54 protein-coding genes (2 of these 54 running past the window's edge) are annotated in these 56,624 nt (G+C 61.6%); 33 read left to right on the forward strand and 21 right to left on the reverse strand.

The genetic code is table 11. The annotated features are described in order from the left end of the window. The 8 genes from J1G34_RS05185 to J1G34_RS05220 form a co-directional block, all read right to left on the reverse strand. Positions 1-964, reverse strand: the 5' portion of a protein-coding gene (locus J1G34_RS05185) for a DUF1120 domain-containing protein (protein ID WP_065897357.1). The gene continues 176 nt to the left of window position 1, outside the view; the window shows 964 of its 1,140 coding nt (coding positions 1-964); its start codon is at positions 962-964; its stop codon lies beyond the left edge, outside the window. An 11-nt stretch (positions 965-975) separates the two neighbouring features. Further along, positions 976-3,417, reverse strand: coding sequence for a fimbria/pilus outer membrane usher protein (locus J1G34_RS05190; protein ID WP_222993475.1), 2,442 nt, complete (start codon positions 3,415-3,417; stop codon positions 976-978). A gap of 116 nt (positions 3,418-3,533) precedes the next feature. Then, positions 3,534-4,238, reverse strand: a complete 705-nt coding sequence (locus J1G34_RS05195) for a fimbria/pilus chaperone family protein (protein ID WP_065895329.1) — start codon at positions 4,236-4,238, stop codon at positions 3,534-3,536. A gap of 33 nt (positions 4,239-4,271) precedes the next feature. Next, the gene (locus tag J1G34_RS05200) at positions 4,272-4,955 is read right to left on the reverse strand and encodes a DUF1120 domain-containing protein (RefSeq protein WP_065895330.1); all 684 of its coding nucleotides are present in this window, start codon (positions 4,953-4,955) and stop codon (positions 4,272-4,274) included. Positions 4,956-4,958: 3 nt separating this feature from the next. Beyond that, the gene (locus tag J1G34_RS05205; RefSeq protein ID WP_222993478.1) at positions 4,959-5,576 is read right to left on the reverse strand and encodes a DUF1120 domain-containing protein; all 618 of its coding nucleotides are present in this window, start codon (positions 5,574-5,576) and stop codon (positions 4,959-4,961) included. A gap of 12 nt (positions 5,577-5,588) precedes the next feature. Beyond that, a complete protein-coding gene (locus tag J1G34_RS05210; protein WP_065895332.1) occupies positions 5,589-6,209 on the reverse strand; it encodes a DUF1120 domain-containing protein in 621 nt (206 codons plus the stop codon). 34 nt (positions 6,210-6,243) lie between these two features. Further along, positions 6,244-6,882 (reverse strand): DUF1120 domain-containing protein, encoded by a 639-nt coding sequence (locus J1G34_RS05215; RefSeq protein ID WP_065895343.1) that lies wholly within the window; start codon positions 6,880-6,882, stop codon positions 6,244-6,246. A gap of 15 nt (positions 6,883-6,897) precedes the next feature. Continuing rightward, complete coding sequence (locus J1G34_RS05220) at positions 6,898-7,521, reverse strand: DUF1120 domain-containing protein (protein WP_065936793.1); 624 nt, start codon at positions 7,519-7,521, stop codon at positions 6,898-6,900. Positions 7,522-7,928: 407 nt separating this feature from the next. Between J1G34_RS05220 and J1G34_RS05225 the strand changes: the two genes are divergently transcribed. From J1G34_RS05225 to dacB, 7 genes are all read left to right on the forward strand, one after another. Then, positions 7,929-8,747 (forward strand): response regulator, encoded by an 819-nt coding sequence (locus J1G34_RS05225; protein ID WP_065895334.1) that lies wholly within the window; start codon positions 7,929-7,931, stop codon positions 8,745-8,747. A gap of 197 nt (positions 8,748-8,944) precedes the next feature. Continuing rightward, positions 8,945-9,580 (forward strand): response regulator, encoded by a 636-nt coding sequence (locus tag J1G34_RS05230; RefSeq protein ID WP_065936791.1) that lies wholly within the window; start codon positions 8,945-8,947, stop codon positions 9,578-9,580. A 90-nt stretch (positions 9,581-9,670) separates the two neighbouring features. Further along, a complete protein-coding gene (locus J1G34_RS05235; protein WP_065885884.1) occupies positions 9,671-10,141 on the forward strand; it encodes a nuclear transport factor 2 family protein in 471 nt (156 codons plus the stop codon). 36 nt (positions 10,142-10,177) lie between these two features. After that, the gene (locus J1G34_RS05240; RefSeq protein ID WP_065895336.1) at positions 10,178-10,450 is read left to right on the forward strand and encodes a GIY-YIG nuclease family protein; all 273 of its coding nucleotides are present in this window, start codon (positions 10,178-10,180) and stop codon (positions 10,448-10,450) included. 75 nt (positions 10,451-10,525) lie between these two features. Then, positions 10,526-11,461, forward strand: a complete 936-nt coding sequence (locus J1G34_RS05245; protein ID WP_122560349.1) for a glutathione S-transferase family protein — start codon at positions 10,526-10,528, stop codon at positions 11,459-11,461. Between the two features lie 110 nt (positions 11,462-11,571). Further along, on the forward strand, positions 11,572-13,986 hold the full coding sequence (locus tag J1G34_RS05250; protein WP_222993480.1) for a TonB-dependent siderophore receptor: 2,415 nt from the start codon (positions 11,572-11,574) through the stop codon (positions 13,984-13,986). A gap of 619 nt (positions 13,987-14,605) precedes the next feature. Further along, on the forward strand, positions 14,606-16,063 hold the full coding sequence (gene dacB / locus J1G34_RS05255; protein WP_222993482.1) for a D-alanyl-D-alanine carboxypeptidase/D-alanyl-D-alanine endopeptidase: 1,458 nt from the start codon (positions 14,606-14,608) through the stop codon (positions 16,061-16,063). A gap of 1 nt (position 16,064) precedes the next feature. Here dacB and J1G34_RS05260 read toward each other — a convergent pair whose 3' ends face one another. Continuing rightward, entirely contained in the window at positions 16,065-16,844 is a 780-nt protein-coding gene (locus J1G34_RS05260; protein WP_065885889.1) for an IclR family transcriptional regulator, read from the reverse strand. 118 nt (positions 16,845-16,962) lie between these two features. On the opposite strand from J1G34_RS05260, the gene hmgA reads away from it, so the two are divergent. The 3 genes from hmgA to maiA are packed head-to-tail and all read left to right on the forward strand — an operon-like array spanning position 16,963 to position 20,184. Beyond that, on the forward strand, positions 16,963-18,246 hold the full coding sequence (gene hmgA / locus J1G34_RS05265) for a homogentisate 1,2-dioxygenase (RefSeq protein WP_065895339.1): 1,284 nt from the start codon (positions 16,963-16,965) through the stop codon (positions 18,244-18,246). A 3-nt stretch (positions 18,247-18,249) separates the two neighbouring features. Continuing rightward, entirely contained in the window at positions 18,250-19,536 is a 1,287-nt protein-coding gene (fahA, locus tag J1G34_RS05270) for a fumarylacetoacetase (RefSeq protein ID WP_065936787.1), read from the forward strand. Positions 19,537-19,548: 12 nt separating this feature from the next. Then, positions 19,549-20,184, forward strand: coding sequence for a maleylacetoacetate isomerase (gene maiA, locus J1G34_RS05275; protein WP_130138350.1), 636 nt, complete (start codon positions 19,549-19,551; stop codon positions 20,182-20,184). A 644-nt stretch (positions 20,185-20,828) separates the two neighbouring features. Here the strand turns inward: maiA and J1G34_RS05280 are convergent. After that, a complete protein-coding gene (locus J1G34_RS05280) occupies positions 20,829-21,632 on the reverse strand; it encodes a SirB1 family protein (protein ID WP_065894815.1) in 804 nt (267 codons plus the stop codon). 187 nt (positions 21,633-21,819) lie between these two features. Here J1G34_RS05280 and J1G34_RS05285 point away from each other — a divergent pair, with 187 nt between their 5' ends. From J1G34_RS05285 to J1G34_RS05345, 13 genes are all read left to right on the forward strand, one after another. Beyond that, the gene (locus tag J1G34_RS05285; protein WP_122561779.1) at positions 21,820-22,851 is read left to right on the forward strand and encodes a Leu/Phe/Val dehydrogenase; all 1,032 of its coding nucleotides are present in this window, start codon (positions 21,820-21,822) and stop codon (positions 22,849-22,851) included. A gap of 466 nt (positions 22,852-23,317) precedes the next feature. Continuing rightward, positions 23,318-24,229, forward strand: a complete 912-nt coding sequence (locus J1G34_RS05290) for a dihydrodipicolinate synthase family protein (RefSeq protein WP_065894817.1) — start codon at positions 23,318-23,320, stop codon at positions 24,227-24,229. Positions 24,230-24,243: 14 nt separating this feature from the next. Continuing rightward, positions 24,244-24,621, forward strand: a complete 378-nt coding sequence (locus tag J1G34_RS05295; RefSeq protein WP_065894818.1) for an L-rhamnose mutarotase — start codon at positions 24,244-24,246, stop codon at positions 24,619-24,621. Next, positions 24,618-25,637, forward strand: coding sequence for a beta/alpha barrel domain-containing protein (locus J1G34_RS05300; protein WP_065894819.1), 1,020 nt, complete (start codon positions 24,618-24,620; stop codon positions 25,635-25,637). The genes J1G34_RS05295 and J1G34_RS05300 overlap by 4 nt, the downstream gene beginning before the upstream one ends. Positions 25,638-25,652: 15 nt before the next feature. Beyond that, a complete protein-coding gene (locus tag J1G34_RS05305; protein WP_083203135.1) occupies positions 25,653-26,393 on the forward strand; it encodes an HAD family hydrolase in 741 nt (246 codons plus the stop codon). Next, entirely contained in the window at positions 26,390-27,088 is a 699-nt protein-coding gene (locus tag J1G34_RS05310; protein ID WP_222993484.1) for an SDR family oxidoreductase, read from the forward strand. Before J1G34_RS05305 ends, J1G34_RS05310 begins: the two co-directional genes overlap by 4 nt. A 26-nt stretch (positions 27,089-27,114) precedes the next feature. Further along, positions 27,115-27,840 carry an SDR family oxidoreductase gene (locus tag J1G34_RS05315; protein ID WP_065894822.1) on the forward strand — a complete coding sequence of 242 codons (726 nt, stop codon included), beginning with the start codon at positions 27,115-27,117 and terminating at the stop codon, positions 27,838-27,840. Beyond that, positions 27,837-28,850, forward strand: coding sequence for a hypothetical protein (locus J1G34_RS05320; protein ID WP_065894823.1), 1,014 nt, complete (start codon positions 27,837-27,839; stop codon positions 28,848-28,850). The genes J1G34_RS05315 and J1G34_RS05320 overlap by 4 nt, the downstream gene beginning before the upstream one ends. 107 nt (positions 28,851-28,957) lie before the next feature. Continuing rightward, entirely contained in the window at positions 28,958-30,277 is a 1,320-nt protein-coding gene (locus tag J1G34_RS05325; protein ID WP_065894824.1) for a lysine N(6)-hydroxylase/L-ornithine N(5)-oxygenase family protein, read from the forward strand. Next, complete coding sequence (locus J1G34_RS05330) at positions 30,261-31,331, forward strand: NAD(P)/FAD-dependent oxidoreductase (protein WP_065894825.1); 1,071 nt, start codon at positions 30,261-30,263, stop codon at positions 31,329-31,331. Before J1G34_RS05325 ends, J1G34_RS05330 begins: the two co-directional genes overlap by 17 nt. A 12-nt stretch (positions 31,332-31,343) precedes the next feature. Further along, complete coding sequence (locus J1G34_RS05335; protein ID WP_240997023.1) at positions 31,344-33,347, forward strand: class I tRNA ligase family protein; 2,004 nt, start codon at positions 31,344-31,346, stop codon at positions 33,345-33,347. Beyond that, positions 33,348-34,193, forward strand: a complete 846-nt coding sequence (locus J1G34_RS05340) for an ABC transporter substrate-binding protein (protein WP_222993486.1) — start codon at positions 33,348-33,350, stop codon at positions 34,191-34,193. Next, entirely contained in the window at positions 34,183-35,586 is a 1,404-nt protein-coding gene (locus J1G34_RS05345) for a pyridoxal phosphate-dependent decarboxylase family protein (RefSeq protein WP_240997022.1), read from the forward strand. The genes J1G34_RS05340 and J1G34_RS05345 overlap by 11 nt, the downstream gene beginning before the upstream one ends. A gap of 17 nt (positions 35,587-35,603) precedes the next feature. Here J1G34_RS05345 and J1G34_RS05350 read toward each other — a convergent pair whose 3' ends face one another. Further along, positions 35,604-35,870: a YebG family protein gene (locus J1G34_RS05350; RefSeq protein WP_057724702.1), complete on the reverse strand. Its 267-nt coding sequence runs from the start codon at positions 35,868-35,870 to the stop codon at positions 35,604-35,606. A 421-nt stretch (positions 35,871-36,291) separates the two neighbouring features. Between J1G34_RS05350 and J1G34_RS05355 the strand changes: the two genes are divergently transcribed. Further along, the gene (locus J1G34_RS05355) at positions 36,292-36,780 is read left to right on the forward strand and encodes a phosphate-starvation-inducible protein PsiE (protein ID WP_065895760.1); all 489 of its coding nucleotides are present in this window, start codon (positions 36,292-36,294) and stop codon (positions 36,778-36,780) included. On the opposite strand, the gene J1G34_RS05360 is transcribed toward J1G34_RS05355, so the two are convergent. Both J1G34_RS05360 and J1G34_RS05365 read right to left on the reverse strand, forming a co-directional pair. Beyond that, positions 36,777-37,094 (reverse strand): DUF3509 domain-containing protein, encoded by a 318-nt coding sequence (locus J1G34_RS05360; RefSeq protein WP_065895761.1) that lies wholly within the window; start codon positions 37,092-37,094, stop codon positions 36,777-36,779. The genes J1G34_RS05355 and J1G34_RS05360 overlap by 4 nt on opposite strands. A gap of 345 nt (positions 37,095-37,439) precedes the next feature. Beyond that, on the reverse strand, positions 37,440-38,816 hold the full coding sequence (locus J1G34_RS05365) for an L-serine ammonia-lyase (protein ID WP_222993488.1): 1,377 nt from the start codon (positions 38,814-38,816) through the stop codon (positions 37,440-37,442). A 137-nt stretch (positions 38,817-38,953) separates the two neighbouring features. Between J1G34_RS05365 and J1G34_RS05370 the strand changes: the two genes are divergently transcribed. Both J1G34_RS05370 and J1G34_RS05375 read left to right on the forward strand, forming a co-directional pair. Beyond that, entirely contained in the window at positions 38,954-39,901 is a 948-nt protein-coding gene (locus tag J1G34_RS05370) for a LysR substrate-binding domain-containing protein (RefSeq protein WP_065895763.1), read from the forward strand. 213 nt (positions 39,902-40,114) lie between these two features. Further along, positions 40,115-40,525, forward strand: coding sequence for an HPF/RaiA family ribosome-associated protein (locus tag J1G34_RS05375; protein WP_016978251.1), 411 nt, complete (start codon positions 40,115-40,117; stop codon positions 40,523-40,525). 54 nt (positions 40,526-40,579) lie between these two features. Here J1G34_RS05375 and J1G34_RS05380 read toward each other — a convergent pair whose 3' ends face one another. Further along, positions 40,580-42,091 (reverse strand): MFS transporter, encoded by a 1,512-nt coding sequence (locus J1G34_RS05380; RefSeq protein ID WP_222993490.1) that lies wholly within the window; start codon positions 42,089-42,091, stop codon positions 40,580-40,582. A 104-nt stretch (positions 42,092-42,195) separates the two neighbouring features. On the opposite strand from J1G34_RS05380, the gene J1G34_RS05385 reads away from it, so the two are divergent. Next, on the forward strand, positions 42,196-43,068 hold the full coding sequence (locus J1G34_RS05385) for a LysR family transcriptional regulator (protein WP_222993492.1): 873 nt from the start codon (positions 42,196-42,198) through the stop codon (positions 43,066-43,068). Between the two features lie 159 nt (positions 43,069-43,227). Here the strand turns inward: J1G34_RS05385 and fecA are convergent, their stop codons facing one another. The 3 genes from fecA to J1G34_RS05400 all read right to left on the reverse strand — a co-directional run bounded on the left by fecA (position 43,228) and on the right by J1G34_RS05400 (position 47,081). Further along, positions 43,228-45,564: a TonB-dependent Fe(3+) dicitrate receptor FecA gene (gene fecA / locus J1G34_RS05390; protein WP_222993494.1), complete on the reverse strand. Its 2,337-nt coding sequence runs from the start codon at positions 45,562-45,564 to the stop codon at positions 43,228-43,230. A gap of 90 nt (positions 45,565-45,654) precedes the next feature. After that, positions 45,655-46,596 carry a FecR domain-containing protein gene (locus J1G34_RS05395; protein ID WP_065894834.1) on the reverse strand — a complete coding sequence of 314 codons (942 nt, stop codon included), beginning with the start codon at positions 46,594-46,596 and terminating at the stop codon, positions 45,655-45,657. Continuing rightward, positions 46,593-47,081 (reverse strand): sigma-70 family RNA polymerase sigma factor, encoded by a 489-nt coding sequence (locus J1G34_RS05400; RefSeq protein ID WP_065894835.1) that lies wholly within the window; start codon positions 47,079-47,081, stop codon positions 46,593-46,595. Before J1G34_RS05400 ends, J1G34_RS05395 begins: the two co-directional genes overlap by 4 nt. 170 nt (positions 47,082-47,251) lie before the next feature. Here J1G34_RS05400 and J1G34_RS05405 point away from each other — a divergent pair, with 170 nt between their 5' ends. Genes J1G34_RS05405 through J1G34_RS05425 form a run of 5 tightly spaced genes read left to right on the forward strand, consistent with a single transcriptional unit; the run spans position 47,252 to position 51,012 of the window. Beyond that, positions 47,252-47,554, forward strand: coding sequence for a DUF3649 domain-containing protein (locus J1G34_RS05405; RefSeq protein WP_065885916.1), 303 nt, complete (start codon positions 47,252-47,254; stop codon positions 47,552-47,554). Beyond that, positions 47,551-49,125: a PepSY-associated TM helix domain-containing protein gene (locus J1G34_RS05410; protein WP_222993496.1), complete on the forward strand. Its 1,575-nt coding sequence runs from the start codon at positions 47,551-47,553 to the stop codon at positions 49,123-49,125. Before J1G34_RS05405 ends, J1G34_RS05410 begins: the two co-directional genes overlap by 4 nt. Then, positions 49,126-49,452 (forward strand): DUF3325 domain-containing protein, encoded by a 327-nt coding sequence (locus J1G34_RS05415; RefSeq protein ID WP_065894838.1) that lies wholly within the window; start codon positions 49,126-49,128, stop codon positions 49,450-49,452. A gap of 7 nt (positions 49,453-49,459) precedes the next feature. Continuing rightward, entirely contained in the window at positions 49,460-50,038 is a 579-nt protein-coding gene (locus J1G34_RS05420; protein WP_222993498.1) for an RNA polymerase sigma factor, read from the forward strand. Continuing rightward, on the forward strand, positions 50,035-51,012 hold the full coding sequence (locus J1G34_RS05425; RefSeq protein WP_065937196.1) for a FecR family protein: 978 nt from the start codon (positions 50,035-50,037) through the stop codon (positions 51,010-51,012). The genes J1G34_RS05420 and J1G34_RS05425 overlap by 4 nt, the downstream gene beginning before the upstream one ends. Positions 51,013-51,543: 531 nt before the next feature. Here the strand turns inward: J1G34_RS05425 and J1G34_RS05430 are convergent. Both J1G34_RS05430 and yejK read right to left on the reverse strand, forming a co-directional pair. Next, positions 51,544-51,894, reverse strand: coding sequence for a glutaredoxin family protein (locus tag J1G34_RS05430; protein ID WP_222993500.1), 351 nt, complete (start codon positions 51,892-51,894; stop codon positions 51,544-51,546). Then, a complete protein-coding gene (gene yejK / locus J1G34_RS05435) occupies positions 51,894-52,898 on the reverse strand; it encodes a nucleoid-associated protein YejK (protein WP_065885922.1) in 1,005 nt (334 codons plus the stop codon). Before yejK ends, J1G34_RS05430 begins: the two co-directional genes overlap by 1 nt. Positions 52,899-53,295: 397 nt before the next feature. Between yejK and J1G34_RS05440 the strand changes: the two genes are divergently transcribed. Further along, positions 53,296-53,577, forward strand: coding sequence for an HU family DNA-binding protein (locus J1G34_RS05440; RefSeq protein WP_005785131.1), 282 nt, complete (start codon positions 53,296-53,298; stop codon positions 53,575-53,577). 180 nt (positions 53,578-53,757) lie between these two features. On the opposite strand, the gene rlmF is transcribed toward J1G34_RS05440, so the two are convergent. Both rlmF and J1G34_RS05450 read right to left on the reverse strand, forming a co-directional pair. Further along, positions 53,758-54,774 carry a 23S rRNA (adenine(1618)-N(6))-methyltransferase RlmF gene (gene rlmF, locus J1G34_RS05445; protein ID WP_065885923.1) on the reverse strand — a complete coding sequence of 339 codons (1,017 nt, stop codon included), beginning with the start codon at positions 54,772-54,774 and terminating at the stop codon, positions 53,758-53,760. 267 nt (positions 54,775-55,041) lie between these two features. After that, positions 55,042-56,624: the 3' portion of a valine--tRNA ligase gene (locus J1G34_RS05450; RefSeq protein WP_222993502.1), read on the reverse strand. Its footprint extends 1,264 nt past the window's final position; only the last 1,583 of its 2,847 coding nucleotides appear in the window; its start codon lies off the right edge, out of view; its stop codon occupies positions 55,042-55,044.

A 56,624-nucleotide genomic window follows, 5' to 3' on the forward strand; every position in this document is an offset into this window, starting at 1 on the left:
CGGCCATGGGGATTTGCCGCGCGGTGGAACTGCTCCACGCCACGCCATTGCTGGTGGAGTCGGTGCGGTACAACGCGGGGAAGGTATCGGCACTGAACTCCGCCGGATCGAGGGTGAGGTAAAAGCGCCCGATCTTGCCACGGCTCGCATCCAGGTCCAGGCCATAGGCGGTTTCGTCGATGCCGCCGGTGGCCGAGCCATCGCGGTTGTCCTTCATGTGCAGGGCGAAGCGGATCGGCGCGTCGCACGTCACGTTCAGGCGCAGGGTGCGAGTGGGCAAGGGCGTTTCAGTGCTGCTGTTGAGGTCTTTGGCATACAAAGTGCCGTAGTCCACCACACCCTGGTCGGATAGCGTCGGCAGGCACGCGATCGGGGCAAAGTGCGCACGCAGCGTCAGTTCGCGGTAGCGCCCATGGCGTGCGCCGTACAGCATGTCGGAGATTTCCCAGGTGGTGGCATCGCGCACTTGGGTGGCGGCAGGGTCAGCCCAGGCGCGCACGGTCAATTGCAGCGCCAGGGTTTTTCCCGTGAGCACAGCGCCTCGTTCGACCGGCGCGATGCCATGACCGGGTCGCCATTGCACGACGCTGCCATTGGCGACGGGTGCCTGACCCACGGCCGGCAGCAAACCCAGTTCCACCGCCCGGCCATCGAGCAGGGCATTCCCGGCCTCAATGGCATAGCTGCCGTGTTCGGTAAACCGCAGGCGCTGTGGGCTGGCGGCTTTTGCACGGTAGAACAGGCTGAGGTCTTCGGCCTGCGGGCAGTTGACGGTCACACTCAGACGGCGTTCGCCGAGCAGGCGTTCCGGCGCGCCGTCGCTTTGCGCCAGGCGGTTCATCAGGCCGAAATCCAGCAGCGGTTCGCTGACGTTCAGTTGGCATTCGTCCATGGCCTGGGCAGTGCCGGCGACGCCGATCAACAGCCACAGGCACAGTTGACGCAAGCAGGTTGCAAGGGGCATGGCGGAAATCCTCAAGGTGCATGACAGCGTGCGGGGGCCGTTTCGAAGTACACCGAGGGGTCGGCTTTTTCCGGCAGTGAGTAGCGCAATTGGCAACGACGCCCTTGCGGCGTGGTTATCCACAGCGTCGATTGGTCCAGCACATTGGGCAGGAACACCTGGCTGCTGTCCTGCACCAGGGTGATGAACTCGCCATCAGCGCTGCTGACGGAGGCCCCTGCGGGCAGCGGTTCGCCCTGTTCCGTGCTGACGGTGAGCAACAGGCGGCGGGTCAGGCCGACGCCGAATTCGACGCGCTCCACGGCACCGCGTCCGGCCGAGATCATTGCCAGGCCGTTATTGATATCGGCGTTGCGCGGCAATGAACGCGTCTGCACTTCCACCGGGCTGCGACCGTAGGCAGCCACTTGCGGCACCACGGCCTGGCCTTGCCAGTCGGTCCATACCGGGCCGCTGGGGGTGTTGAGCTTGATGCCGCTCATGTCGCCCACCGATGCCAGGGCGAAGGTGTCACGCACCGGGTAGGGGGAAAAGGTCACGCCGCCGCCGTGCAGCACCACACCGCCGCGCGCACTGCCCTGGTAGCTGGAGCGCTCGGCATCGGAGCGGCTGTAGCTCACGTCGAGCTGGCTGTAGCGCGGCAATGCCGACACGCCCAGGGTGGTTTCCACCTGATGGTCGCTGCTGTCGTGTTCGGCGCTGACGCGATAGCCGAGTTGGTCGTCGATCTGTTCCGTGATGCCCAGCCCGGTGCGGTTCTGGCCGCCGGAATTACGCACCCAGCTACGTAGCCGGCGACTCTCGCCCAACGGCACGCCGATCGTGAGGTACACCGCGTTGTCCTGCTGCTGGCGACCGCCCATTTGCCACTCGGCACTGGCTGACAACGACACCACGCCCAGGCTTGTGCCCCAGGAGGCCAGCGCACGGCTGCTGCTGTCGCCGGCAAAATTGGCCGAGCGCGACACCCCGGCGCTGAATGCACCCAATCGTGGGTGGGACCAGCCCAGGTTGAGGCTTTGCTGGTCGCGGTAGCGCGAATCGCGGTGGTTGTCGTCGCGCGCGTAAGTGCTTTCTTCGAGTTCGCGGTAGCCGATGCTGCGCCAGGAATTGGCTGCGCTGATCGACCATCGCTCGCCCAGGCGCTGGGACCAGGAAAGATCTGTCTGTATGCCGGACACCTTTTCCCGGGCCTGGGTGTTGGACAGTTGAGTGGACAACTGAAGCTGACTATCCAGCCACGGCAACACGCCCAGGGTGGCGCCCATCGAGCGGTATTCACTGGCCGCCAGCACGCCCGTGCCCAGGGTCAACTGCGGGTGCAGAGCGCCGGTCCAGCCGCCACTGATTACCCACGGATCATCGCCTTTGGCATCGCCCACATTGCGCACCCGGCCCGCCGCCACGGAGTAACCCGGCGCCGGCAGCCCGAGCCCGAGCCCGAGCATCGCCGCCGGCACGGTAAAACGCCGCTCGCCGCCGATGCTTTCCTTGACCGTGACTTCGACGTCCGAGCGCGTGTTCAAGCGACGCACATCGGTGAGGGTAAAGGGCCCGGCGGGCACGACGGTGGAATGAATCAACGCGCCGTTCTGGCGCACCTCCACCTGGGCCGGGCTGTTGGCGATGCCCTGGATCTGCGCGCCCTGGCCCTGTTCTTGAAGGGCGTGTTCGGTGAGCACCTGCACGCCGGTGATCTGCGCGCCGGACAGTACCGGGTTGTACAGGTTGATTTGCCCTGCCTGGAGTACCGCCTGGTGGCTGGCGAAGGTGCGCTGGGCATAGGCTTCCAAGTGGGTGCTGCGTGACAGGCCATCCTGCCAGGTCTGCACCTGGCGACTGCGCACGATCCAGTCGCCGGCATTGAATCCCACCTCGGTATTGGCCGAGCCAAAGCGACTGGCGTCATCACCGAAGCGATTGTAGAAGCCGCTGAGGTCGTAGTTGAGCAGCCCGGCTAACCCACCGGTTTGGTAGCCGGAGATATCCTGCTGCACCGTGCGCAGGGCTTGGGTGGGTACCACCAGCGACACCGTCAGCGTTGCCGGGTCCGGCTCCACCAGGGTTTGCGGGTAGCGGACAAGGAAATCCTCGCACCCGGCCGCCTCATCGGCACGCATCAGCTGGGCGCCGTCCAGCAAGGTGCGGTCAAAGCACAGATTGCCCTGCTGATCGAAATTCACCGCCAAGCGGCCACGGGGCTGACCGTTGACGCGCAGATTGACGGTATGTTGCCCGGCCGCGTAGCGCGGTGCAGAAAGCAACAGGCTGGCCAACTGCGGATCGATGCCACGTTGATGCAAGGTCTGTGCATCGAACCCGGACGGGCTGGCATCCTCGGCGCAGACCCTGGCCGGTAGCAGCGCACACAGCAGCAACACCAGCGGCAGGGCGGCGCCGGCAGAGGGATCGGGCACGGCTTCGCCGTCACGGTAACTCAATACTGTTTTCAAGCAAGGTACTCGGGTGGTGAACGCCTAGGGCTTGTGGTCCAGGCGTTCGGGTGACGCTCAATGAGCGGTCACTGCGTGACTCAGGCGGCGGTGGATGATGCCGCCTGGGTGTTGCGTCAGAAACTGATCGGTGCGTCGTAGGCCTTGACCGCAAACCCGTACACGGTGGCCGGTTGCAGCCTTACCGTACGTGCCTGGCTACCGCTGGCCGGGACGCTCAAGGCTTCGCCCGGCAGCACGTAGGTGCGCGGCAGCATGGCCCTGCCGTCGCCGGGCAGCAGTCGCAGCTCCTGCGCCAGCCGCACCACATACGGCGTGTCGTTGCGCACCTGCAACTGGCCGTCGCGCAGTGTCCAGGTCAGGTCGGTCCAGGGTGTGCGGTTGGGGGCCAGGCCCTTGGGGTGCACGATCACCGGCAGGTTCTGGCGCACGGTCACGCCCACGCGGGCATGCCCGGCGGCGGTGGCTGCGCGGCCTTGGGGCATGCCTTCGAACACCACGCGTTTAAGCCGTTGGGTGAGCAATGGCTGCTGGTTTTGCAAAATGAAACGCACCAGCTGGGATTTGGACGCTTCGACCCGTGACAGCGGCGGCGTCACCACCAGCAATGGTTCGGTGTCCTCCGCAATATCCTGCAAGGTGACATGCAAAAGGGCGAGCTGGTTGTCGGTGTTGGTCACCGACACGGACGCTTCGCCGTCTTCTTCATGCACGATTACCACGGAGGTGTCCGGGACCATACCGTCGGCTTTTACCTGATTGCCGAGCACGAGGAACAAGGCAAGGAGGCCCACAGCGGTGTTTGAGAATGTCGTCGTCATGACGGGTTTCCATTAGGCCAAAAAGAGGATCGATCAGAGGTAGCGCAGGTCCAGAACGATGGCTCCGTCGAGCGGGACTTCCTGGTCCAGGGTCAGGTAACGCGAGAAGTTGATGGCGGTGCTCACTTGAAGCTGGACGATCAACTGGCTGATGAAGTCGGGTTGACGGTCACCCGTCGGTGCAAAGGCCATATGGGTACCGGGGTAGGCATTGGGCTCCTGCGACCAGGTTTCACCGTTGTCGGCGGAGGCCAATACCTGCATGGGCTGCGCGTCGCCCACCGCGTTGCGATAGGCCAGCGCCACGGAGCCCAGGCGCTCTTCGGGGACGTGTATGTTCCTGCCCAGCCCGTAGAAATAATCGGGAGCCGACGAAGAGTCGGCGCGATTATCGATGCCCACCAGCGCAAACAGCATGGGCCTGGCGCACTGCACGCGCAGTTCGAGCATCTGGATCGGCAGCACGGTGAACTCGTCGTCTTTGAGGCTGTGGGACGCAATCTTGCCGTGATCGACGGTGCCGTCATGGGTCAGCTCGATATGGCAGGCATCCGGGGTTACCCGGCCGGTGACCGTCAGATCGACGACCGAAGCCCCATGGGCTGCGGTCATCGTGGCCAGGCAAAGCCCGGCGATGAAGATGCGCATCCATCTACAGGGCTCGGGCAACGTAAGACGCAGCCCATGCCTGCAGGTGGTCGGAGGATGGGCGGCCATAGGTTAGAGGTACTTCACTTCAAGGGTGGCCGAGCCATCGATGGTGACTTCATTGCTAAGGTCCAGGCTGTCGGCGCGGTTGATGATCGTGAGCACTTCCAGATCCACGCTCAGGTCTTTGATCGACAGCGGCTGGGTGTCGTCGCTCATCGACGCCGCCGCCATGTACATGCTCGGTTCCCAGAATTTCTCGGCGTACCAGGTTTTGCCCTGGTCCATTGATGCGATGGGTTGAACGCTCACGCCGTCGGCAACCATGCCGCGCCACGTGAGGGAGAAGTGGCCCAGCTTCTGGGTTTCATTGATAAAGCCCAGGCCGAAGTCCGTGCTTAGGCCTGAGGCCGCGCGGTTATCGATGGGGTGCAGGGCAAACTGGATCGGCGCGTCACAGTTGACGCTCATCGACAGGGTATTCACCCCAATCGCCGTTCCCCTGTCCGGGTGCAAATCCTTGGCGGACACCTTGCCGTGGTCGATCACGCCGCCGCCGGAAAGGCTGGGGGTGCAGGCGCTGGGCACAATCAGGCCCTTGACGGTCAGGTCCACGCTGGACGCGGCAAAGGTCGTTGCCGCGTTGAGCAGCAGTACGCTGGCGGCCAGGGTGGTCAATCGGGTTTTCATCGGGGGAGCTCCTTAGAGGTAATTGACTTGCACAGTGGCGTGGCCGTCGATGGGCACTTCGTCGGTCAGCGTCAGGCTGCTGGCGGGGGCGATGTGCGTGATCAGGCGTATTTCGGCGTCCAGCGCCTGGACCGCAATCGGCGCCAGGCCGTCGTTGTCGGCGACCGCCGTCAGCAAGGTATGGCTGAGCATCACCGAGGGCATCCAGGTCACGCCGCCATCCCGGGAGGTGATGGTGCGTACCGGCACGCCATCGGCCACTGGCCTGTACAGGCCGAGCCCGGCATCGCCGACTTTTTCATCGTTGGCTGTCACGCCCAGGCCATGCCAGGCGAAGTGGCTGGCGGTGGTGCCGGCGCGGTTGTCGATGGTGTTCAGGGTGAAAATAGTCGGCCCTTCACAACGCACGCTCAGCAGCATGGTTTCTCTGGGCAGGTCGGTGTAGGTGTCGGGGTTGAGGTCTCTGACTGATACCTTGCCGAAGTCAACCGTGCCATCACCGGAGACCATGGGCGCGCAGGCACTCGGGGTGATGATGCCCTTGACCGTGAGGTCCTGGCTGCTGCCTGCCAGCGTGAAAGATGAGGCGCCCAACAAGAGGACGGCCAAGGGAACAGCGCTCAGGTAAGTCATCGTTTAAACCTTCCTTAGTACGAAAGATGAAGGGTTAGAGGTACACCACTTCCAGGGTGGCGGAGCCATCGATCGGTTGTTCCCGGGTCAGGGTCAGCTCACTGGACGCGGCGATAAAGGGGTGTACCACCAGGCTGCTGTTCAGCGTCTTGATCGCGATGGGCGCCCAGTTTCCATTGGCGTTGTTCCCGAAGGCGGTGAGTCGGCCGCGCATCCAGATGGCGTCCTCACTGTTCTCGTTCCAGGTGGTGCCGTTGTTTGTTGAGACCAGCTTGCTCACCGGCAGGCCGTCTGCGAGGTAATCCCTGACGATGATGACAAAATTGCCCACCCGCTCCGTGTCGTTGATCACCCCCAGGCCGTAGGAGTAATCGTCGGGGCTGTTCGAGGAGCCGGCGCGATTGTCCACACCGTCGAGTGCAAACAGCGTTGCCGCCTCGCAGCTCAGGTTCAGCTGCAGGGTGGTGGCCGGCAGGGGGGTGGATTGGTTTTCGCGAAGATCCCTGGCGGCGATCTTTCCATAGTCGGCAACACCGCCCTGGGCCAGCGTGGGGGTGCAGGCGCTGGGCGTGATCAGACCTTTCACAGCCAGGTCGACGCTGCTGGCGGCAAACACCGAGGCGGTCATGGTGAGCAGCAGGGCAGCGCTCAACAGGCACAGGGAGGTTTTCATGGTGGAAGCGTCCATTTACAGGTACTTGACTTCAAAGGTCGCGGAACCGTCTATCGCCACTTCGTCGGTCAAGGTCAGGTCTCTTGCCGGGGCAATGGAGGTGTAGAGCGTGACGTCCAGGATCGCGTCCTTGATCGGGTGCGGCGCCCAACCGGTGTCGCCACGACTGCCCAGTGCCACCAGGTCGTTGGGGGCGATGCCATCGTCAGGCATCAACTGGCTCCAGCGTTCCTCGCCGTTGTACCTGGCCAGGAGCGTGGAGGGGATCTCGGCGACGGGGTTGCTGAACGCCAATTGATACCTGCCCAGCTTCTGGTTTTCGTTGATCATGCCCAGCCCGAAGGAGCTAGGGTAGATAGCGGAGCCGACCCGGTTGTCGATGGGGTCAATGGCGAACAGCGTCGCCGCATCGCAGTTGACGCTCAGTTGCACGGTCTTGCGCTCAAGCGTGGTGGTTTTGTCGAGGTTCAGGTCTTTTGCGGCGATTTTCCCGAAGTCCACATCACCTGGCAGGCTGGGTGTACAGGCACTGGGTGTGATCAGCCCTTTGACGGTCAGGTCGACGCTGCTGGCGGCGAACACCGAGGAGGTCATGGCGAGCAGCAGGGCACTGCTCAACAGGGATACAGGGGTTTTCATTTCAACTCATTCCATTGCAGTCGGGCAGATTGAAACGCGTGCAGGTCAACGCCCGTTCCTGAGTGAGCGAGGGGGTTGGCTTGGCGGCGGTTTCGAAGTTTTTGCGGTTGCCGGGGAGTGGCAAACCTTCCCTCTTTTTGGGGTGGACACAATTTAGCGAGGGGGCTGCGAGGGGGAAATACAACTAATACGACATTGGCCAGGCGTGGCTGGCGCGCTGTTTTGAAGGCTGTTTCGCGGTGCTTTTCGTAGTTGTTGTATGGGCTTGAATGGACTTGAAAGGTTATAGGTGCTGCGGTCGATAACCTTCGAAAGGGTATGTCTGGCGCTGCTGCGTGACAGCTCGCCCTGGCGACTGCGCCAATGCCGCAAACGGCTGCCCGATTAACCACCACGAAGAGGTACTGATGGGCTCGCCAGGAGGTTCAACCGCAGGAGCGAGCCAGACAGTCAAACCGCCTTTTTCCCCCCGGCCTCATTGGCAGCACTTGAATGTGCTGGTGGTGGAGGATCATTCGGCCTATCGCCTGTTATTGGGTTGGCTGCTGCAAAAACTCAGCCTCGGCCACCAGCTTGCCGCCAATGGCCTCATGGGGTTGGACGCCTTTACCCATAGGCCCTTCGACCTGGTCATCAGCGATTGCCGGATGCCCCTCATGGACGGTTACAGCATGGCCCGCGCCATTCGCCGGCACGAGCGCGAAAACAGGTTGAAGCGAGTGCCGATCATCGCCTTGACCGCGAATCTGCAAAACGACAGCCCGAAACGTTGCCGCAAGGCCGGCATGGATGCCTGGCTGGTCAAGCCGCTGACGCTTGAACAATTGCACGCTGTACTGGTGCGTTGGTTGCCGGGCGATGAAGGCCCGCGCGCCGGAAAAGAAGCCGCGATGCCAATTATCAATTGGCCAACCCGTGCTTCGCTGGTCGCCACGTTTGGCAGCGACGTCATTGTCGACCAATTGCTGGAAAGCCTGCTGGTGGAGGCTTGGGAAGACCTGCGTGTGTTACGCCATGCGCGTGCGACGTTGAACGCATCACTGACCGCCGAGCACTTGCATCGGTTGATCGGCAGCCTGGTGTTTCTGGGGGGCGCGGGCCTGGAAACCAGCGCCGTGAGTGTGATCAGGCAGGTCCTGTGCGATGGCGTCGCTGCGCATAAGGCGCAGTTGGAAGGGTTCGAGGCACAGCTGTGCACCTATCTCGATTACCTGTCCGACATTTGAAGAATGCTGGTGCTGAGCATTCATCTCCACAGCGATCTGGTTTTGACTGTAGGCGCTTTCCTATTGTGTTGTAGTCCAAAAAGTGGCCGCTACTGAACATTGGGTTCGGCCGCAAGCGGCTCTTTGTTAGCAGTTGTTGATGATCGCAGGCAGAGGTATTTTGCGCGGATTCAAGTTGCCATCATTCGTGGGTGCCTATGCTTAGAGTAATTATTGCTGACGATCACCCCATTGTCCGAGTCGGGCAAAAAGTCGTGATCGAGGCGAATGGCAAGTGCAAGGTGGTCGGTGAAGCCGACGGCCCCGATCAACTGCTAGGCGTGCTGGGTGATACACCGTGCGACGTACTGGTCACCGACTTCGCCATGCCCGGCGGCCAGCAGGCTGATGGTTATTGCCTGTTGGGCCTGCTGCATCGTCAGTATCCGCAGTTGCCGGTGATTCTGGTGACGATGTTCGCCAATGTCGCCACCTTACGCGCCGCCTTTGCCCATGGCGCCAGGGCGGTGGTCGCCAAAAGCGCCTCGGCCAAGGAGTTGCCCCTGGCGATCAAGGCCATACAGGCCGGACAGACCTTCGTCAGCGAATGCCTGCGCATGCAACTGGTGGAGGCCGGCACCGGTGACCAGTCCCAGGAACCCCAGCTATCGGGCAAGGAGCGCGAGGTGGTGCGCATGTTGGCCAGCGGCATGACCGTCAGCCAGATCGCAGCCCAGGTCAACCGCAGCGTCTCCACGATCAGCAAGCAGAAGAGCACGGCCATGCAGCGCTTGAGTATTTCCACCGACGTTGACTTGTTCGCCTACGCCCGCAGTACCGGCATAGCGCCGTAGCCCGCCCATTTGCCTGGCGAATGAGAGTAGCCAGGGCGGCGTGGGCAGCTTATCGTGCGCCTACTCTTTCGACCCCTGCGGAGCCTGCCCATGAGTGATGCCCACAACGCCCTGATCAGCCGATTCTACGGCGCCTTCCAGCGTCTGGATGCCGAAGCCATGATCGCCTGCTACAGCGATGACGTGGTGTTCAGCGACCCGGCCTTTGGTGAACTGCGCGGCCGTGACGCGGGGGATATGTGGCGCATGCTCACCACGCGGGCCAAGGATTTTTCCTTGACCTTCGACCAGGTAAACAGTGATGAACGCACCGGCAGTGCACACTGGGTGGCCACCTATTTGTTCAGCGCGACCGGCAATACCGTGGTCAACGATATCCAAGCGCGCTTCGTCTTTCGCGAGGGCAAGATCTGCGAGCACCATGATCAGTTCGACCTGTGGCGCTGGTCGCGCCAGGCGTTGGGCACCAAGGGCCTGCTGCTGGGTTGGACACCGCTGGTGCGAAACGCCGTGCGCGCCCAGGCGAACAAAGGCTTGAAGGCATTCCAGGCCAGTCGTTGATAAACTGGGCGCCCCTTTGCCTTGCCGAATCCACCCGTGAGCACGCCTGAACCCAAGCCCTGGTACGTCTACCTGGTGCGCGCCGCCAATGGCGCGCTGTATTGCGGTATCAGCAACGACCCGGTGCGCCGATTCGCTTCGCACCAGAGCGGCAAGGGCGCGCGGTTTTTCCTGTCCAGCCCGGCCATAGCGCTGGTGTACACCGAGCAATGCGCGAGCAAGAGTGAGGCGTTGCGCCAGGAGCGCTTGATCAAGAAATTGAAGAAGAGCGCCAAGGAGTGCCTGGCGGCGAGTGGCTCATCACGCTGACTGATAGGTTCCCATTACACCGTCGGGACCTTTTGCGCGGTAATCTGCTCGTTCATTCGCCATCCGGAGCCTCGTATGTCCGAGCTCATCCTGCATCATTATCCAACCTCACCTTTTGCGCAAAAAGCTCGACTTTTACTCGGCTTCAAGGGGCTCTCCTGGCATTCCGTACACATTTCGCCGGTGATGCCCAAGCCCGACCTGACGGCCTTGACCGGCGGCTATCGGAAAACCCCGGTGCTGCAGGTGGGGGCGGATATCTATTGCGACACGGCGCTGATCGCGCGTCGTCTGGAGCAGGAAAAGGCTGCGCCTGCGCTGTTCCCGCCGGGCCAGGAAATGATCACCCAGGCATTCGCCGCCTGGGCCGACAGCGTCGTGTTCGCCCACGCCGTGAGCCTGGTGTTCCAGCCGGAGTCGGTGGCGGTGCGTTTCGGCAAATTACCACCCGAAGCCATCAAGGCCTTCATCGCCGACCGCGCCGCGCTGTTCAGTGGCGGCACGGCCAGCAAGCTCCCGGCCGAGTTGGCCAAGCATCAGTGGCCGGCGATCATGACGCGGCTGGAGCAACAGCTACAACGGCAATCCGGCGATTTCCTGTTCGGCGCGCCTTCGATTGCCGACTTTGCCCTGGCCCACTCACTGTGGTTCCTGAAAGCCACGCCGGTCACCGCGCCGTTTGTGGATGCCTATCCGGCCGTGTTGGCTTGGCTTGAACGCGTGTTGAGTGTTGGCGACGGCACAGCCAGTCCGATGACCGCAGAGCAGGCCTTGAAGATCGCCCGCGATGCCACCCCGGCACCGCTGCCGGATGAGGCGTTCGAGGACTTGAACGGCTTCAGGGCGGGACAGCAGGTGACCATCGCGGCCATCGACTATGGCGTCGACCCCGTGGCCGGTGAGTTGCTGTTTGCCGGGCGCGAAGAACTGATCCTGCGTCGTACTGATGAACGTGGCGGCACCGTGCACGTGCATTTCCCTCGGTGGGGGTTTCGCATCCAGGCGCAATAACAAAAAAATAATTACTCACTGATGTGAGGTAAACCTGCGGCCCATCCGTGTAGTGCATGAAACTGCGATCAATTCGCATTAACAGCGTTTTCTACACGGGTTCTCACAGCATGAAGTCGACGGCGGGCGGTTGGGTCAAACAGTGGCTGGGAGCCTCGGTACTGATGGTGTCGGGGGTGGCATTGCTGCCCCTGGCGGTGGCGCAGGCGCAGGAGCAACAAAGCGCCCGGTTCAATTTTGACCTGGCAGCCAAACCGCTGCCTCAGGCCCTGAGTGATTTCAGCCGGGTGACCGGCATCAGCGTGATCTATACCGATGAAGCGCCCTACGGTTTCAACGCCCCGGCGCTCAGCGGGCAAATGAGCGCGACCCAGGCCCTGCAACGCCTGCTGGGTCAATCAGGCTTCACCCTCCGCCGGATCGACGCCCGCACCCTGGCCCTGGAACCTGTGCCAACCGATGGCGCGGTCAATCTCGGCGCTACCACCATCAGCGGCGCCAACCTCGCCCAGGACAGCACCAGCTACCAGCCGCCGGCGACCAGCTCGGTGATGCGCTCCCGTGGCCTGTTGCTGGAAACCCCGCAGACCGTCAACGTGGTCCCGGCTCAAGTGCTGCGCGATCAACAACCGCGCAATCTGGATGATGCGCTGGGCAATATCAGCGGTATCACCCAGTCCAACACCCTCGGCAGTACCCAGGACGCGGTGATGCTGCGCGGTTTTGGCGACAACCGTAACGGCTCGATCATGAAGGACGGCATGCCTGTGGTGCAGGGTCGCGCCTTGAATGCGACGGCCGAGCGTGTCGAAGTGCTCAAGGGCCCGTCGTCGTTGCTGTATGGCATCCAGGACCCCGGCGGCGTGGTCAATATCGTCAGCAAAAAGCCCGAGCTGCTGCAGTCCACTTCCCTGACTGCGCGCGGCTCCACCTTCGGCAGCGGCAAGAACGGCAGCGGCGGCAGCCTGGACACCACCGGCCCGGTGGGTGACAGCGGCCTGGCCTATCGCCTGATCGTCGACCATGAAGATGAAGACTACTGGCGCAACTACGGCACCCACCGCGAGACCTTGGTGGCGCCGTCGCTGGCATGGTACGGCGACACCACCCAAGTGGTGTTGGCCTATGAGCACCGCGAATTTCTTTCGCCGTTCGACCGTGGCACCGCCATCGATCCCAAGACCAACCATCCGCTGAACATCCCCGCCACCCACCGTCTGGACGAGCCGTTCAACAACATGGAGGGCCGCTCCGATCTGTACCGCCTCAGCGTCGATCATGATCTGAACGACGACTGGAAAGCCCATTTTGGCTACAGCTGGAACCGCGAAACCTACGACGCGAGCCAGGTACGCGTGGTCAAGGTCAACACCAACGGCACCCTGACCCGCAGCATGGACGGCACCCAGGGCGCGCTGACCACCGACCGCTTCGCCACCGCCAGCCTTGAAGGCAAGGTGAATGTGGCGGGTATGCAGCATGACCTGGTGTTCGGCCTGGATGACGAATACCGCAAAATCTACCGCGCCGACCTGATCCGCCAGACACCGCGTGGCGTTTTCAACTACAACAACCCGGTATACGGCAACGAAGTGGCGGGCTCCAAAGTCAGCGCGCCGGACAGCAACCAGACCGACCTGCTGCGCAGCGACTCGTTGTTCTTCCAGGACGCCATTCACCTGAACGATCAGTGGATCCTGGTCGGCGGCGCGCGCTACCAGATGTACGACCAATACGCCGGCAAAGGCGTGCCGTTCACCGCCAACACCGATGGCAACGGCCAGAAATGGGTGCCGCGTGCCGGGTTGGTGTATCGCTACACCGATGAGCTGTCGTTCTATGGCAGTTATACCGAGTCGTTCAAACCCAACTCCACCATCGCGCCGTTGGCCAACAAGACCGTGCTGGATGGCAGCCTGGACCCTGAAGAATCCAAGGCGTGGGAGCTGGGTACCAAGTTCGACCTGCCGGGACGCATCACCGCGAGCGCGGCGTTGTTCACCATTGATAAACGCAATGTGCTGGTGCAGGTGGGCGACGGTTTGACCTCGGTCTACAGCGTGGCGGGCAAGGTGCGATCCCGTGGGCTGGAAGTGGATGCCAGCGGCCAGTTGACCGACAAGTGGAGCCTGATCGGCAGTTACGCCTACACCGATGCCGAGGTCACCGAAGACCCGAGCCTCAAAGGCAATCGCCTGCAGAACGTGGCAAAAAACACCGGCTCGCTGTCGGCGGTGTATGACTTCGGCAGTATCCTGGGCGGTGATCAACTGCGCGTCGGCGCCGGAGCGCGTTATGTCGGTGAGCGGGCAGGGGATGCGGCCAACAGCTTTGAATTGCCGAGCTATACCGTGGCCGATGTGTTCGCCAGCTACGACACTCGGCTCGAGGGGCAGAAGGTCAAGTTCCAGCTCAATGTGAAGAACCTGTTTGACCGTACCTACTACACCTCGTCGGTGAACACGCAGTTCGTGTCTATTGGCGATGCGCGGCAGGTGTCGGTGTCCAGCACCCTCACTTTCTGACTGCGGTTCGCTTTATGTGGGAGGGGGCTTGCCCCCGATAGCCATAGGTATCTACACAACTCTGTAGCGCCCAACCGTAACCACGATGCGAAGCGAGTCGCTCTTGATCTTGATCTGCTTTTGATCTTAAGCGCCCCGTCAAACCACGCTGGCCGAACGCAGGCTTGAATCCGTGGGTAACCCGGCAGGACGCCGGGTTAGCCGCACTGGGCCATGGATGGCCCATTGCGGCGGCCCACGGATTCAAGCCGGAGTGAGGGCACACCGAGCCCAGGCGAGGTGCCGAGTGGTGGGGCAAGAGCGTTTTGCTTACTTTTGCGCTTTTCAAAAGTGAGCCGCCGTCAGGGCGGAACCCTAAGCAGCCGTTACCGCAGAAACGGATATGTACTCGTTCCAATCCAACACCCTGGTCGGCCCAGAGGCCGCCATCGGGGGCAAGCCCCCTCCCACATTTGGACCTCGGAGCGTCAGGTAGATACGCGTTAGCTCCCTCGCCACAGGTGCGGTGTCGCACCAAAATTGTGTAGATACCTATGGCCATCGGAGGCAAGCCCCCTCCCACATTGGCACCTGAGCTGTTAGCGTTGCGGACATTCGATGCTTACGGAAAACGCGACTGATGCATTTCGCAAAATGGTTACACACCAGCACCCTGCTGGTCGGCTTGAGCTTTTTACTGGGCGGCTGCGCCAGCGTTTCCCAGACCTCCACTCCGGCAACCCTGGATAAGCTGTTGAGCGACCCGGCATTGCAAGGCGCGACGGTCTCGCTGATGGTGCGCGACGCCCGCACTGGCGCCACGCTCTACCAGCACAACCCCCGTACACGGTTGGTGCCCGCCTCCAACCTCAAACTGCTGACCACTGCCGCAGCGATGGATGTGCTGGGCCCGCAATACCGCTTCGCCACGCAACTGTTGAGCGATGGCACCCGCCAGGGCGATCGTCTTACCGGCAATCTCTACCTGCGCGGCCTGGGCGACCCGACCCTGCAGTACGCCGACTATCAGGCGCTGGCGGCGCAACTGGCCAGCCAGGGCGTGCGCCAGGTGCAGGGCGACCTGGTGTTCGACGATACCTGGTTCGATGCCGAGCGGCTGGGGGTCGACTGGTCCCATGATGATGAAACCACCTACTACGGCGCGCAGATTTCCGCGCTGACGGTGTCGCCCAATGCGGACTTTGATGCCGGCAGCGTGTTGGTCACCGCCAGGGCGCCGGTGCGGGTTGGCCAGCCCGTGAGTGTCGATATCTATCCGCCCACCGACTACCTGCAATTGAGCAATCGCGCCGTCAGTGGGCCGGGTAACAGCTATGGGATCAATCGCCGGCATGGCACCAACCTGTTGCAGCTCAGCGGCGCGGTGGCAGCGGGACGGCAGAATCAGCAGCTGATCAGCGTCTGGGAGCCGACACAACTGGTGGCCAATCTGTTTGAACAAGCCTTGGCGCAACAGGGCATTACGGTGCAGGGGCGTCGCGTAATGGGCGGGGCGAGCCCGGCGGCGGTGACGATGCTGGCCGAGCACCAATCGGCGCCGTTGCAGGCGTTGATCGTGCCGCTGCTCAAACTCTCGAACAACAACATGTCCGAAGCCTTGCTCAAGGCCATGGGGCGCCAGACCGCCAACAGCGGCACGGCGGCGGCGGGCGCAGTGGCGGTGGCCGGCTTTCTCAAACGTCAGGGGCTGGACACCGTCACGTTCAGCCAGGTCGACGGCTCCGGCCTGTCGCGGCGCAATCTGGTGTCGTCGCAAACCTTCACCGACCTGCTGCTGGCCGCCGGCAAACAGCCGTGGTTCACCGCCTGGTACGACGCACTGCCGATTGCCGGCAACACTGACCGCATGACCGGTGGCAGCCTCGGCTATCGCCTGCGCGGCACCCCGGCCGAAAACAATTTGCACGCCAAGACCGGCTCCATGACCGGTGTTTCCTCATTGAGCGGCTACGTGACCGATGCCCACGGGCGCAGGTTGCTGTTCTCTATGCTGACCAACAACTACGTGGTGGCCGGCGCGCAGGTCAAGACGCTGGAAGATCGTGTGGCAGTGGCGCTGTCGCGCTGGGACGACTGATTCAGGGCTGATAGCCCATGCGCCAACTCACGGCCCGGGTCGCCGCCAGCAAATGCTGCGCCGCCGGGCCGTCTTCATCGGCGTGGAACAGCGAGGTGGGACCGACCACGGTCATGACCGCCGCCACGTGCCCGGTCGCGTTGAACACGGGCGCTGATAACGCATCCACCCCGGGCATCAGCAAGCCATGCACAAAGTGCAGGCCACGGCTGCGGATCTGTTCGCGCAGGGTGGCGTAGGCCGCATCGTCCGCCAAGGCGTGGGCGGTACCGGCCTGGATCTCGCGCTCACGCAAGTCCACGGTCTCCCGGGACGGCAGGTAGGCGCTGAACACCAGCCCGGTGGACGAGCTCAAGAGCGGCAATACCGACCCCAACTGCGTCACCACCGTGACGGCGCGCACCGCCGGCTCGATCTGCACCACGGTCGCCCCCTGGTTGCCCCACACCGCCAGAAAGCAGGTTTCATTCAACTCATCGCGCAGCTCCGCCAGTGGCAGTGCGCCGACCTTCAGCACATCCATGCTGCCCAGCGCCGCCAGGCCCACGCGCAACGCTTCGCGGCCCAGGCCATAGTGGTTGGTGGCGGGGTTTTGTTCGGCAAAGCCCGACGCGATCAGCGCCTGCAAGTAGCGGTGCACCTTGCTCGCCGGCATCTGCACATGGTCGGCCAGGCGCGACAATGACGTGGACGGCGACAGTTGTGCCAATGCCTTGAGGATATCGGTGCCCACCTCAGCCGAGCGGACTTTCTGTTTACCGGTGTCGCGGGGCTTTTCCATGGGAGAGCGAGAATCCGAAAGATAAGTGGGCGTCTTTATAGCTTGACGCTCCCTGGCGATCAAATTACGTTATGCGTAACTGGATTACGATAAAAACAACTGACCCAGAGGACGCTCCATGAACCTCGAATACCTGTCGGGCTTTGGCAACGAATTTGCCAGCGAAGCCTTGCCTGGCGCACTGCCCGTTGGCCAGAACTCGCCGCAGAAAGCGCCCTACGGGCTGTACACCGAACTGTTCTCCGGCACCGCGTTCACCATGGCGCGCAGCGAAGCGCGGCGTACCTGGCTGTACCGCATCCAGCCGTCGGCCAATCACCCGGCCTTTATCAAGCTGGAGCGGCAATTGGCCGGTGGGCCGCTGGGCGCTGTGACGCCCAACCGGTTGCGCTGGAACCCGTTGGAAGTTCCAGCTGAGCCGACCGACTTTATCGACGGGCTCGCAGGGATGGTCGCCAACGCCGGGTCGGAAAAACCCTCAGGGATCAGCATTTACCACTACCGCGCCAATCGGTCGATGGAGCGGGTGTTTTTCAACGCCGACGGCGAATGGTTGATCGTGCCCGAACAGGGCCGGTTGCGTATCGTCACTGAGCTGGGCGTACTGGAAGTCGAGCCGCTGGAAATTGTGGTGTTGCCACGAGGTCTCAAATTTCGCGTCGAACTGCTCGACGCCCAGGCACGCGGCTACGTCGCCGAAAACCACGGCGCGCCGCTGCGCCTGCCGGACCTTGGCCCGATCGGCAGCAACGGCCTGGCCAACCCGCGCGACTTCCTGACGCCGGTCGCGCACTACGAAGACCGCAAGCAACCGACCACCCTGGTGCAGAAATTCCTCGGCGAGCTGTGGGCCTGCGAGCTCGACCATTCGCCGCTCAACGTGGTCGCCTGGCACGGCAACAACGTGCCGTACAAGTACGACCTGCGCCGCTTCAACACCCTCGGCACGGTGAGCTTCGATCACCCGGACCCGTCGATCTTCACCGTCCTGACCTCGCCCACCAGCGTGCATGGCCTGGCCAACCTCGACTTCGTGATCTTCCCGCCGCGCTGGATGGTCGCCGAGAACACCTTCCGGCCACCGTGGTTCCACCGCAACCTGATGAACGAATACATGGGCCTGATCCAGGGCGCCTACGATGCCAAGGCCGAGGGTTTCCTGCCCGGTGGCGCGTCGTTGCACAGCTGCATGAGCGCCCATGGCCCGGATGGCGAAACCTGCACACGGGCGATCAATGCCGAGCTGGCACCGCACAAGATCGATAACACCATGGCCTTCATGTTCGAGACCAGCCAGGTGCTGCGTCCCACCCAGTTCGCCTTGCAATGCCCGCAATTGCAGCCTTCTTACGACGCGTGCTGGGCCGCGCTGCCCGCCACCTTCAATCCGAATCGGAGATAACCCATGACTCAACCAACGCAGACCCGCAGCTGGGTGGCCTCGGCCAACGGTCACGCGGACTTTCCCCTGCCGAACCTGCCGCTGGGTGTGTTCAGCATCAATGGCTCGGCGCCGCGCAGTGGCGTGGCGATTGGCGACGCGGTTCTCGACCTGCACGCGGCACTGGACCAGTTCGACGGTGACGCCCGGCGAGCGGTAGAAGCCACCGCCGGTGGCCAATTGAACGGCTTTTTCGAACTCGGCCGCGGCCCCCGCGTGGCTCTGCGCGAGCGCCTGCTGGAATTGCTGGCCGAAGGCAGCACGTTGCAAACTCGTGAAGCGCAGGTGTTGCACCGTGCCGCCGATTGCCAGATGCACCTGCCGGCCAGGATCAATGACTACACCGACTTCTATGTGGGCATTGAACACGCGCAGAACGTCGGCAAACTGTTCCGTCCCGACAACCCGCTATTGCCCAACTACAAGTACGTGCCGATTGGTTACCACGGCCGTGCCTCGACCATTCGCCCCTCGGGTACCGAGGTCCGTCGCCCCAAAGGCCAGACCTTGCCCGCCGGCCAGACCGAGCCGACGTTCGGCCCCTGCGCGCGCCTGGACTATGAGTTGGAACTGGGTATCTGGATCGGCCAGGGCAATGCCATGGGCGACGCGATTGCCATTGGTGACGCGGCTGAACATATTGCCGGTTTCTGCCTGCTCAACGACTGGTCGGCGCGGGATATCCAGGCCTGGGAATACCAGCCGCTCGGGCCGTTCCTGTCCAAAAGCTTCATCACCAGCATCTCGCCGTGGGTAGTCACGGCCGAAGCGCTGGAGCCATTTCGCAAGGCGCAACCGCCGCGTCCCGCAGGCGATCCGCAGCCGCTGCCGTACCTGCTGGACGTTCGCGACCAGAAGGCCGGCGCCTTCGATATCGAATTGGAAGTGCTGCTGACCACCGCGTCGATGCGTGAACAGAACCTGCCGGCCCATCGTCTGACCTTGAGCAACACCGAGCATATGTATTGGACTGTGGCGCAAATGGTGGCGCACCACAGCGTCAACGGTTGCCAATTGCAAGCCGGTGACCTGTTTGGTTCGGGGACCTTGTCGGGCCCGCAGCCGGGGCAGTTCGGCAGCCTGCTGGAAATCACCGAAGGCGGCAAAAAGCCGATTGAGTTGGCATCCGGCGAGGTGCGTAAGTTCCTCGAAGACGGTGATGAAATCATCCTGCGTGCCCGCTGCCATCGTGAAGGCTTCGCCTCCATCGGTTTCGGTGAATGCCGCGGTACCGTGGTCGCCGCGCGCTGAGAGGGCAGGGTCATGGAACTGTATACGTATTACCGTTCTACCGCGTCGTACCGGGTGCGCATCGCCCTGGCCCTCAAGGGCCTGGATTTCACTGCGGTGCCGGTCAATCTGCTGGTGCCGGCCGGCGGCGCCAATCGCCAGCCCGAGTACCTGGCGATCAATCCGCAAGGGCGCGTGCCGGCCTTGCGCAGCGATGAGGGGGCGCTGCTGATCCAGTCACAGGCGATCATCGAGTACCTGGAGGAGTGTTATCCACAGGCGCCGTTGCTTTCCAAAGACCTGGTCGTTCGAGCCCATGAACGCGCGGTGGCGTCGATTATCGCCTGCGATATCCACCCGTTGCATAACTCCAGTACCCAGAATCTGCTGCGCCAGTGGGGTCACGATGAGGAGCAATTGCTGGAGTGGATTGGGCATTGGATCAGCCAGGGCCTGGGCGCGGTGGAGCAGTTGATTGGCGACACAGGATTCTGCTTTGGCGAGCAGCCGGGCTTGGCGGATGCGTTTCTGATTCCCCAGTTGTATGCCGCCGAACGTTTCAACGTGCCGTTGGGTGCGTACCCGCGTATTGGGCGAGTGGCGGCGTTGGCGGCGCAGTGTCCGGCCTTCATGCAGGCCCATCCGGCCAACCAGCCTGACACGCCATAGGCTGCATGGGGCCAAATGTGGGAGGGGCGGTGCGACGATTCGACTTGCCCCCGATGGCGGCCTCTGGGCCGACCAGGATGTTGGATCAGACCGAGTACATATCCGTTTCTGCGGTCACGGCTGCTAATGGTTCCGCTTTTACAGCGGCTCACTTTTGAAAAGCGCAAAAGTAAGCAAAACGCTCTTGCCCCACCACTCGGCACCTCGCTTAGGCTCGGTGTGCCCGAACGCAGGCTTGAATCCGTGGGCCGCCGCCACGCGCCATCCATGGCGCGGGGCGGCTAACCCGGCGTCCTGCCGGGTTACCCACGGATTCAAGCCTGCGTTCGGCCAGCGTGGTTTAACGGGGCGCCTAAGATCAAGATCAAGAGCGGCTCGCTTCGCATCGTGGAGTGGTGGGGGGCAAGCTTTAATGCCAGTCAGTTAAGCGTACACCGCCCTCTGTAGGAGCGAGGGGGGCGCCTAGCTCTTGCTCGCGAAAAACTCACAGGCACCGCGTTCATCCAGAAAGCACGCGTTATCGTTGACGTTTTTCGCGAGCAAGCTCGCTCCTACAATCCCGGTGCAGCAGATTTTCTTTTTCTGTGGATTGCAGCGTTGTTGATTATCCAGGTGCGCTCGGAGGTGGCTTGCTTGAAGGCGTCTTAATGCACGATGGCATTGGGCGGCAGATGGCCGAGTCGCTCGGTCAGGCGCAGGCGCTGGATCGGGTCTTCGCTGAGCATCAACGCGTGTTCCAGGTCGAAGCGCTCGGCGCTCGGGCAGTCCAGGCGCTGATACAGGCTGGCGCGTGCCAGGTAATCGGCGGCGCTGGCGTTGCCCAGTTCCAGTACGCGCTCGGCATCCACCAGGGCGGCCAGCGGTTCGTCGTTGGCCAGGTAAAGTTGGCGCAGGTTACGTGACAGCCGCTGCAGGATCGAGCGGGGCTCGGCGGTGTGCAGGTGTTCGGCCTGCAGTTTGAGATTCGGGCCATATTGGCGATGCAGCATGTCGCGACAGTCATTGGGATACATGCGTCGGCCCCCGCAGGGGTCGAGCAGGTGATCGGCACCGGGCACCCGCAGCAGGAAGTGACCGGGGAAATTCACCCCGACCATGGGGATGTCCAGGCGCCGTGCCAGTTCCAGGGCGATCAGGCCCATGGCCAGGGGCTGCCCGCGCTTGCGCTGCAGCACCTTATCGAGCAAGGCGGCGGCGGGGCGCAACGGGGTGAAGTCATCCTGGGCAAACCCCAGGTCGTTCATGCGCCGCAGCAACGGTTGGCCCAGCTCATCGGCCGGCAGCACCGGCATGCCCAGGCTGACCTGCTGTTGCAACAGGCCCAGCTCCTGCAGGATCAGCAACGGCTGCACGGCGGCGTCGTGTTCGGCGGCAATCCACAGCGCAGCTTCGAACAGCGCAGGGGGTGAACGCTCCAGGCAGGCGAAAAAAGCTTGGCGGGGATTCATTGCATTCTCCGGCGGATGCTCTCGTTTTAGCCTTGCTGTGAATTTTCGTCCAGCATCTTGAGAAATATCCCACTCGCTTATGTCAAAGAACACACGAATTAGGGCGGCTTATTCCAGTGCGATCCAGCACTTTTCCGGCGCGAGCCTATACTTGTGCCACTACCAGAAGTGATTCGGGAGCACGACGATGTTTGCGCTCATGCACAGCACCCGCCTGGAATCGCTGCACCTGAGCGTCGACCCGGTGACCGGGCTGAAGGCGATCATCGCCATCCACAACAGCCGCCTGGGCCCTGCCCTGGGCGGCTGCCGCTACCTGGCCTATCCCGACGATGAAACCGCCATGGCCGACGCCGCGCGTCTGGCCCAGGGCATGAGCTACAAAGCCGCCCTGGCCGGCCTGCCGGTGGGCGGCGGCGCGGCGGTCATCCTGCGCCCGGGCCATGTGGAAAGTCGTGCCGCGCTTTTTGAAGCCTTTGGCCGCTGTGTCGAGCAACTGGGCGGGCGCTACATTACCGCCATCGACAGCGGCACTTCGGTCGCCGACATGGATTGCATCGCCCAACACACCCGCTTCGTCACCAGCACCAGCGCCGCCGGCGACCCGGCCCCCCATGCGGCCATGGGGGTGTTTGCCGGCATTCGCACCACCGCCATGGCCCGCCTGGGCAGTGATAACCTCGAAGGCCTGCGCGTGGCGGTGCAGGGCCTGGGCAATGTCGGTTATGCCCTGGCAGAACAACTGCATGCGGCGGGCGCCGAACTGCTGGTCAGCGACATTGACCACGGCAAGGTGCAACTGGCCATGGAACAACTGGGCGCCCACCCCATCGCCAACGACGCCTTGCTCAGCACCCCGTGCGACATCCTTGCCCCGTGCGGCCTGGGCGCGGTACTCAATCGCCAGAGCGTCGGCCAACTGCGCTGCGCCGCCGTGGCCGGTTCTGCCAGTGCACAGCTGACCCACCTGGACATCGCCGATCAATTGGAAGGCCGCGGCATCCTCTACGCGCCCGATTACGTGATCAATTCCGGCGGGCTGATCTACGTCGCACTCAAACACAGTGGCGCCGAGCTGCCGAGCATCACCGCGCACCTGTCCAACATCGGCAGGCGCCTCACTGAAATCTACGCCCATGCCCAGGCTGAAAAGCGCTCCCCCGCTCGAGTGGCTGACGAATTGGCCGAGCGCCTGCTGTATCCGCAGGCCAGGGATTAACCAGGCTCGCCTGCCTGAAATGATTTTTAGCGTTAGTTAAAACTCAACAATAAAAACATAAGAGGGAAGAAGTACGTACTTGTCTGTTTTATCGCGCTTGCATGAGTACAACTTTTGTTACATGTATGAAACAAACAGTAATGATAGTTTTGCAGCAGAAAAAATATTCTGTGCTTTGCGTAATTTGTAATAATTTGAAATATATACTGGTTGGACAATAAAGTCGCCCGCCATTAACTTCGCTGCGACTTCGAAATGACGGAAAGTCCTGTAAGAGATTTCTGAAAAATTTGTATGATCTCTGAAGCAAAAATTATTTGATCGAAGTGAAAATAGAACTGCCCATCCAAGTAATGCGGCAGCGGGTCTTGCGCTACTGGATAGTGTGAGCAAACGTTTTGGCCTGGTGGGACTCTTGACTGGCTTCTTGTTTGTCAACGTCGAACTTTGATAAGGAATATCAGATATGACGAACGCTTCAATTCATGGTGTCCTTCCGGTCGCCATCCTTCCGTACAACAGCGACCTTTCTCTGGATACTTCAGCCCTGCGGCTGCAGATCGAACACATTCTGCACACGGGGTGTGACGGTGTGGTCATCGGGCAAATCTCGGAAGTATCACGGTTGACCACTACCGAGCGTTTTCGCGTCGCTGAATTGATCGCCGAGCAAACGGGCGATAAAGGCCTGGCGATCATGAGCACGGGCGGCGAAAGCATCGCTCAGGCCATTGAGTATTCGCGGCAGGCCGAGCAGGCAGGTTGTGACGCATTGCTGGTGATGCACCCGTCGATGTGGGCACTTGACGATGAACAGATGTATGTCTACTTCGCCAATGTGATCGAGAGCGTCAGCGTTCCGGTGCTGGTGCACCACGCCAAATCCCTTGCAAAGCGTCCAATGTCGATTGATGTGCAGGCGCGTCTGCTCAAGACGTTCGGGGCGCAGAAAGTGCAGTTCAAACCGGAGTCGGCGCCTACCGCGCCCAAAGTATCGCTGTTGCGCGATGCCACCGGCGGCGAGGCCAGGATCTTCGAAGGCGATGGCGGCATGATGTTGGTCGATACCTATAAGCGTGGGTTGGCAGGCGTTATTCCGGCGACCGAAATCGCCGAAATTACCGTGGCCTTATGGCGCGCGCTGCAAACAGGCGATGAAAAACTCGCCAGGGCTATTGGTTATCCGTTGTCTTATTTAATGTGCCATATGATGGCGAGTATCGATTGTTACTTGCAGTTGTCAAAGCACTTGCTCAAGCGGCGTCGTTTAATGAGCAATACATTGATTCGCCCTCCGGTTGATTTTACCATGGACCCGGAAACACTTTGCGAAGTTGAAAAGGTGTATGACCAACTTCTTGAATTCGTGACCCAGTAATAAGGAAGTTACACATGAAGCGTTTTGGTTTTTCAATTGAGTTGACCAGTACCGAAGCAGTAACCCTGTATAAGACGTTACACCGCGACGTGCCGCAACAAATTGCCGGTGAGCACGGCGTGCTCAAGGAAATTGGCTTGCAGCGCATGTCAATTTATCTTTTGCCGCCCCGCACGCTGTTCATGCAGGTAGAGGCCAACGATGAGTTTGATCCGCTGCGTGACTTCAGCCGTGCCTTGTCTTTCCATCCGGCAGTGCAGGCGTGGGACGACCAGATGCATGGTGATAATCCGTTGCTCAAACGTATTGCCGGCAATCAGACAGAATTGAACTGGTGGCGCCTGGAGCAGGTGTACGACTGGAGCGTCGATGCGGCAGGTCAGCAAAAATGACCGATCGAAAACAGTCATTCGCGTTACTGGATTGCACCTTGCGCGATGGTGGGTTCCAGACCGATTGGCGGTTTTCCGATGCCATGGCTCGGCAGTACTTCGGTACTTGCCTGGCCACTGGCGTGGACATCGTCGAATTGGGTTACCTGAATCTCGATACGTTTTCGCAAAGCACTGATTACGGGTCTTATAAGGCATTGCCCGAGTCACTGACGGAGCAGCAGTGCCTGCTGATTGATCCGCATCAGATCAAAGTAGCCGTCATGATTGACGCGGGGCCAGCGCTGGAGCAATCCCCCCAGGCAATGGCCGACGTGATACTCGCCTCGGTTCGCCGCGCGCCATTTCGTATCGATATTCTGCGTATTGCGGCCAAGAGCAGCCAGTTCGATGCTTGCGTGAGATTGGCGCGGGCTTTGGAGGGCAATGAGCTGACAGTGATCCTCAACCTGATGCAGGTCGCCGAGCTATCGAGCGATCAACTGGCCGATAGGCTCAACGGCCTGGACCAGGAACCGATCGCTGCCCTGTATTTTGCCGACAGTTTTGGCCGCATGTTGCCGGAGCAGGTGCACCAGTTATTTCGCAACGCTGCCGAGCTGACAGACTTGCCGCTTGGCTTTCATGCGCATGACAACTACGGTCTGGCCGTCGCCAACACCCACGCTGCTATCCAGGCAGGGGCCCGGTATGTCGACGGTACCTTTGCCGGCATCGGCCGTGGCGCGGGTAATGCGGCGACAGAGAGCCTGGCGTTGCTCAAGCCTCAACAGCCGATGGCGCACTGCGAAGACTTTCTGGCCGAGCATATCGAACCTCTGCGGCAAGTAGCGAACTGGGGGTACTCGCCGACCTACCGTTGTCAGGCCAGGCATAACATCCACCCCACCTATGCACAGAGACTGTTCGAAGGTGCACCGTTAAGCGGTGCGCAGCGCATCGACATCGTCGGCAGAATCGCCGGGCACGCCGGATCGCACAAGTTTGATGTGAACATTCTCAACCAGTACAGGTAAGTGCGGAGTACGCGTATGACCAGGGTCACGCTTGGCGATAGGTTAGTGGGTAAGCAGTTGGTATTTTTCGATTGCGACGGCGTGTTGCTCGACTCCAATGGCGTGAAGCTGGCGGCGGTCGATTACGCACTGGCGCATTACTCGCAGAAGCTGCGCGATCGTTGCAAGGAAAGTTTCAGACTTAACTTCGGACGACCCAGACTCTGGCATTTTGAGGTCTTCCAGCAACTGATTGCGCCCGTCGGCCCCGATGCCGAGCATTTCCTGGCGACGTGCATCTCACGTTATGAAGATTATCTGCGTACCCATTACAGCGCTGCACCCTTGGTGGCCGGGGCGCAGCAGTTGCTGGCGCAACTGGCAGAGGGCAACGTGGTATGTGCGGTGGTGAGCGGTGGCAAGGAAGAGGAAATTATCCAGGCGTTGAGGGTGAGCGGTATCGATCGCTACATGGTACGAGTGATCGGCTCACCCACCTCCAAGACTGCTGCGATTCGTGCTCTGCTCGATCAATATGGGTGTGATGCTTCGCAGGCGCTCTTTCTGGGGGATGCCATTGCCGATGCCGAGGCTGCGATTACCTGCAAGGTGCCGTTTATCTTTGTCAGCGGCCATGCACTGGTCGGGCGTTCAGCCTTGAGCGCCAACTGGCCCGCCGATTACCGGGCGGGAGAGGTACCTGATTTGCAACCGGATAATCCTGTTTCACAGTTCAGCGCACGCTGTTCGAGGGTCAAGGAGGACTTTTTACAATGAAAGCAAGAGCGCCACTCACCATTGCCATCACCGGAGTAAGCCGTGGCTTGGGCAAAGCCCTGGGCCATGCGCTGGCCGCACGCGGCCACCAGGTTCATGGCTGCCAGCTTGCAGTTGACGCGCCTGTCGGCGCGGTGCAAGGCAATCCTGCGCTGTACTGCGCCTCGGTCACCGAGTCTCAGGACATGCAGCAATTCGCAGAGGCCGTATTGCGCGACGGTCCGGTTGACATCGTGGTGTGCAACGCCGGGGTGATCAGCGAACGCAAGCCGGCGTGGGAGATTGACCTGCAGGACTGGGCGCGAGTGATGGAGGTGAACGTGCTGGGGGTCGTCAATACCCTGCATGCTTTTTTGCCATCGATGCTCGACCGTCGCCAGGGCCTGTTCATCGCGATCAGTTCCGGTTGGGGGCGCTCGGCTTCGTGGGGACTGGGGCCTTACTGTGCCAGCAAATTCGCCGTCGAGGGGCTGATTGGCTCGCTTAACGCTGACTTGCCGACGGAGGTGAATGCTGTCGCGCTTGATCCGGGCAACGGCGTGAACACCCAAATGCTCTCCATCTGCCTTCCGGACGAGCATCACCAGTACATCGCTGCCGATATCTGGGCCGAACACGCCGCCTACTACATCGTTGATCATCTCTATCAGGAGAAGGTCTCGGGTAGCCAGACGGTTCCCCATCCGGGCTTATAACGAACCTTGCGACAGGAACGCATACCATGCTGAAAAATAAACGTGTTGTCGTCACCGGTGGTGGTCGTGATTTCGGCCAGGCGGTGTCGGTGTGGCTGGCCCGGGAAGGGGCTCATGTCGACTTGTGCGCGCGCCAGATGTCCAGTGCGCAGGCCACGTGTGAGCTTATTCGAGCCGAAGGGGGATCTGCGCGTGCCTACGCGTGCGACATCGCCGACCCTGCATCGGTGCGCGCCTTCGCTGCGCAAATCCTGCAGGATGAGCGGGCGGTGGACGTTCTGGTGCTGAGCGCGGCGCAGTGGCTTGAGGGGCTATTGGGAGAAGACGACAGTGACGACGACATCGCCGGCACCATCAACTCCGGTCTGACAGGCTCGATCACCCTGACCCGTGCACTGTTGCCCGGGCTGCGTCGCTCGGCGGCGGCCGACATTATGGCGATGGTCTCGGTGTGCGGCGTGCCGCAGTTTACCGACTCTATCGCCCATCCAGCCTTTTTCGCCGCCAAACACGGTATGAGTGGCTTTTGCCAGAACATGGCTCATCACCTGGCCAAGGAGCACATTCGGGTCACCGGTTTTTACCCGCCCGATTTTGAAGTGACCGGCCTGGATGAGGCGGTTGATCCTGCCAGCCCATTGCTCAACGGTCGTTCCATCTGGGAGACCATGCGCTTCGTGCTGACGCAACCGCGCAACTGCCACATCGATGCGGTGCACTTCCGGGGCCCGACTCGCGAGACGCTGCAATGATGAACAACACCACTGCACGGTGCCGGGCACCGGTCAGTTATCGGCTCTCCAGCGATGACCTGGAGCTGCGTCAGGTCATGCCGCTGAACATCGCCGATGGGTTTTTCACCGCAGGCTGCGATCCGGCAGTGTTCTTTGACAAGTGCGCGCAACACCAGGCGGTTCGCAGGCTCGCCCCTGACTTGGCGTTTGACGGTCGGCAAGTGGCATCGTTGGACCGGTTGCCGCCTGATGATGGTCGTGCGTGGGTAGTGCGCCCGGCGTTGTCGCCGAGTTCGCGCGGTTCAGCCGTGCTGCTGGGGGGGCAGTGGGCCACTGCGTCCCAGGTCGCCGCCTTGCTGGATGATGCACCGGGGCCGTTTCAGATCCATGTCCATGAACCGGGTTATCCCGTGTTCATCAATGGGGTACTCGACGCGGGTGAGTTCCACGTCACTGACGCCTGGCGCTGTCATACCCTGGATCTGGAAGGGCGCAGGCTCCTCACTGCCGTCAACAGCCTGCCTTCCGCCGTGCTGCCGGCACGGCTGGTGCCGCAGCTTGCCGCGCTGGCTAACGGGCTCGGCATGCTGCACGGCCCGTTGCACGCTGAGGTGGTGATCACGTCAACCGGCGCGCGGCTGGTGAAGCTGTCGCCGCGACTGGCCAGCACGCCGTTGCCGCAGCTTTGCCGGTTGGGCGGTTGGCCAGCCCAGGAGGATTGCTGGAAACAGTGGCCGCAGGCACTCGGGCAAGGCCCGACGCAAGGTGCAGCGGTGGCGGATTACTCTTTTGTGATTACGCGGGCCGGGCGGGTCAAGGCCTTTCTCTTTGACCGTGAAGTGCGCAGCCTGGAGAGCTTCAGCCACTATTTCGTTGCGCCGCCGGTTGGCAAGGCGGTAGCAATGACCACTGACGGCACCACCTACGGATGTACGGTTTTCTTACGCAATCATTGCCTTGAAAAGTTGACCGAGGAGATCGCCATGCTCCAGTCGCTCAACCTTACCGACGCCTTCGAGATCGATTAACCCGTCGCCGCTGCGCAGCACCCCAATAGAAATGCCCAGGGAGGTCATCACACGATCAACCTCCTGCGGCTGCGCTCAGCCTGAAATTCTGTAGACAGGGAGTTCACATGAGTTTTGCAACAGATTTGGTCATCAGCCCTTGCGAGCAAAAAATCCACGATGTGGTGGGTATCGGCTTTGGCCCTTCGAACATTTCGCTCGCCATCGCCCTTCAGGAGATGGCCCCCGAGCTGGATGTTGCTTTTTTTGACAGCGCACCTGGTTTCGGTTGGCACAAGGGCATGCTGTTCAAGAATGCAACCATGCAGGTGACGTTTCTCAAAGACCTGGTCAGCTTTCGCAACCCGCGCAGCTACTTTACGTTCGTCAATTACTTGCACAGCAAAGGCCGGATCGCCGCCTTCTGCAACAAGAAGGACTTCTTCCCCGGCCGCCTGGAGTTTCACGATTACCTGAGTTGGTGCGCGGCGGAGTTCAGCGACCAGGTGTTCTACGGTCATCAGGTGCTGAGCATCAACGAGGGCGGCGTGGACGATGACGGTTCACCTCTGTTCAGAGTCCAGATGCAGGTGGGTGATATGACGACGGCTGTGCTTGCCCGTTCGGTGGTTCATTCATTGGGCCTTGAGCCTCAATTGCCATTGGGGGTGGAGCCCGGCGAGCGGGTAACGCACGTTCATCACTTGCTGGCCCATCTTGAAAAGACTGCGTTGAATGCCGACGGCCACTGCGTCGTGGTGGGCGGTGGGCAGAGTGCCGCCGAGGCCGTTGAGTACCTGCTCGAGACGTATCCGGCCATGAACGTGACAGCCATCATGGCGCGCTATGGCTACACGCCAGCCGACGACAGCCCATTCGTGAACGAAATATTCAACGCCGACGCGGTCGACGATTTCCACGCGTCGCCCGCCCATGTACGGCAACACATACTGCGCACACATGCCTCCACCAATTACTCCGCAGTGGACATGGCCCTGATCGAAAAACTCTACCGCAACTGGTACGACGACGAAGTCAGTGGGCAGCAGCGTCTCAAGCTGGAACGCATGAGTCGTTTCCAATCGGTCCTTGTTCAGGATGCCGGTCTACAGGTGGCGTTCAACCGCCAAATGAGCAGCGATGTACAAAAGCTGCGCTGCGACTATCTGGTCTGCGCGACCGGCTTCCGTCCCCGCCGCATCGCCGACCTGTTGTGCGCATCCCTGGCTGTCCGACTGGTCCACGACGAGGGCTCGGCGCGTATTTTGCGTAACTACCGCCTGACCTTTCAGGGGGACTCGGCGCCACTGCTGTATTCCACGGGTGTTGCCGAAGACACTCATGGATTGAGCGCCACGCTCATTTCCAATATGGCCATTCGCGCCGGTGAAATCGTTGACGATCTGCGCACCACCCTGAAACGGAGGCACTATGAGCAAGCCGTTTGACGTCATCATCATTGGGGCCGGCATCATCGGCGCGACGTGCTTTTATGTAATGACCCTGGCGGGCAAACGCTGCCTGCTGCTGGATGACAAGCAGCTCAGCTGCGGTGTGACAGGTGCTTCCGGCTGCATCGTGCGGGTCACTCATGCGTCCTGGGAGGCGACCCGCGCTGCGGCGCAGGGCTATCACTTCTACCGGCAGTTGGCGCAGGACTCCGGGGGGCAAGTGCCCTTTACCGAGACGGGCTATCTGCATTTCGCCGAGCCACACGCATTGGCCGACATGCAGGGCTGGCTGGAGCGCGAAGGGGTACCGGCTCAATTGCTCGACTCCCGGGCCTTGGCTGCCCGCTACCCCGCGTTGCCGATCACCGCGCAAATGGCGCTGCACGAACCGGGCTCAGGCTACATGGAGGCCAGACCGACGTTGCAGTACCTGGTGCAATCGGCCATCGCCCAGGGTGGGGTCTACCATGACGCGGTAAAGGTTCACGCGGTACGTGTCGATGTTGCAAGCCGGCAGGCCGTTGGCGTGCTGAGCTCCAACGGCGATTACGACGGTGCGCAGGTGATTGTCGCGATGGGCAATGGTACCAGCGAGTTCCTGATTCGCCAGTTCGGTGATGCCTTTGGCCTGTGGAGTCAGCATATTCAGGTCACACGGTTCAAGGGCGCGACACCGTTACCTGAGGCGCCGTGTTTTATTGACGACATCAATCAGCTTAACGGACGACCGTGCCCCCTGACCGGCGGGCTCTACGTCGGCTACCCGACGGGTATGCGAGTGCCGGCCAGCCACAGTTACATGCCTGCTCAACTGTCCCACGCACAACTGACCCGAGAGCAGGGTCAACGGCGTTTCCCCTGGCTGCAAGACGCATCGGTGGAGGGTGCGCTGTGCCATAGCGACTGCTACAGCGAGCAACCCATCGGGTTGATTGGCAAGCAACCGGGGTTGCCGGGCGGCGTGCTGGTTGCCTCTGGTTTCAGTGGTGGCGGATTCAAAATGGCGCCCCATGTTGCCATGCAGCTCGCCCGCGTAATTTCTCAAGGATAGAGAGCAACGACCATGAAAAAGATCAATATGTTTTCCCCGGCCAAACGCTTCTACAACGTCGACTCGCGCACCGTTGACCTGCCTGGCACTGACCTTAACCTGATGGGCTGCACCCTGGGGCCTGGCGAGGAAAGCCAGCCGCACAATCACTTTGAGGATGAGTTGTTTATTTTCACCGCTGGGCATGGCGTGGTTAAAACCGTGCAGGAGACGCTTGAAGTGCGTGCGGGAGACGCCGTGCACTGCCAGCGCTTCGAACCTCATACCCTGCGTAATCTGAGCGATCAACACCCCTTGACCTTCCATTCATTGTATTGGGATGCGGGGCGCTCTAACGCGCCCGCAGCAGCGCCAGTTGTGGACACCCTGATCTACGCTACCCCGCCGACGCCGAACGGTGATTTGCACCTGGGACATCTCTCGGGGCCCTATATCGCAGGTGATGTGCTCAAGCGCGTGCTGGGCAACACCGGTGCCAGGGTTTTCTACGGCAGCGGGCGTGACGATAACCAGACGTACGTCGTAACGTGCGCAACCAAGGAAGGCATCGGTCCGGGCGCATGCGCCGACCACTACGCCCAGGCCATCCGCGAAACGTGGCAAGGTTATGGCATCGATATGGACGTGTTCATCACACCGGATACCCAAGGTGAGTACGCGGACTTCGTTCATCACTACCTGCAACGACTGCATGAGCAGGATGTTATCTATGCCAAGGACACGCCAGTGTTCGTGGATGATGCGGGAAACGCGCTGCATGAGGCGTTCATTCACGGGGGCTGCCCGCATTGTGGCGAAAGCAGTGACGGCAATGCCTGTGAGGCCTGTGGCCAGCCCAACCAGTGCACCGACCTGACCCAACCGCGCGTCAAGCGCGATGGGCATCAACCCCGATTAAAAATCGAAACACGCTTGTTCTTCCGTTTGAGTGCATTTGCCGACGAACTGCTCAAGTACATCCAGACGGCCAACATGCCTGCCCATGTCTATCAGCTTTGCCACACCATGCTGCGCCAGGGGCTGCCGGATATCTGCATCAGCCATCGCAGCGACTGGGGTATTCGCCACCGCCTGCCATCCGTACAGGATCAGGTCATCTACGTCTGGTTCGAAATGGCCTTCGGTTATCTGTGGGGCGCCAGCGACCTGCCGGTTGACGGCAGCGATCGCTTCGCACGTGCCGAGCAGTGCTATTCGGGCGCAATGGATGTAGTTCATTGTTACGGCTTCGACAATGCCTATTATCACACCTTGTTATTCCCGGCGATTTACCTGGCATTGGGCTTGACCCCCCCGCGACACCACATTGTCAACGAACTGCTTGATCTTGATGGCAGTAAGTTCTCCACCAGTCGCCGCCACTTGATCTGGGGCCGTGAGTTTTTGGCCGAAGCCGGCAGCGATTATGCGCGCATGGCGCTCATGCTCACGCGCCCTGAGGGGGTGAGAACCAATTTCACCGTCGATGAGATCAGCGAGCAGCTCAATGACCTGTTTGCGCAGAAACTGAATGGGTTGATCCAGCGCCTGGATCAGTGCATCGCCAGGCATGGCGGCAGCGTGCCTGAGCCTGGCGCCTGGCTGAGCGACCAGAAAACCTATCATGAAGAACTGTGCCAATGGATGGACGGGTATCGGCAGGCTGCCTCGATCCAGAGCTTCTCGCCCAGACGCATGGCCGAGCAGGTCGCTCATGTGATTCATCGCGCGTCGCGTTTCAGTGCCGCACAAGAGCATTTATTGAAGTCTTCGGCGCAACCGTTATCCAACCACGCGCGCACTGCACTGGCGCTGCAGGCTATGACCCTGCGCTGGCTTGCTTATGCCACTTACCCGTTGATGCCGGGTATCAGCCAGCAACTGAGCGAATGGCTCAATCTGCCTGGGCTCGAACGTGACGATGTACTGGCCGGCTCGTTCTTTGCCGGCGGTCATACCCTGGCCAGCCGGCCACCTGTGAAACTGCACAGCGTGTCGGCTCAGGCACTGGCGCGGCTTATGCCGGGGCACGTTTAGATGAGCGCAGTCATGCGCGGACAACGGGTGGGTATCGTCGGGCCTCTGACGGGCCCTCGGGCGGCGTATGGGGAGTGGCTTCGCAAGGCCGTGCAGGGTTCCTCGCTACCCCTGATATGGGCGGATGACGCGGCCGACCCCGTCGTCGCGGTAGCTGCGGCGCGCCGACTGTTGGCCGGCGGGGCAGGGGTGGTCATTGGTCATTTCAACAGTGAATGCGCCCGGTCGGCCGGGGCACTCTACCAGGCAGCCGGTGTTCCCTTGCTATTGCCCGCCGCAACGGCACCAGACCTTTGCCGTACGGTCGGTGCCTTTCGCTTGTGCGCCAGTGAATTGCAGCAAGTGACGACCATTGTCGACTACCTGGCTCAGGTTTATACGCCGGTTGAAGAAATCTGGTCGGATGGTTCGCCGTACGGCGAACGATTGGCCTTGGCCTTGCAACAGCGTCTGCTGCCGATGACGCGGCAAGGGGCAAGCCAGTCGGTATGCGCGTTGATGGGCTCGCACGTCGCGGTGGCTGCGGAAATTCGTAGAAGAGCGCGTCCGGGGACGGTTTATCTGGTGCCGGATGATTGTGTGGTCGAAGAGTTTGGCGAGCTGCTGGCGGGGACCGGCGTAATCACCCTGTGCCCCCATGCCGCGCCGGATTTTGGCGACTGCGCGCGCATGGCGCTGAGGTTTGTGGCCGCTGCCTTTGAGGAGGGCTGCGCCGTACGCGAGTACCTCGATGCACATGCGGATTTCGACCAGGGTCAGTACCGACATGCCGACTACATCATGAAGTGGCACGAATATTCCACTTTTCCTGGCCATGACAAAGGACGTCATCATCATGCAACTTGAACATTCTGGAACCTTGCGCGAGTTACCCGGCATAGGCCATGACGACATCGCACCCGGCGACATTGAGATTATGCTGTCCGCGTTCCGCCAGGCCCTGACCCAGCCCCGCGCCAAGCTGTCGGCGCCGTGTGATGCCGAGCACATTACGCAGGCGGCAGAAGAGGCGGTCGGCACCACGATTTGTGAATCAGGTATAGGCCTGGAGCCCGCGTTGGAACTCTACACCAGCTTGCTTGGCCGGCAGGGCGTGCCGACCGACCACCCGGGTTATCTGGCCTACATCGGTGCCCGTGCTACCCCCGCAGCCGCGTTGATGGACGGCTTGCTGTCCGCCAGTGGCATGATCGGCTCGGGATGGCTGGGCGGGGCGGGCTTGATCTGGGCGGAGAATCAGGCATTGCGCTGGTTGTGTCAGCTGGCCGGTTTGCCGGACGGCGCCGGAGGGTGTTTCGTCGGTGGCGGCACCGCGGGTAATTTCTCTGCGCTGGTGGCCGCCCGACATCGCTACAGAGAACGCGCGGGGCGGCATCAGGGGCTTTTAGTGGTGGGAGAGGGAGCCCATTCTTCAATTATCGTCAGCGCCCGGTTGCTCGACCTGGACGTGGTGACGGTGGCTTCGGATGAGCTGGGCCGTTTAACGGCTTTCGAACTGGCGAAGACCTTGGAACAACTGGCCGTGGAGGGGCGGCGCGACCACGTGGTCGCCGTGGTAGCAGTCGCGGGTGCGACCAATTCGGGACAGATCGATGATCTTTCCGGTATAGGGGGAATCGCCCGTCAGCATGCTATCTGGTTGCATGTGGATGCGGCCTACGGCGGTGCGTTCCTGTGTGTCCCGAGTGTGAGGGCTCAACTGGAAGGTATTGAGCAGGCCGACTCACTGATCATCGACCCACACAAGGGCCTGTTCGTACCCTACGACTGTTGTGCGCTGCTCTACGCCAAACCCGATGAGGTTACCGCAGCTTTTACTCAGGATGCTTCCTATCTGGAGCAGATCAATGAGTCCGAGCAATGCAACCCCATGCACTATGCCTTCCATCTGTCGCGTCGGGCCCGAGGCATGCCGCTGTGGTTCTCACTGGCGGTGCATGGCATCGCGGCTTACCGGCATACTCTGGAGCGCATCCTTGTGCTCAGCGCCTACCTGCGCACGCGCATCGCCAGCCATCCGAGGCTGGAGCTGATCAAGGCGTCCGGCTTGAGCGTTATCCTGTTCAAGCGCCACGGCTGGCAAGCCGACGATTATGATCGCTGGGCGCAGCGTTGCCTGCGTGACGGTGTTGCCCTGGTGGTCCCTTCTCGCTGGCAGGGGAAGACCGTGATGCGGGTATGCATCATGAACACAAGGCTGGATGAGCAGCGATGTGATGACCTACTGGCTGACCTCTGAAGAATGCGTGCTGATTTCTATCCTTCAGCATCGGCTGGAGCATTCAGCTCATTGAGCGCCATTGCGTTATTTTTGAAGGCGGCTGCGAAGATTGCGCGATTTTTTGCCATGTAGATACTTGCATCTTCCGCGTGTTTTTCGGAGAGGCCGGCGACGTTTTTCATCAATACGTCCGTCAGGGCCTCTGCCAGTTCAAGCATCTGATCGTGAGCGTCGGCAAGTTTTCGGTCCACGAACGTAGTCTCCAAATCCCGGGTACTGCGGTAAAGGGTCTCAACAGCCATTTTGGCCTCGTCGTAATATCAAGTGTTGAATGGGGTCGCCCCGGCGCTGCGGGCTTTGTGCTGTGTCCGACAAGCTACGCAATCATCGAGTCTGCGGTTCGAGCGTCCTGACCAGATAGGGCGCATCTGACATATCCAGGCATTCACGACCCTTACCTCTGGTGCATACTGTGTTTATATACAGTTAAAAGCAAGCGAAACATTTGGCGTTGGCGAGCTGATTTTCAATGTAGTCGGAAAATTGCGAGTTGCTACGCCGCAAACGCGCATTGTGGCTGAATGCCATGATCTGAGTGAATAAAGTGCCTCGTGTCACTCGGCCACCCTCTCACCTGCGGCCTCTGGCTTTTTTCCTGCATGCAGAACAACCGTCACCTCCACCCCGCATTATCCGGTCGCACCGACCTAAGGAAGCATCATCGTGAAAATCAACTGGGCCGAAAAGCTGCGCCGGCAAGTCCATGGGCTGGCCGAGTCGCTGGGCAATCTGTTTGTGGAGTCGTTCCATTACCTGGCGCTGTTCGCCATTGGTGCAGTGACCGCTTGGGCGGCGGTGATGGAATTTCTGGGGATGCTGGAGAACGGGCACATCAAGATCGATGACATCTTGCTGCTGTTCATCTACCTGGAATTGGGCGCGATGGTCGGGATTTACTTCAAGACCAACCACATGCCCGTGCGCTTCCTGATCTACGTGGCCATCACCGCGCTGACGCGGTTGCTGATCTCCAACGTGTCCCATCACAACCCGCCGGACGTGGGCATTATCTACTTGTGTGGTGGGATTCTGCTGTTGGCCTTCGCGATTCTGGTAGTGCGCTACGCGTCGTCGGCGTTTCCTTCGGTGAAAGTCGAAGGCCCACGTCGCAAGGGCGAGGCGAGCCAGGAGACCGAGAAGGGCGAGCTTTAGAGCCCGACGCTGAAAGGCAGGTGGCGGGTGGGCGGTCGCTGCAACAGCTTGTGATTGTCCCCATCCGTCATCACCGCCAGGATTTCCATGGCGCTGTGGCCCTGCTCGATGGCAATACCGAACTGGATGCTTTGCACCAGGCGCTTGAGCCGTTGCGGATCGTTGCGTTGTTCGGCGCTGATCATGCGCTTGGCCACTACGCCGCTGTCATCGGAGAGGGTGAGCATGATGCTGCCGTCCAGCCGCTGAATGCTCAGGTTGACGCGGTATTGTGGGCTGAAGGTGTCGGTGATGATCTGAAAAGGGTTGTCCATGGTGCGTTACCGCCTGATAAGAACATGCAGTCATTGACGACCGGTGTCGGGAATAGTTCGCGTTGCCTGACCACCGGCCAAAGTCCGTTTTCCTCAAAAGCTCTACAGCAAGGGGCGTGCCGTACAGGTGCCGGGAAGGTTTTTTGTAGGAGCGAGCTTGCTCGCGAAAAACTCATAGGCACTGCGTTCATTCAGAAAGCACGGGTTATCGTTGACGTTTTTCGCGAGCAAGCTCGCTCCTACAGATCGGCATCAAGGCAAGCCCCTCCCACATTTGAACGGTGTTGTCCTTGGGCGGTGACCTGTTTCAGGGCAGTATCGAGAAAATGATCGCAGACAGCGCAATCAGCACTCCACCCAGCTGACCGCCAGGCCGCCCCGTGACGTTTCTTTGTATTTGTCATGCATATCGGCGCCGGTATCGCGCATGGTGCGGATCACCCGATCGAGGGAAATGAAGTGCTTGCCGTCGCCGCGCAGGGCCATTTGGGTGGCGTTGATCGCCTTGACGGCCGCGATGGCGTTGCGCTCGATGCACGGCACCTGCACCAGGCCGCCGACGGGGTCGCAGGTCAGGCCGAGGTTGTGTTCCAGGCCGATTTCGGCGGCGTTTTCCAACTGTTCGGGGGTGGCGCCAAGGATATCCGCCAGCCCGGCGGCGGCCATGGCGCAGGCCGAGCCCACTTCGCCCTGGCAGCCGACTTCGGCGCCGGAGATCGAGGCGTTCTTCTTACAGAGGATGCCGACGGCGGCAGCGGCCAGGAAGAAATTGACCACGTCGTCGTCAGACGCGTCGGCATTGAATTTCATGTAGTAATGCAGCACGGCAGGAATGATTCCCGCCGCGCCATTGGTCGGCGCGGTGACCATGCGCCCGCCGGCGGCGTTTTCTTCGTTAACGGCGAGGGCGAACAGGTTGACCCACTCCATGGCCGACAAGGTTGACGTGATGACATTGGGCTTGCCGATTTCCAGCAGGCTGCGGTGCAATTTCGCCGCACGACGCGGGACGTCCAAACCACCGGGCAGAATGCCTTCATCGCGCAGGCCCTGTTCCACGCACGCGCGCATCACCGACCAGATATGCAGCAGGCCGCTGCGGATGGCTTCGTCGCTGCGCCAGGCGCGTTCGTTGGCCATCATCAATTCCGAAACCCGCAGGCCGTGCTTGTTGCACAAGGCCAGCAGTTCAGCGGCGCTGGAAAAGTCGTAGGGCAATTCAACGTCGCTGGTCGGCGCAATGCCCGATGCGGCTTCGGCAGCTTCGATGATGAAACCACCGCCCACCGAATAGTAGGTTTGCTCGCTCAACAGGCCGCCGTCGCCGTATGCGTGCAGGGACATGGCGTTGGGGTGGTAGGGCAGGCTTTCGTCGAGCAGCAGCAGGTCGGTGTGCCAGTCGAATGCAATGGCCTGTTGGCCGGCGAGTAACAACTGGCCGGACTCGCGCAGTTGCTGGATGCGCGCGTTGATCGAGGTGGGGTCGACCTGATCCGGCCATTCGCCCATCAAGCCCATCACACAGGCGCGGTCAGTGGCGTGGCCGACACCGGTGGCAGACAGCGAACCGTACAAGCGCACTTCGACGTGCCGGGTTTGGCTGAGCAACTGCTGGTCGGCCAGTGCCTGGGCAAAGGTCGCGGCAGCCCGCATCGGCCCGACGGTATGGGAGCTGGACGGGCCGATGCCCACCTTGAATAGATCGAAAACGCTGATAGCCATGCTAAAGCCTTACAAGCAATGGAGTGGAAGTCGCTGCCATGTTTTGTAGAGCAGGCGCAGTTGGAGCGATACTGGGCCTCTGGATTGGCACTGACCAACGAATTATCCTAAGACACCCTTTAGCAGGACTAAACGCTATGACCCGGCCCCTTCATGGCCAGACCTATTCCTGGCTGCATGTCTTTTCCTGTGCTGCGCGGCACCTTTCGTTCACCCGCTGCGCCGAAGAGCTGCACATCACGCCGGGCGCGGTGAGCCAGCAGATCCGTCAGTTGGAAGAGCGCCTGGGCTTCAGACTGTTTCACCGCCGTGCTCGGGGTGTGGAGCTGAGCGCCGAAGGGCAGCGCCTGGCGGCGGTGGTAGGGGAGGCCTATGGCAGCATCGACGCCGAATTGCAGCGTCTGGACGCCGGGATGATCAGCGGCACCTTGCGCCTGCGCTCGATTCCGTCGTTTCTCGGCAAGTGGCTGACCCCGCGCCTGCCACGCTTGCAGCAGCGCTTTCCGGACATTCAGTTGCGCATGGTTGCCGAAGACAGCAGCGTCGCGCTGCACGAGGGCGACTTCGACCTGGCCATCGACCTGAACGACGGCAGCTATCCCGGATTGTTATCCACAGCCCTGTTGGATGAGCAGATATTTCCGGTGTGCGCCCCCAGCCTGTTGCGTGGCCGGCCGCCACTGCATGGCCCGGCCGACCTTGCCCACTTTCCGCTGTTGCACGACATCACCGCTTGGCGTGGGAGCTATGAGTATGCCGAGTGGGAGTTCTACCTGAATGAAATCGGTTACCGCGATGCCGATGTGCGTCGCGGGCACACCTTCAACCGCAATCATCTGACCATCGAAGCCGCCATTGCCGGCATGGGCGTGGCCATTGCGCGGCGCACCTTGCTCAATGATGAGCTGGAACGAGGGACCCTGATCGTGCCGTTTGGCCTGGCCGTGCCCAACCATAAACGCTACGTGCTGCTGTATGCGCCGGGTGCATTGAGTCACCCCGGCGTGCGGGCGGTGCACGACTGGCTGGTGGAAGAAGCGGGGGTTTTTCGCGCGTTGCACCCGTTGGGAGCGGCGCCATTGTGAGGAAAATAGGAGGTAAGAAGTTGTAACTAACTCCCCACCCTACCAGCGTTCTTGCTCGTCGTCAGGGTTAATTTGTAATGTAGGATTTATCTTTGCAAAGGGGTTGAAATGTTTCAGCAGGTGCTCAATTGTGTAACCAAGAGGTCATGGTTTCACCACCCCGGTGTTGCAGTTTGTGATCTCTGGCGAGCTAGCTGAAATAAGGGAAGAACTATGCAAATCCAAGTCAATAGCGATAACCATATTGAAAGCAGCATCCGACTGGAGGAGTGGGTACGTACCACCATTGAGAGCACGCTCGAACGTTATGAAGAAGACCTGACCCGTGTGGAGGTCTACCTGCGGGATGAGAACGGCGACAAGCCCGGTCCCCACGATTTAAGTTGCCGCCTCGAGGCCCGGCCAAAAGGCCACCAACCGCTTTCGGTGCTGCACAAGGCCGATACGCTGGAGCAAGCGATCGATGGCGCGGCCACCAAGCTCGACCATGCGCTGGAACATCTGTTCGGCAAACTGCAAGGCAAGCCCCGCGCTGCCGGTAAAAACCAGCCGACCACCAAAGTCAATGAAGATGAGCTTGAACAGGAGTTTCTGGAAAAAGAACGGGCCGTATTCAACGGCTGATAGTTTTTTGACTCCCCATTGAAGACGGGCCTGCGCATGCAGGCCCGTTTTCGTTTAACGGCGCTGTTTGAAGAAATACCCGCTGAGCAGCGCCAGCCCGCACGCACCCAGGCCTGCAAAGAGCATGGCCCAGCCGGCACCGTTGCGCAGAGCCGCCCGGGCCTCGTTGAGCGCCAATCCCGGCGCATCCAGCTTGCCCGCCGCAAGGTGCTGGCTGAGGGCCGGCCATTCCATTGCCGTGCCCGGCGGCAGTACATCGGCCAGGTGATGGCTGATCCCCAGCAACAGCACCAGGCCCATCAGCGCGATATTGAGCGCCAGGGTGATCAGCCGGGCGCTGAAGTCGATGCCCGAGGCCATGCCCGCGCGATCAGCCGAGACGGCGCCGGTGGTGGTGTTGGTGGTTGGCGAGTTGGTCAGCGCCAGGCCGGTGCCGGCCATCACGCAACCGAGCAGTATCAGCAGGCTGTCCGGCTGTGCGGCGAGATTGGCCACGGTCATCGCCAGAAACCCCGCGCCCATGGTCGCCAGGCCCAGCGGGATGATGCGTTCGGCGCCGTAGCGCAGGGCCAGGCGTTCGGCCAGGGGCGGCACCAGTAAGGTTGGCAAGGTGTAGGCGAGCAGGGCGCCGCCGGTGGTCAGGGTGTCGTAGCCCAGACCCGCCTGGAAATACAGCGGCAGGTAGATCATGAACGGCCAGAAGCTGAAGTTCATGCCGATCGAGCCCATCAGCGCCCCGTTGAAGCGCCGGATACGGAACACCGAGAAATCGAACATCGGATGGGCACTGCGCTTTTCAACCACGACGAACAGCAGCAACGCTACCAGCGCCAGGCCCGCCCAGCCGAGCATGGCCGGTGTGGCGAAGCCGTACTCGGTGCCCTGGGTGATGAAGTAGACCAGGGCGAACACCGCCAGCGTCAGGGTCAGCATGCCGGCAATGTCCAAGCGATGGCTGGCCGGGTCGCGCGACTCCTGCACGCTGATGCGCAACAGCACCAGAGTGAACAGGCTGAGCGGTACGTGGGCGAGAAACACCCAGCGCCAATCGGCGACTGCCAGGATCAGCGCACCGACCATCGGCCCGAACCCCAGGCCCACGCCGGCAATCACGCCCCAGATCGCGAAGGCCCGGGCACGTGCGGCCGGTTCACGAAACAAGTGCGACAAAATCGCGAACTGACAGATCATCATCGCGCCGGCGCCGATGCCCTGGACGAAGCGCGCTACGATCAGCATGGTCGCGTCGGTGGCCAGCCCGCAAGCCAGTGAAGCCAGGCCGAACAGCCACAGGCACAGTACCAGCACGCGTCGACGGCCAAAGCGATCGGCCAGGGTGCCCGCTGCCATCAGTACGCTGGTGCAGGCCAGGGTGTAGGCGTTCATGATCCACTGGGCGTCTTGAAATCCTGTGCCCAATTCGCGTTCGAGGGTGGGCAGGATGACCGGTACGCTGGAGATTTCCAGGCCGAACATCAGGGCCACCAGGCACACGGCGGTGAGCGCCAGGCCGTTTCTGGTGGTATGCGCGGGGCTTAAGGCCGTTAGAGCGGCGGCGGGTGGCATACGCAGTTCCTTAAGAGAGAGGGAGGGATTATTCTCTCGGGAATTGGGTTCTTTATTTGCGATAACTTTTCCCTTGATAGGGGAGTCAAAGGCGACAATCTACGATGTCTACCCCACGTTTCGATGGTGTCGAGCTGTTTCTGCAAATCGTCGAGAGCGGCAGCCTGAGCGCGGCCGCCGAGCGGCTGAACCTCACGCGCTCGGCGGTGGGCAAGGGCCTGGCGCGGCTTGAAGCGCGCCTGGGCACCTGCCTGTTGCAACGCTCCACGCGCCGCCAGCGTCTGACCGAGGATGGGCAGGCCTACTACGAGCACTGTCTGCGCGCGCTGGCGGAGCTGGAGGCGGCCGAGTCCGTGCTGGAAAGCGGCCGTCAGCAGCCACGCGGGCGCTTGCGCGCGAGTTTGCCGCTGGCGTTTGGTCACCACTATGCCGCGCCTGCCCTGTGGGGCTTGATGGCGCGTTATCCGGACCTTGAGATCGACATTTGCTTCTCAGACCGCATGATCGATCTGACGCAGGAAGGCTTCGATATTGCCGTGCGTATCGGCCCGTTGCCGGATACCGACCGCCTGAGTGCGCGGCGTCTGGGGGAGCAGGTCATGGGCCTGGCGGCGTCACCGGCGTATCTGCAACGCAGGGGGCGAATTGAACATATCGAGGAATTGGCGGCTCATCGCGGCATTGCTTACCGCAGCAATAACGTCCATCGCTCGCGGCTGGTCACGCCCCTGGTGTTGGACGACCTCCAGGCTGTGGCCGATGCGACGATTGCAGGCGTGGGCCTGGCCTGGTTACCGAGTTGGTTGATTGCCCACTACGCGCTACGCGGGCAACTGGAGGCGGTACTGCCCGACTATCGCGAGCAGCCGGCCCCCATCCATGTGATCTGGCCGACGGCGCCGCACATGCCGGCCAAGACACGGTGCGCCATTGATGCGCTGGTCGCGGCCACCCCAAGTTGCCTGGGGGGCAGTTAGAACCCGAATCCGGAACACACTTAGGATCAAATGTGGGAGGGGGCTTGCCCCCCGATGCAGTGCTTCAGTCAACAGATACAGTGACTGACATACCGCAATCGGGGGCAAGCCCCCTCCCACATTTGGATGTGTTGTGGCCTGCAAATTGAAGGCAGACAGTCAGAACGCGATAGACGTCTGCACATACACCGTGCGCGGTTCACCCACGTATTTGCCCTTGTTGTTATCGTCGAACGAGCGCGTGTAGTACTGCTTGTTGAAGATGTTCTTCACCCCGACCGCCACATTCAAGTCCGACAGCTGCGGGCCGAAGTCATACGCTGCGCGGCTGCTGAACAGCATGTAGCCGGGGATGCGTCCGTTGGCGCCGTCGGCGCTTTCGGCCTGGGTGTTGGCGTTGTCGGCGAACTGGCTGCTCTGGTAGCTGCTGTCCAGGTTGAGCTTCCACGGGCCTTCGGTGTACCCCACGCCGAGGGTGCCTTTGTGTTTGGACGAGAAGGGCACGCGATTGCCTTTGTTCGGGCCGTCTTCACGGATGGTCGCGTCGACATACGCATAGCTGGCGTACACATCGAAGCCGGCCAGCGCCGGGCTCACGCCGTCGAGGGCGTAGTTGATGCTCGACTCGATGCCCTGGTGCCGCGTTTCACCGCGGGCGATCACGGTGTCGTTGGTCTGGTTGCTGTCGTACTGGTTGTCGAAATTGATCAGGAACGCACCGATTTCCGCGCGCAGGCTGCCGTTGTCATAGCGCGTGCCGAGCTCCCAGGTGCGGGCTTTTTCCGGCTTCACTTCGCCGCTGTTCACGCGGTTGGGCATCTGGCTGTACTGCACGCTGCCGAACGAGCCTTCAGTGTTGGCGTAGAGGTTCCAGTCGTCGGTGAGGTGATAGAGCACGTTCAACGCCGGCAGCGCGGTGTTGTAGTCGCCTTTGTATTTGACGTTGCTCAGGTTGTTGGTCTGTTGGGACTCGATCATTTCGTAGCGGATGCCCGGCGTGAGGGTCCACTTGCCGATATCGATACGGTCGTCGATGAAGAACGCATTGGCTTCGGTGCCGCCACGGGTGTCGCGGTCGTTACGGCTGTCGGTGGTCGGCAGTTGCTGATTGGCGGCAATCGGCGTGCGGTAGCGCAACTCGTGGCCGGCTTCGTTGATGTAGCGGTAGCCGACGCCGACTTCGTGGCTGGTGGGGCCGAGGTCGAAGCCTTGGGCGAAGCGGGTTTCCAGGCCGCGTACCCAATACTCGCGGGGGGACAGCGAGAGGAAGTTGCCTTGATCGAGGTAACCGCTGCGCAGGGTTTTGGTGAAGAAACTGTTGACCGTGAATTCACGGCGATCCTGCTCGTAGCGGTAGCCGACGTTGAACATCGTGCGCCGGCCCCAGAACTTGTCGTAGGGGCGGGTCGACTGGTACGGGTCGGCCTTGTAGTCCTTGACGTTCAAGCCCCCAGGCATATCGGCCTCGCCGTCGTAGTACTGCGCCATGGCGTTGAAGCTGTTGGCGTCATCCAGCTGGTATTTACCCTTGAGGATCAGGTCATCGATGCGCGTGTCGCTGTTTTCACGCCAGTCGCCGCCACGGGTGCCGGAGTACAGGAGTGCGCCGCCCAGGCCATTGTCGGCGGTGCCGCCGGCCAGCAGGTTGCCGGTGGTCTTGAAGCCGTCGTGGCTGGAGGACGGGCTGGTTTCGGTCTGCAGGCCGCCTTTGACGGTGGGCGCATCCGGAATCGCGCGGGTCACGAAGTTGACGATGCCACCGACGTTCTGCGGGCCGTAGCGCACCGCGCCGCCGCCGCGCACCACGTCCACCGCGTCCATGTTGCCCATGCTGATCGGTGCAAATGAAAGTTGCGGCTGGCCATAGGGGGCGAAGGGCACGGGAATGCCGTCCATCAACACCGTGGAGCGTGATGCCAGCCGTGGGTTGAGCCCGCGAATGCCGAAGTTCATTGCCATGTCATGGCTGCCGGTGCCGTTGTTGTCCGGGGCATTGACGCCGGGGATGCGATTGAGCACGTCGCGGGCCTGGGTTGCGCCCTGGCGTTCGAATTCGTCACGGCGGATGACGTCACGGGCGCCGGGATGCTCGAACACGTTGGTCTGCGCCGCGTCACCGAGCCAGTCGCCGACCACGTTGGAGGTTTGCAACTCGAGGGTGGCCGGGGCGCCGGCCGGTTGCAGGCTGTAGGCGTTGTCACCCTCGGCGCGGGCTTGCAGGCCACTGCCTTCCAACAGTTTATCCAGGCCTTCGGCGGTGCTGTAGTTGCCCGTCAAGCCGGGGCTTTGCCGACCGGCGGTGACCTCGGAACCGAAGGACACCAGCACCCCGGCTTCACGGCCGAACTGGTTCAGGGCCGCTTCCAGACTCGTCGGCGCGATGTGATAGGCCTTGGTGTCGGCCGCCATCGCCGGGGGCAGCGCGGCCAGGCTGAGGCTGGCGCCGAGCAGGAGTTGGCGCAGGGTACGGGCAAGAAGCGTCGGTTGCAGGGGCATGAAGGGTGGTCCTGAGAAGGAAGGATCAAGGGGGCTTTCCTTCTCTGTCACGCGAAGTAGGGAAAACGGCTCAGCGGTTTTCAAAAAACTTCACGCACGCGCCTGCACTGTCACCCAGTAGCGGGTAAAGCGTCGCACTTTGACCGGCAGGCTGACTTCCAGCAGATCGAGAATGCGTTCGCTGTCATCCAGCGGATAACTGCCGGACAGGAGCAGGTTTGCCACCTGCGGGTCGCAGTTGAGCTGGCCCCGGCGATAGCGCCCGAGTTCGCCGAGGAAGTCTTCCAGGCGCATATGCGCGGCCACCAGCATGCCGTCAGCCCAGGCGCCGCTGTTGGCGTCGATAGCGCGCGGACTGTCCCAGCCCTTGCGGGTGTAATTGACTTGGTGCGCGGCGTCCACCCTCAGCGGCAGGCCGCTGTAGTGGTTGGGCATCACGTCGACACGGCCATCGAGCACCGCCAATTGGGTATGGTCATTGAACTGCCGCACGTTCAAGCGCGCCGCCTGGCTGCTGAGCAAGCCCTGGCCGGTCAGCACGCGCAGCGGCGTGGCACCTGCGCGGGCGGTCAGCAGGATTTCACCTTCGAGCAGGCGGATCAGGCGCTGGTGGCCATCGAAATGCACATCCACCGCACTGCCGGTGTTGAGCTGCAACTGGCTGCCGTCGGCCAACTGCACGCGGCGACGCTGGCCGACAGGGCTGCGGTAGTCCGCCGTCAACGGCGGCAAAATGTGTTGCTGGCGCAGGCTCCAGGCTGCCGCCGAACCGGCGCCGAGGATCAACAGCAGCTTCAGCGCCTGGCGCCGGCTGGTGGAGGTCGGTGCATTCAACGCCGCGTGCGCCAGCGGCGAAGGCAGGCCACGCAGGCGCTGGTTGACGCGCTGGATCTGGTCCCACGCACGCTGATGTTCGCTATGCGCCTCCAGCCATTGCTGCCAGGCCGCCTGCTGGCGCGGGTCGAGCGCGCCTTGCTGCATTTGCAGCAACCAGTGCACGGCCTGTTCGGCAACCTGGGTCGAGACATTCATAGGGCGAAGTAGCAGCGCAGGGCGGCTTTATGCAGGTGGCGCTTGACCGTGGCAATGGAAATGCCCAGTTGCGCGCCGATCTGCGCGTAGGTCAGGCCATCGAGCTGGGCCAGCAGGAACGCGCGTTTGACCTGCACCGGCAGGCCGTCGAGCAGTTGGTCAAGTTCCACCAGGGTTTGCAGGATGATTGCGCGGTCTTCTTCCGACGGCGCGACGTGCTCCGGCATTTGCGCCAGGGCGTCGAGGTAGGCGCGTTCCAGGTCCTGGCGACGGTAGTAGTTGAACAGTACGCGTTTGGCGACCGTGGTGAGAAAGGCGCGCGGTTCGATCAGCGTGGGCGCTTCCCGCGCGCTGAGCACGCGGATGAAGGTATCGTGCGCCAGGTCGGCGGCGCTTTGCGGGCAGCCGAGCTTGCGTCGCAACCAGCCGGTGAGCCAGTGGTGATGGTCGTTGTACAGAACTTCGACGGTGTTGGACGGCGGCAACGTGATCACTCCATCAGCATCGGCATGCTTTAGAGAACAAGAATTGTTCGCATTGTAGGGCCGCAAACACGGTTCGGCAATCGACCCGAGCAGGTGATTCATCCGTTCTCTTTTGCTTATGAGAATATTTATCATTAATATTGCGCGCTGATGAACTTGGCGCCTGCCGCATGAAAAGCAAAACCTCACTGCCCGCCTCTTATCGCCTCGCCGTCACTTCGCGCGTACTGGCGGCTGTGGTCGGTGGATATCTGATGGCCTCGCTGGCCGCGATCTGCCTTGCGCTGTGGCTGCCGACGACGCGCGCCGACGCGGTGATTGTCGGCATGATGAGTTCATTCGTGTTCTACCTGCTGGCGGTGCTCTGGTGTTTCGCCTGCCGCACCGCGTGGCGTGCGTGGGCCGGGGTGATGCTGCCCAGCGCGCTGCTCGCGACCCTGGCGGGCATTGGGTTCTGGGTGGTGCGCACATGAAAGAGGGTTTTCGCCAGGCCATGGCCTGGCTGCACACCTGGGCCGGATTGATTTTCGGCTGGCTGCTGTTTGCGATTTTTCTGACCGGCACCCTGGCCTATTTCAAGGATGAAATAACCCACTGGATGCAGCCCGAAGTCCAGGCCCATCCGGTGGACGACGCACGCAGCCTCGCCGTAGCGCAAGACTACCTGCAGCAACAGGCGCCCACGGCCGCGCGCTGGTTCATTACCTTGCCCAACAGCCGCGACCCCGGCCTGTCGGTGATGTGGCAGGACAAGGTCGACCCCGGCAAGCGCGGCAACTTCATCCAGAAAGTCCTCGACCCGGTCAGCGGCCAAGCGGTGCAGGCCCGCGAAAGCATGGGCGGTGAATTCTTCTACCGCTTCCACTTCCAACTGCAGATGCCCTACCCATGGGGCCGCTGGCTTTCGACCCTTGCCGCCATGGTGATGTTTGTCGCGCTGATCACCGGCATCATTACCCACAAGAAAATCTTCAAGGACTTCTTCACCTTCCGCCCGCGCAAGGGCCAGCGCTCCTGGCTGGACGGGCACAACGCGGTGGGCGTGCTGGTGCTGCCGTTTCACCTGATGATCACCTATAGCAGCCTGGTGATTTTCATGAGCATGGTCATGCCGGCGCCGATCGTGGCCTCCTATGGCAATGACAGCCGTGCCTTCTTCAATGAAGTGTTTCCCAGTTCCGATAATGCCCCGGCACTCGGCCAGCCGGGTAGGTTGCTGCCGTTGTGGCCGATGTACCAGCAGGCGCAGCAACAGTGGGCGGGGGGGCATGTCGGGCGCCTGGCGGTGAATAACCCGAGCGACGTCAACGCCTCGGTGAATGTATTTCGCGCCGGCTCCGACAGCGTAGTGCAAGATTTTGGCAGCACCGTTTCCTTCAACGGCACCACGGGCGAGTTGCTGCGGGTCAGTGGTGAACCGTCCTTGCCATCGGTCATCGGTGGCAGTTTCTACGGCTTGCACATGGGCCATTTCGCCGGCCCGGTGCTGCGGTGGTTGTATTTCATCTGCGGCCTGGCAGGCACGGCGATGATCGGCACAGGCCTGGTGATATGGCTGGGCAAACGTCAGCTCAAGCACGCCAAAACCGGTGTAATGCCCTTTGAACTGCGGTTGGTGGAGGTGCTGAACATCGCCAGCATGTCGGGGCTGATGATCGCCATAGCGACGTTTTTCTGGGCCAATCGACTGCTGCCGGTGAGTATGGCCGAACGTTCCGACTGGGAAGTGCAGAGCTTCTTTATCGCCTGGGGCCTGAGCCTGGTGCATGCCGCGTTGCGGCGCGGTCGCCAGGGCTGGGTCGAGCAGTTGAGCCTGGGCGCGTTGCTGTTTGTGGCCATCCCGTTGATTAATGCCCTGACTACGCCGTATCACTTGGGCACTTCGCTGATGAGCCGCGACTGGGCCATAGCCGGCTTCGACCTGACATGCCTGGCCAGCGGCCTGTTCCTGGGATGGGCCGCCTGGAAGATGCAGCGTCGCGCCGCGTTGCAGCCCAAGGCAGAGCACGCGCGTGCATTGGCGTTCAAGCAGGAGGCCGGCTGAATGTTGCTCGCGCTGCTGCTGTGCTACGCCGGGTTTACCGCGCTGTGCCTGGCCACCGATCGTCATCACGGCGAGTTGCTGCGCAGCAAACCCACGCCTGCACGGCGCCTGGGCTTGCGTGCGCTCGGCTGGTTGCTGCTGACCCTGTCGATCTGGCCGGCGGTGGCCGTCACCGGTTGGGGTCAGGGCCTGGTGGAGTGGTGCGCGGTGCTCATGCTCAGCGCCCTGCTTTTGGTGCTGCTGTTGCCGTACCGGCCACGGCTGGCTTTGATCCTCGCGGGCGTCGGCGTGCTGGCCAGCCCGGTCGCGGCGTTTGGCCTTTTCTGAGTTGCTCATGATGATCAGCCCGCCGCCCAAGCAACAGGACAGCGCGCACCCGGACGCGGCCGGGGGGCGTGCGCATTTCCTGCAGGTGTTCCTGTCCCAGCGTTCACAGATGGAGGCCTTGGTCAGCCGCCGTGTCGGTTGCCGCGCCACGGCGGCTGATCTGGTGCAGGACCTGTTCCTGCGCTTCTGGCGCCGCCCGCTGGTGCAGGTCGAAGAACTCAGCACCTACCTGCTGCGCTGCGCCGGCAATATCGCCATCGACCATTTGCGCAGCGAAGGCGCCCGCGTGCGCAGCAACGAGGGCTGGTTGCCGGAGCAGCAGGACAACCAGGGCTGCGAACCCCAGGCGGCCCTCGAAGCGGGCAATGACCTGCGGCATGTCGAAGCCGCCTTGCGCAGCCTGCCCGAGCGCACCCGGCAGATTTTCCTGCTCAACCGCATTCACGGGCGCAAATACGCAGAGATCGCCAAGGCCATGGGCCTGTCCCAAAGCGCGGTGGAAAAACACATGATGCGAGCCCTGCAAGCGTGCAAGGCGAGCCTGCGCGAACCGTCAGTCCCACGTACGCCAGGGAAAGCATCGTGAACGTCACTCCCACGCCCGCCCAGGAACAGGCCGCGCTCGACTGGCTGAGCCGGCTGCACGACCAGCCCGGCAGCGGCGATCAAGCCTCCTTCAGCCGATGGCTGCGCGCCGACCCCGCCCATATCGAAGCCTACGCCCAGGCCCAGGTGCTGTGGGAGCTGAGCGAGGTGCCGGCACGCACCCTGGCCGACGAAGACGCACAGGCCTTGCAGGGTTACCTCGATGCGATGCGCCGTTCCGGGCGCTCGCGCCTGGTGCGTGGGGCCGGTGCCCTGGCCATGGCGGCCTGTTTGTTGTTGATGGTGTCGATGGGCGCCGGTTGGCAGCCGTCGCGTTGGGTCGATGACCTGGGCGCCGATTACGTGACGGCGCCAGGGCAGGTGAGGACCGTCACCCTGGCCGATCAGTCCCGCGTCACCCTCGACGCCGACAGCGCGATTGCGGTGGATTTCAGTCACGGCGAGCGGCATATCCAATTACGTCGCGGGGCCGGTTTTTTCCGCGTTGTCCACACCGGCCAGCCCTTCGTGGTCGAGGCGGGCGCTGGAGAAACGCGGGTGCTGGGCACACAGTTCGAAGTGCGCCTGCAACCGGCAGGGGCCCAGGTGACCGTGCTGTCGGGCCGGGTTGGCGTAACGCCGTCCGCACAGGCACCGCAGCAAATTCTGACGGCAGGCCAGCAAGTGGCCTACGCCGACGGTGTAGCCGAGCCGCTGCACTCGGTGGACAGCGAATCACGCCTGGCCTGGCGCGACGGTTGGCTCAACTACTACAAGGCGCCGCTGGCCGAGGTGATCGGGGACCTCAAACGTTACTACCCGGGCCGCATCCTCCTGCTCAATGCCGAGATGGGCGCCAGGCGCGTCAGCGGCAGCTTTCCGAGCGACGACCCTGTCGCCGTGTTGAAGGCCTTGCAAGCGGTCCTCGGCTTCGAGCAACACACGCTGCTGGGGCGGGTGATTGTGTTGCGCTAGGCGCACGGGGCCGTTCAACTCGCACGATCAACGGCCTGCCACCGATTGCGGTGTATCAGCTACAGATAGGCTGACTGACACACTGCTATCGAGGATAGGTATCTACACCACTCTGTAACCCCCAAACGTAACCACGATGCGAAGCGAGCCGCTCTTGATCTTGCTCTGCTTTTGATCCTAGGCGCCCCGTTAAACCACGCTGGCCGAACGCAGGCTTGAATCCGTGGGTAACCCGGCAGGACGCCGGGTTAGCCGCCCCGCGCCATGGATGGCGCGTGGCGGCGGCCCACGGATTCAAGCCGGAGAGAGGGCACACCGAGCCTAAGCGAGGTGCCGAGTGGTGGGGCAAGAGCCCTTTGGTTACTTTGGGGCTTTTCCAAAGTGACCCGCCGTCAGGGCGGAACCCTAAGTGGCCGTTACCGCAGAAACGGATATGTACGCGATCTGATCCAACATCCTGATCGGCCCTGAGGCCGCCATCGGGGGCAAGCCCCCTCCCACATTTGATCTGCGGTGTTTTCGAGGACCGGGTTATTTCAGGGCAGCCATGATGGCATCCGGGTTGTAGTCGCGAATCAACGTGCCATTGACATCCACAAACGGAATCCCGCCGCCACTCAACGCTTCATACGCCTTACGCGCCTGGGCATCCTTCTCGATATCGAAAGCCTGGTAAGGAACACCCTTCTGGTCCAGAAAGCGCCGGATCTGCTTGCAGTAGCCACACCACTCGGTGGCGTAAAGCACCACACGCGCCGAGCTGCGTACCTGCTCGGACACCACCTGCGACGGGTTGAACAGCCGCTCGACCTTGCCCCAGTTCTGAATCACCACCACCACCAGCAACACCAGCAGGACTTTCTTCAAGACCCCGCCAAGCATCAGTTACGGCGCTTGAGCTGGTCGGTCAGTTGGGTCGGCAGGCCCTTGATGATCAAGGTGCCGGCGGCTTCGTCGTATTCAATCTTGTCGCCCAGCAGGTGCGCTTCAAAGCTGATGGACAAGCCTTCGGCGCGGCCGGTGAAGCGGCGGAACTGGTTGAGGGTGCGTTTGTCGGCAGGAATTTCCGGCGACAGGCCATAGTCCTTGTTGCGAATATGGTCGTAGAACGCTTTAGGCCGCTCTTCATCGATCAGACCGGACAGTTCTTCCAGGCCCATCGGCTCGCCGAGCTTGGCCTGGCTGCTGGCGTAGTCCACCAGGGTCTTGGTTTTCTCGCGCGCCGACTCGTCCGGCAGGTCCTCGCTTTCAACGAAGTCACTGAACGCCTTGAGCAGGGTGCGGGTTTCGCCCGGGCCGTCGACGCCTTCCTGGCAGCCGATAAAGTCGCGGAAGTATTCCGAGACCTTCTTGCCGTTCTTGCCCTTGATAAACGAGATGTACTGTTTGGACTGCTTGTTGTTCTGCCACTCGGACACGTTGATCCGCGCGGCCAGGTGCAGCTGGCCCAGGTCCAGGTGACGTGAGGGCGTCACGTCCAGCTCGTCGGTCACCGCCACGCCTTCGCTGTGGTGCAGCAGGGCGATGGCCAGGTAGTCGGTCATGCCTTGCTGGTAGTGGGCGAACAGCACGTGACCGCCGGTCGACAGGTTGGACTCCTCCATCAGCTTCTGCAGATGTTCCACTGCGGTACGGCTGAAGGTGGTGAAATCCTGACCACCGTCAAAGTATTCCTTCAACCAGCCGCTGAACGGGTGCGCGCCGGACTCGGCATGGAAGAAACCCCAGGCCTTGCCCTGTTTGGCGTTGTAGCTCTCGTTGAGGTCGGCAAGCATGTTCTCGATGGCGGCCGACTCGGACAGCTCCGAATCACGGGCATGCAGAACTGCGGGTGTGCCGTCGGGTTTTTTGTCGATCAGGTGGACGATGCAATGACGGATCGGCATAGGCTTCTCGGCTGGTTGAAGGGGAGCGTTGAGCCTCCCGCAAAAAGTTGCCCAGTGTACCGCACCCGTTGGTCAAGACGCGCCTGGAGGGGCGGTTTGGATGTTCTCCCACCGTGCATATGGGGTTTTTTCACGCTTTAGAGCGATAAAGCTGACCAAATGGGTATGTTGAGGCGGATATTTCCCCGTCTCTGTGCTAGTTTTGCCCCGTCTTACGCCAAGTCTCGGCGTTAAGCGTGCATTCAGCATTTGTCAGGTCGAACCAATCCCCGTTTCAAGCATCTATAACCCCGTTCTCCAAAGGTTATAGCCGGGGCGCCAGGCCGACACGGTCGGGCTCGACGGCTGACACTGCACTCTGCAATCCATATGAATTTGATAGGGAAGGAACACCACAATGGCTTTGACTAAAGACCAACTGATCGCTGATATCGCTGAAGCTATCGACGCGCCGAAAACCACCGCGCGCGCAGCGCTGGACCAACTGGGCCAGATCGTTGCCGATCAGCTGGAAAACGGCGGCGAAATCACTCTGCCAGGTATCGGCAAGCTGAAAGTGACCGAGCGTCCTGCCCGTACCGGCCGTAACCCTTCGACTGGCGCTGCCATCGAAATCGCTGCCAAGAAAGTTATCAAGCTGGTTGTGGCCAAAGGCCTGACCGACGCTGTTAACAAGTAAGACGCCGTAAAAAAACCGTGCTCCGGAGTGATCCGGGCACGGTTTTTTGTTGCCTGCGATTTTGTTTGCAACGGTAGGAGCGAGCTTGCTCGCGAAAGACGTTAACGATAACGCGCCCGTCCTGGTTGAACGCGGCGCCTTGGCGTTTTTCGCGAGCAAGCTCGCTCCTACAGGTGGGCGTCAGCGCACCCAGCGCTGGCGCCAGATCTGCTGTTCGTTCTTGGTCTGGAAGGTCCAGGCGACGAAGCGGCTCTGCTTTTGCCCCTGAGACATTTCCACCACCTGGCTTTCCAGCACGCCGGCCTTTTTCAACGCCGTCTCGATCGCGGGCAGGTTTGACGCTTTTGACACCAGTGTGCTGAACCACAGCACCTTGTGGGCAAAATGCGCGCTTTCGGCGATCAATTGCGTCACGAAACGCGCTTCGCCGCCCTCACACCACAGTTCGGCCGATTGGCCGCCGAAGTTCAGCACCGGCAACTTGCGCTTGGGGTCGGCTTTGCCCAGTGCACGCCACTTGCGCTCGCTGCCTTTGGTCGCTTCGTCCATGGACGCGTGGAACGGCGGGTTGCACATGGTCAGGTCAAAGCGTTCGGCAGGCTCCAGCAGGCCCAGCAGGATGTGCTTGGGGTTGGGTTGCTGGCGCAACTCGATGACTTTGCTCAAGTCGTTGGACTGCACGATGGCCTTGGCAGCCGCCACGGCGATAGGGTCGACCTCCGAGCCGAGGAAGTTCCAGCGGTACTCCATGTAGCCAATCAGCGGGTAGACGCAGTTGGCGCCCATGCCGATATCCAGCACCTTGACGATGGAACCGCGCGGAATCTTGCCGTCGTTGACGCTGGCCAGCAGGTCGGCAAGGAAGTGCACGTAGTCGGCGCGCCCGGGCACCGGCGGGCACAGGTAATCGGCCGGGATGTCCCAATGCTGGATGCCATAGAACGACTTGAGCAACGCTCGGTTGAACACCCGCACCGCATCCGGGCTGGCGAAGTCGATGCTCTCTTTGCCATAGGGATTGATGATCACGAATTGCGCCAGTTCCGGCGTGGTCTTGATCAACGCCTGGAAGTCGTAACGGCCTGTGTGGCGGTTGCGCGGGTGCAGGGTAGCCTCTTTGCGTGGCGCGACGGGTTTGGCCGTGGCGGCGGTTTTAGGCTTCTTGCGCGGTGGTTTGGGTGTGCTGGGGGCGGTCATGTTGATTCTGGTGTTGGCTCAAAGTGGCGGCCATTGTCACACATCCTGAGCCCAACTCGTTCAAATGTGGGAGGGGGCTAGCCCTTTGTAGGAGCGAGCTTGCTCGCGAAGAACTCCCAGGCACCGCGTTTATTCAGAAAATACGCGTTATCGTTGACGTTTTTCGCGAGCAAGCTCGCTCCTACAGACAGCCACATTGACCGCGTGCGCAGGAGCTCCAGCCAAAAAAAAGAGACCCGAAGGTCTCTTTTTTACGCGACTCAAGCCTTACAGGCTGGAAATCCGCGCATGTTGCTCCGCCAACTTGCCCAAGGCCTGTTCAGCCTCGGCCAACTTGGCGCGTTCTTTCTCGATCACTTCCGCCGGCGCCTTGTCGACGAATGCCGCGTTGGACAGCTTGCCGCCCACGCGTTGCACTTCGCCTTGCAGGCGCGCGATTTCCTTGTCGAGACGGGCCAGTTCCGCGCCCTTGTCGATCAGGCCGGCCATCGGCACCAGCACTTCCATATCACCGACCAGCGCAGTGGCCGACAGCGGTGCTTCGGCGCCATCGGCCAATACGGTGATGGACTCCAGCTTGGCCAGCTTCTTGAGCAGCGCATCGTTTTCGCTGAGGCGACGCTGGTCTTCGGCACTGGCGTTCTTGACGAACACGGCCAGCGGCTTGCCCGGACCGATGTTCATCTCGGCGCGGATGTTGCGCGTGCCGAGCATCAGGGTCTTGAGCCATTCGATATCGCTTTCGGCGGCCTCATCGATACGGGCTTCATTGGCCACCGGCCAGGGCTGCAGCATGATGGTCTTGCCTTCGACACCGGCCAGCGGCGCCAGGCGCTGCCAGATTTCTTCGGTGATGAACGGCATGAACGGGTGTGCCAGGCGCAGCGCCACTTCCAGTACGCGCACCAGGGTGCGACGGGTGCCGCGCTGGCGTTCGACCGGCGCGTTTTCGTCCCACAGCACCGGCTTGGACAGTTCCAGGTACCAGTCGCAATACTGGTTCCAGATGAACTCGTACAAGGCCTGGGCGGCCAGGTCGAAACGGAACTGGTCGAGCTGGCGGGTCACTTCGGCTTCGGTGCGCTGCAACTGCGAAATGATCCAGCGGTCGGCCAGGCTCAGTTCGAAGGCTTCGCCGTTCTGGCCGCAGTCTTCGCCTTTATCCAGCACGTAGCGCGCGGCGTTCCAGATCTTGTTGCAGAAGTTGCGATAGCCTTCAACGCGGCCCATGTCGAACTTGATGTCGCGACCGGTGGAGGCCAGCGAGCAGAAGGTGAAGCGCAGAGCGTCGGTGCCGTAGCTGGCGATGCCGTCGGCGAACTCGTCGCGGGTCTGCTTCTCGATCTTTTTCGCCAGTTTGGGCTGCATCAGGGCCGAGGTGCGTTTCTGCACCAGGGTTTCCAGGTCGATGCCGTCGATGATGTCCAGCGGGTCCAGGACGTTGCCCTTGGACTTGGACATTTTCTGGCCCTGGCCATCGCGAACCAGGCCGTGCACGTACACGGTCTTGAACGGTACCTGCGGGGTGCCGTCTTCGTTCTTCACCAAATGCATGGTGAGCATGATCATCCGGGCAACCCAGAAGAAAATGATGTCGAAGCCGGTGACCAGCACGTCGGTGGAGTGGAATTTCTTCAGGAATTCGGTCTGCTGCGGCCAACCCAACGTCGAGAAGGTCCACAGGCCCGAGCTGAACCAAGTGTCCAGTACGTCGTTGTCCTGTTGCAGGGCGATGTCGGCACCGAGGTTGTGCTTGGCGCGCACTTCGGCTTCGTCGCGGCCTACATACACCTTGCCGGACTCGTCGTACCAGGCCGGAATACGGTGGCCCCACCACAGCTGACGGCTGA

Origin of the sequence: Pseudomonas sp. Wu6 (assembly GCF_019891515.1) — a bacterium.
GTDB classification, from domain to species: Bacteria; Pseudomonadota; Gammaproteobacteria; order Pseudomonadales; family Pseudomonadaceae; genus Aquipseudomonas; species Aquipseudomonas orientalis_A.

Coding starts and splice junctions, on each gene's coding strand:
- J1G34_RS05195 (WP_065895329.1), bottom strand. CDS start 4,238: ATGACGACGACATTCTCAAACACCGCTGTGGGCCTCCTTGCCTTGTTC.
- J1G34_RS05200 (WP_065895330.1), bottom strand. CDS start 4,955: ATGGCCGCCCATCCTCCGACCACCTGCAGGCATGGGCTGCGTCTTACG.
- J1G34_RS05205 (WP_222993478.1), bottom strand. CDS start 5,576: ATGAAAACCCGATTGACCACCCTGGCCGCCAGCGTACTGCTGCTCAAC.
- J1G34_RS05210 (WP_065895332.1), bottom strand. CDS start 6,209: ATGACTTACCTGAGCGCTGTTCCCTTGGCCGTCCTCTTGTTGGGCGCC.
- J1G34_RS05215 (WP_065895343.1), bottom strand. CDS start 6,882: ATGAAAACCTCCCTGTGCCTGTTGAGCGCTGCCCTGCTGCTCACCATG.
- J1G34_RS05220 (WP_065936793.1), bottom strand. CDS start 7,521: ATGAAAACCCCTGTATCCCTGTTGAGCAGTGCCCTGCTGCTCGCCATG.
- J1G34_RS05225 (WP_065895334.1), top strand. CDS start 7,929: ATGGGCTCGCCAGGAGGTTCAACCGCAGGAGCGAGCCAGACAGTCAAA.
- J1G34_RS05230 (WP_065936791.1), top strand. CDS start 8,945: ATGCTTAGAGTAATTATTGCTGACGATCACCCCATTGTCCGAGTCGGG.
- J1G34_RS05235 (WP_065885884.1), top strand. CDS start 9,671: ATGAGTGATGCCCACAACGCCCTGATCAGCCGATTCTACGGCGCCTTC.
- J1G34_RS05245 (WP_122560349.1), top strand. CDS start 10,526: ATGTCCGAGCTCATCCTGCATCATTATCCAACCTCACCTTTTGCGCAA.
- J1G34_RS05250 (WP_222993480.1), top strand. CDS start 11,572: ATGAAGTCGACGGCGGGCGGTTGGGTCAAACAGTGGCTGGGAGCCTCG.
- dacB (WP_222993482.1), top strand. CDS start 14,606: ATGCATTTCGCAAAATGGTTACACACCAGCACCCTGCTGGTCGGCTTG.
- J1G34_RS05260 (WP_065885889.1), bottom strand. CDS start 16,844: ATGGAAAAGCCCCGCGACACCGGTAAACAGAAAGTCCGCTCGGCTGAG.
- hmgA (WP_065895339.1), top strand. CDS start 16,963: ATGAACCTCGAATACCTGTCGGGCTTTGGCAACGAATTTGCCAGCGAA.
- fahA (WP_065936787.1), top strand. CDS start 18,250: ATGACTCAACCAACGCAGACCCGCAGCTGGGTGGCCTCGGCCAACGGT.
- maiA (WP_130138350.1), top strand. CDS start 19,549: ATGGAACTGTATACGTATTACCGTTCTACCGCGTCGTACCGGGTGCGC.
- J1G34_RS05280 (WP_065894815.1), bottom strand. CDS start 21,632: ATGAATCCCCGCCAAGCTTTTTTCGCCTGCCTGGAGCGTTCACCCCCT.
- J1G34_RS05285 (WP_122561779.1), top strand. CDS start 21,820: ATGTTTGCGCTCATGCACAGCACCCGCCTGGAATCGCTGCACCTGAGC.
- J1G34_RS05290 (WP_065894817.1), top strand. CDS start 23,318: ATGACGAACGCTTCAATTCATGGTGTCCTTCCGGTCGCCATCCTTCCG.
- J1G34_RS05295 (WP_065894818.1), top strand. CDS start 24,244: ATGAAGCGTTTTGGTTTTTCAATTGAGTTGACCAGTACCGAAGCAGTA.
- J1G34_RS05300 (WP_065894819.1), top strand. CDS start 24,618: ATGACCGATCGAAAACAGTCATTCGCGTTACTGGATTGCACCTTGCGC.
- J1G34_RS05305 (WP_083203135.1), top strand. CDS start 25,653: ATGACCAGGGTCACGCTTGGCGATAGGTTAGTGGGTAAGCAGTTGGTA.
- J1G34_RS05310 (WP_222993484.1), top strand. CDS start 26,390: ATGAAAGCAAGAGCGCCACTCACCATTGCCATCACCGGAGTAAGCCGT.
- J1G34_RS05315 (WP_065894822.1), top strand. CDS start 27,115: ATGCTGAAAAATAAACGTGTTGTCGTCACCGGTGGTGGTCGTGATTTC.
- J1G34_RS05320 (WP_065894823.1), top strand. CDS start 27,837: ATGATGAACAACACCACTGCACGGTGCCGGGCACCGGTCAGTTATCGG.
- J1G34_RS05325 (WP_065894824.1), top strand. CDS start 28,958: ATGAGTTTTGCAACAGATTTGGTCATCAGCCCTTGCGAGCAAAAAATC.
- J1G34_RS05330 (WP_065894825.1), top strand. CDS start 30,261: ATGAGCAAGCCGTTTGACGTCATCATCATTGGGGCCGGCATCATCGGC.
- J1G34_RS05335 (WP_240997023.1), top strand. CDS start 31,344: ATGAAAAAGATCAATATGTTTTCCCCGGCCAAACGCTTCTACAACGTC.
- J1G34_RS05340 (WP_222993486.1), top strand. CDS start 33,348: ATGAGCGCAGTCATGCGCGGACAACGGGTGGGTATCGTCGGGCCTCTG.
- J1G34_RS05345 (WP_240997022.1), top strand. CDS start 34,183: ATGCAACTTGAACATTCTGGAACCTTGCGCGAGTTACCCGGCATAGGC.
- J1G34_RS05350 (WP_057724702.1), bottom strand. CDS start 35,870: ATGGCTGTTGAGACCCTTTACCGCAGTACCCGGGATTTGGAGACTACG.
- J1G34_RS05360 (WP_065895761.1), bottom strand. CDS start 37,094: ATGGACAACCCTTTTCAGATCATCACCGACACCTTCAGCCCACAATAC.
- J1G34_RS05365 (WP_222993488.1), bottom strand. CDS start 38,816: ATGGCTATCAGCGTTTTCGATCTATTCAAGGTGGGCATCGGCCCGTCC.
- J1G34_RS05370 (WP_065895763.1), top strand. CDS start 38,954: ATGACCCGGCCCCTTCATGGCCAGACCTATTCCTGGCTGCATGTCTTT.
- J1G34_RS05375 (WP_016978251.1), top strand. CDS start 40,115: ATGCAAATCCAAGTCAATAGCGATAACCATATTGAAAGCAGCATCCGA.
- J1G34_RS05380 (WP_222993490.1), bottom strand. CDS start 42,091: ATGCCACCCGCCGCCGCTCTAACGGCCTTAAGCCCCGCGCATACCACC.
- J1G34_RS05385 (WP_222993492.1), top strand. CDS start 42,196: ATGTCTACCCCACGTTTCGATGGTGTCGAGCTGTTTCTGCAAATCGTC.
- fecA (WP_222993494.1), bottom strand. CDS start 45,564: ATGCCCCTGCAACCGACGCTTCTTGCCCGTACCCTGCGCCAACTCCTG.
- J1G34_RS05395 (WP_065894834.1), bottom strand. CDS start 46,596: ATGAATGTCTCGACCCAGGTTGCCGAACAGGCCGTGCACTGGTTGCTG.
- J1G34_RS05405 (WP_065885916.1), top strand. CDS start 47,252: ATGAAAAGCAAAACCTCACTGCCCGCCTCTTATCGCCTCGCCGTCACT.
- J1G34_RS05410 (WP_222993496.1), top strand. CDS start 47,551: ATGAAAGAGGGTTTTCGCCAGGCCATGGCCTGGCTGCACACCTGGGCC.
- J1G34_RS05415 (WP_065894838.1), top strand. CDS start 49,126: ATGTTGCTCGCGCTGCTGCTGTGCTACGCCGGGTTTACCGCGCTGTGC.
- J1G34_RS05420 (WP_222993498.1), top strand. CDS start 49,460: ATGATGATCAGCCCGCCGCCCAAGCAACAGGACAGCGCGCACCCGGAC.
- J1G34_RS05430 (WP_222993500.1), bottom strand. CDS start 51,894: ATGCTTGGCGGGGTCTTGAAGAAAGTCCTGCTGGTGTTGCTGGTGGTG.
- yejK (WP_065885922.1), bottom strand. CDS start 52,898: ATGCCGATCCGTCATTGCATCGTCCACCTGATCGACAAAAAACCCGAC.
- J1G34_RS05440 (WP_005785131.1), top strand. CDS start 53,296: ATGGCTTTGACTAAAGACCAACTGATCGCTGATATCGCTGAAGCTATC.
- rlmF (WP_065885923.1), bottom strand. CDS start 54,774: ATGACCGCCCCCAGCACACCCAAACCACCGCGCAAGAAGCCTAAAACC.